Below are 57,671 nucleotides of genomic sequence, written 5' to 3'. Positions count from 1 at the left end.
AGCCCCGCGATGCCATTACGGGTATCGAAGCGCTGCTGAGGCGTCAGTTCCAGTTTGCCGGCGTCAGCTTCGTCGATGGCTTCCTTCAGCTTGTCGACGGCGCCGCGCTTGTCGCCAGTGCCCGATAGCGCATAGCCTTCATCCAGAATGACGGTGGGGGGCGCCTTGCCCGTGGCGCGCGCCGCCTGGAAATCCTGCAAGGCCAGCTTGGGCTGCTTCATGCGCTGGTGCAGATAGCCGCGCTGCATCAGCAGCGTCGGATCATCGGGCTGAGCCGCCAGCGCTTCGCTCATGCGTTGGTTGGCTTCGGCCAACTGCGCGCGGTTGCCGGCGGCCAGCGTCGTCGTCAGCAGGCGCTGGAGCTCTTTGTTGGCGGGGTCCTGTTCAGCCGCCTTGCGAGCCTGGGTGATGGCTTCCTGGTAGTCCTCTCGCGCATAGGCGGCATAGGCCAGCGAGGCCGGACCACCGCTGCCGGCGGCATCCGAGGGCAGAAGTTCGCACGACGTGCCGTAGGGGGTGTCGCGGCAATCCTGCACAGGAGCCGGGTAGTTGGCCAGGGTCAGGGTGGCGGGCACTGCCGGTCGGGCGCGTGCGCGCTTGACGCGCGCTTCTGCCGCCTCGTCCTTGCCGCCCAGCGGTTGCACCAACGCTAGCGCACGCGCGTTTTCGCCGGCCGCCAGCGACGCATCGGCGGCGATCAGGCGGATGTTGCGGCGTTGGTCCTCGTCCAGCCAGTCCTGCTTGAGCGCGGCATCGAAATCCGCATTCGCCAGTTCTGTCTTGCCCTGGCGTTGGCGCAGATAGGCACGCATGACCAGCGCCACGGTATTTTCGTCGTCCTGCTTCATCGCGTCGGTCGCGGCGTCTTCGGCGGCTTGCAGCTGGTTGTCCAGCATCAGCGCGCTGATCAGCAACAGGCGATGGCTGGCGGTGTCAGGTGCCAGCGCGACGGCCTGGCGCGCAAGCGGCACGGCGTCGCCCGGCCGGTTGGCGATCAGGGCCTGGTAGCCCGCTTCGGCAGGTTTGATCGCCATGCGCCGCTTCATCGTCTGTTGTCGGGCGGTCAGGTCGTTCTTGTTTGGAGCGCCCAGCGCAATCGCCTTGCTGGCGGCGGCGTCGGCCTCCGCATACAGGGTCTGGGCTTCCAGTGCGTCCAGCCACAGCATGGCCCAGGCGCCTTGCTTCGGATCAATGCGGAACGCCTGCTCGGCGCCCCGCGCGGCGGCGGGGTAATCGGCGCGGTTGTAGTCCGCATAGGCGCGCGTGGCGATGGGAAAACCACGGCGGTAGGCTGAGGTCGTGGCCGGGGCGCCGGTTGCTCCACTGGCTGGTCTTGCCGTGGCCTGGGGCCGCAGATTGGCGCGCGCCTGGCGCAATGCCGGCGTGTCCAGGCCGTTCTTGATGGCATCCGCGGCAGCCTGGTCCGCCTCTTTCAGCTTGCCTTGTTTTTGCAGGGAATAGATCAGCAGCAGGCGCAGCCGTTCCACGTCCGGGCGCAAGGCAATGGCGGATTCCGCCTGCTGCTGGGCCAGCGCGTATTTGCCAGCGTCGTAGTTCTTGTAGCCTTCATCGGCAAACTGCCAGGCAGCGCCTTCCAGCGGCGCTTCCACCTTGGCCGGGCTCTGGGCATGCGCGGGTGTGGCGGCCCAGACGCATGCCAGCGCGGCAGACAAGATGAGCGAACGGGTCAGCGGAGTCATGTCGTCGCGGGTTTGTCGTCGGTGTGCGGGGAGGGCGGCGTCACTTGTCCCGCTTGTTGAAAATCGATGGCCTCGTTCAGCGTGCCTTCGTCCAGCCAGCCTTGTTCCATCAGGATTTTTCCCAACGGCTTTTTTTCGCGCGCTTGAATCGCCAACGCGCGCGCCAGTGTCTCCTGGTCGATGGCCTGCCAGGACAGCAGCAGTTCGCCCAGCCGCTTGCGCTGCTGCGCCAACTGGTCGGTGCTGGGGAAGTCATGCATGGTCTTGTCCCATGCCAGGCGCTTGCCGGTGATCAGGTGCATGATGAACAGGCGCCAGGCCCGCGCCGCCGCCATGGCATTGATGAAGTTGCCCACGATCATCCGAGGGATCGACAGCGTGGCGTGCTCCCACCCATACATATGGCCCACGAAGTACGCCCGTTGCACCACCCGCAGCAGCAGGGCCACCGCGTTGATCCACATCAGCGTCACCAACCACCCGCCCGGCCTGAAATACGATGGGTAGTACACGGTCCACCAGCCGAATTTATCGGCCAGGAAAAACAGGAAGAAGTTGGCCAGCAGCACATAAGCCAGAATGGCGATGAACGACGTGACCAGCCCCTTGCGGTCCCGGAACAACAGGTATTTGGTCGCCAGTGACCCGGCCCAGCCAACTTGCTGCCAGCCTTGCAGACCGATCCCCAAGGTCCAGCGCGCTTTCTGGCGGTAGGCGGTGCGGAAGGTGTTGGGGAAGTACTCGCGCACGCCCAGCGGCATCTTGATGGTCGATACTTTTTCCGGTCCCAGCCCGAACCATGATCGCCGTCGCGTGACGTATTCCACCTGGAACTTGCCGAAGATCTGCTTCATCCCGCGCTGCGCCAGGCGTGTGCCGATGTCATAGTCTTCGGTCAGCGTGTCCGTGTTGAACGGCTGGTTGTTGGTCTCGGCAGCCAGCTGCACCAGCGCCCGGCGTGAGAAGCAGGTGCCCACGCCAGCGGATGGCACCATCTTGGACAGGCTTTCGCGCACGACCAGATCCTTGGTGTGCCATTCCGCGAATTCGTCCATGTAGGTGCCGGCAACCAGCTCGTACCAATGGCGTTCCAGCGACGTCACCGGCAGTTGGATGAAGTCGATGCGCGGTAGCAGGTAGTTGTAGTACTTGAGTTCCAGCGGGTGCAGCACGTCTTCGCTGTCATGCAGGATGACGCCCGCGAACGGTACCGGCTGTTTCTCGTCCTGCGCGAAGATGGCCTGCACGATCCAGTTCAGGCAGTCGGCCTTGCAGGTGGGGCCGTCGTGGGGAACCTCCACGCGAACCAGTTGCCGATAGCGCCGGCGCATCCGCTCCACTTCGTCGATCGTGCGCTGGTCGTTCTGATACGTGCCGGCAAAGATCATGTAGTTCTTGTATTCCAGCGTCGACACCATGGTTTCGAGCATCGACGAGATCACGTCGTACTCCAGCCAGGCGGGCACCATGATCGCCAGCGGCTGCTCCTCCTTTTCGCGCAGCTGCTCGGCACTCAGTGCCACGTAGCGACGCTTGATGGTCAGGGACCGGCGCAACTCGCGCAGCCAGAACCAGGCGTCGATGAACAGGTCATCCAGGCTCGACAGCAGGATGATCACGCCCACGACGGCGGTCACGAGTTCCAGCCCGCGGTAGTAATCCGCGATGAAGTAGGGCCAGTAGAGCGAAGACATGGCGCTTCCGGGTTACTTGTTTTCCTTGTTCTTTCTACGGTTCACGCGCAGCGCGACGATCAGGATCAGAATCAGGATCAGCATGCTGATGCTGATGGCCGGCACGCTCCAGGAGATGTAGCGACGCCACTCGAAGAAGGCGCTCTCGCCTGCGCCGGGCGGGTGGCTGGCGTCGGGATTGGCGCTGTCGATCCAGGCCACCGGCCCGGTTGCGCCGATGATGGCGACGTTGCCGCGGTTCAGCACGAAGGGCGCGTCAAGCATGCCCGCGTGCTGGCCCAGCGTGTGCCACAACAAGCCGTCCTGACCGCCGCCGCTGACGACTTCCGCCGTGCTCAGGTGATCCAGGCCGGAAATGTCCAGCCAGGTCGCGTTCTTGCCGTCCACCTTCAACTGCTTGCGGTCGGTGACCTGGACCATGGGCTTGGCCCCATCCACCGTCACTTCCATCGCCAGGAAGGGGCGGCTGGGCTTGATCGTCTGGCCTGCTGTCGCCACCGTCAGTTCAGCGCGCGTCGCGGACACACCGCTGGCCGCAGCAATGCCGATCACCCGCTTGATATTGTCGGGCGCATCGGCCAGATAGCTGTCTGGAATGATCAGTTGCGGGTTGCCTGCCAACAAGGGCAGCAGGCCCACGAACGTGCCGTCGGGCTGTGCCTTGCCGGGCTTCACGTAGCTGGTGGGCAGCACGTTCACGGGATAGCCCTGAGGGATCTCGTTGCAGTCCACCGATACCGGCTGGCGTTGGAACGTCACGCGCACGGCATTGGTGACGCCCAGCGCATAGCCGGGCACGCGCGCGGTCAGGCGTTCGGGCTTGCCATTGGCATCCATCTGCTTGGCGGCAAGCAGGATGCCGTTCCAGAAGACCGACGCCACGGGTCGCGTCGACGACGCACCCGGCGCCGCGGCCAGGTCCATGATCAATTCGTCGGGCATCTGGCCGTCGGACGACACGGCTGCCAGCGGAAACGTTGCGTTCCAATCACCCCTGGCAACGACGTCGAAGCTGTCCGGCGAGCCACCCAGGGTCGTCAGACGCAGGCCGCCATCCTCGAACGTCTGGGGCGGCGTCGCCGTTTTCACGTTGACCTGCCGCGTCACCAGGATGCGGCGCCAGGCCGCGTCGAAGGCGCCTGCGCCCTGGGCGCCGGCATCGGCCGCCACCGCGATCACGGCTTGGCGGCCCAGCGCCAGCAGGCGGATGTCCTTTGACGGCAGGTCCGCGCCGGCCAGCGGCATGCGCTGTTGACGCCAGGCCTTGAATGCATCGGCTGCGTCGGAGTCCGACGCCAGTTGTGCCTGCAAGGCATCCAAGGCCTCGTTGTAGCGGGCGCGCAGCGAGGCATCGACGATCACGACGTCACCACTGACGGCGGGGGCGCCCAGGACCAACAGCGCGCCGATCTCGGCGGGGCTTGCCAGCTTGTGCGTCGCGTTGTCCGCCACGGCGGCGAATGCCGGAATCTGTCCCAAGCCCGCAGGGGCTTGCAGGCCGCGGGTGTCAACCTCGTCTCCCACCGAGGGGAACGCCTTGACCGTGACGCGCTTGCCCGTGCGCTCCATCGCCACGCCGATGCGCCAGGCGCTGTCGAAGGACTGCGGGTCCAGCTTGGCGGCCGGCACCATCAATATGGGTTTGCCGGGCAACGTGCCCCATGCGTCATCCAGGTTGCCGATGGCCGAAGCGTCGTAGCGATAGCTCAATCGGGTTTGTGGCGAGATGGTCAGCGCATTGGCCGTGGCGCGGTTGCTTTCGCAACGGCGCAGCGCGATCTCCGATTGCCAGTCCACGCCCAGTCGCAGAAAGCCCGTTTCGCGGTTACGGCGTTCCACGGTCAGGTTGCGGGCCACGGACCCGTCGCCGTCGGCAATCCGTTGTGCGGCTTGCGGCACGCCGTCCACCCACAGCACCATGCTGGTCCGGCCCGGTTCGCCCTTGGTGTATTTGGCGTCAAAGCTTAGCGTCGCGTCCGAAATGGGCACGCCGCGCGGGACGGGCAGATAGAAATCCTGCCGCGCGTCGCTGTTGCTCAAGACCACCGGCTCCGTGATGCCCAAGTCTTGCAGTGTCGTGTTGCGCGTCACCCAGTCATCACTTTGCAAACGCCGCAGTGCGTCACCGGCGGGGCTGGCCATCGCAGCCAAGGGAAGCAGCAGGCCGGCGGCCATCAAGGCGCGGCAAAGGGTACGGGCAACAGGAAGGGGCAGGGCGGGGTGGTGCATGGAGGCTCCGGGCAGGAAATGCGTCGCGAGGGCGTCAGGCGGAAGGGGCGGCGGTGGTTCCGTAGGGATCGAATTCCGATACGGCGCGTCCGCACAATGCGTCCACGATGCGTTGGCTGGCGTGGCCATCGCCATAAGGATTGATGCGCCGCGAGAAGGACGCATGGAGGTCGGGGTTGTCCAGCAAGCGGTTGACTTCGGTCACGATGCGCTGCGTGTCGGTACCGACCAGCGCCACCGTTCCCGCCCGCACGGCTTCCGGGCGTTCGGTGACGTCGCGCATCACCAGCACCGGCTTGCCTAAATAAGGGGCCTCTTCCTGCACGCCGCCGGAATCGGTCAGGATCAGATAGGAGCGTTGCATGAACCAGACGAAGTCCAGGTAATCCAGTGGATCGATCAGGTGCACATGCGACAGGCCGGCCAGGTCCGTCATCACCACGTTGCGCACCTGCGGGTTCAGATGCACGGGATAGACGATCTGCAAGTCTTCGCGCCGGGCCAGTTCCGCCAGCGCCGCGCAGATGTTCTTGAAACCCCCGCCAAAGCTCTCGCGCCGGTGGCCGGTCACCAGCAGCAGCCGCCGCGACGGGTCCAGCCAGTCGTAGCGGGCTTCCAGCTGGATGGCCAGCGGACCTTCGGGGTCCAGCTTGGCGCAGGTCATCGCCAGCGCATCGATCACGGTGTTACCGGTGACGGTAATGTGGCCAGCCAGGTTCTCGCGCAGTAAATTGCCGCGCGATTCCGCGGTCGGTGCAAACAACCAGTCACCGACCGCATCGACCACACGGCGGTTCATTTCCTCGGGAAAGGGCATGGCAAGGTTGCCCGTGCGCAAACCGGCTTCGACATGGCCGATGCGTACCCTGCGGTGAAACGACGCCAGCGCGCACGCCGATGCGGTGCTTGTGTCGCCATGCACCAGCACGCAGTCGGGCTGCTCGTCTTCCAGCACGCCGTCCACCCGGCTGATCAGCCGCGCGTAAAGTCCGTTCAGGGTTTGATTGGGGACCATGATGTCCAGGTCATGCTGGGCACGCAGGTCAAACAGTGCCAGCACCTGGTCCAGCATCTCCCGATGCTGGCCGGTCACGCACACCACGCTCTGGATCTGCGGCTCTTGTTGAAGCGCGGTGACCAGCGGAGCCATTTTGATGGCCTCGGGACGGGTGCCAAATATGGAAAGGACTTTCATCGCAAGAGTGACCTCACAGACGCTGGTGGCATTTCCTTGCGTTTATTATGTCTTGAAAGCATTGGTAATATGTGACGGAGTATTTCGACCACGAATAAGATTGGGGACACATTCAGTCAATGTCTGACGAGTCGTCCGAGCGTTGCCGATCTCCCTCGCAGAGAAAATGGGGTCGGGTCGAGTAAGGCGCGTTTTGCGGAGTGAATCCCGCGCGCTCCCTCTTGTTACTTTCCGTTGCGTTGGAGGCTTGTCGTGAACAGGCAACAACACCGGTACAACGATACGCTGCCGCCAACGCCTGAAACGCCGTTCGGCGTCAAGGAATGCAAAGCAATGGTGAGCAGTTGATGCGGGCTTGGGCGCGATCCGGTAAACGGCGGCCAAAAAAAATGGCCAACTCAATGAGTTGGCCATTTGCTAAGCACTGCGCAATAAAGCGGAATTTGGTGGAGCCGGGGGGAATTGAACCCCCGTCCGCAAGCCCTCTGCAATCAGTTCTACATGCGTAGTCGATTTATTTAGTTTTAACTTTGGACTTAGCCAACCGACAGGCCGGACCAAAGCGATTCACGTAATTTAAATCTGAGCCGTGTGACCCCAGCGCAGACCGATTCCTTGTGAATGTCGCTGCTGCGGTTCGAGGGTTACCCCCCTAGGAAGTTGCCTTCCTCCGCCTGACCCAAGGACAGATCAGTGCAGCGGCTCACCGCTTAAGCGGCGAGAGCGAAACGCTCGTCGTTGGCGTTTGTAGTGTTTCCAGTGGTTTAACGAGCGAACTGGTGCTCGGCATGCCCTGAGTTGTTTCGCGACCCACGTCGAATCCGGATCGGCCCCAAGAACTTCTATTGTACTGGTAAACGCAATAGCCTGCTGTGTTGTCCGCGCCCGCCTGTCCTGGCGTGGCGCGGCCGACACAAGCGCAGGTCAGGCGGCGTTGGCGCAGGCGGTTTTCGCCTGTCGCGGACGCGATGCCGCCATCAGCGCGAAGGCCAGGGCGACGGAAATTGCCACGATGACCGACGCCGCCCAGCCCAGTGAGGCCAAGCCGTAATGGTCGATCACGTTGCCGCCAACCACCGCGCCCAGCCCGATGCCCATGTTCGCGCCCGAGATGTTCAGCGAGGCGGCAAAAGCGGGCGCCTCGGGGGCGGCTTTCATCAGGCGCACGTGGCACACGATGAACAGCGCGGCTTGCGCGATGCCCCAGATTCCCAGCGCCACGGCCAGCAGGCCATGGGATTGCATCACGGGTATCACGAACGCCAGACCTGCCGCCATCATTGACGAAAACAGCGCGGTCGCACCCAGTGGGCTACGGTCCACCATGCGGCCACCCAGGGTGTTGCCGATCAGGCCGACGCCGCCAAAGGCCATCATGGTCCAGCCGACGATCTGCCCGTTGAACCCGGCCAGCCGCTCCAGCATGTCCGCCAGATAGGTGTAGGCGGTGAACATGCCCGTGAAAACCAGCAACGACAGCACCACGTGGCCCAGCACGATCGGGTTGCGCAGGATGCGCAACTGCGTGACCAGCTTGACGCTGTCGGCGCGGATTCGGGTGCTGGGAAACGCCAGCAGCAGAAGCAGCGCCTTGCCGAAGGCCACGCCTGACAACACCCAGAATGCCGCGCGCCAGCCAAACGCATCAGAGATCAGCACTCCGATCGGAATACCGAACACAGTGGCGGCGACGATGCCGAAAGCGACCATCGAAATGGCGCGGCCGGCACGGGCCGGGCCAACCAGCTCCACCGCCGTGGCACTCGCCAGCGACCAGAACACGGGCAACGCCAGCGCGGGCACGAAACGGGCGATCGCCATGACCCAGATGTTCGGTGCCATCGCGGCCACCGCGTTGGACACGCCGAACAGGGCCAGCACGCCGATGAACAGGCGCTTGCGTTCGACATTGGCCATCAATGCGGTCAATAGCGGGCCGGTGGCCGCCACCGTGAAGGCAAACAGCGAAACCAGCAAGCCAGCCTGGGACACCGTGACGTTCAGATCCCGGGCCAGCCCTGGCAGCAGGCCCACGATCAGGAATTCGGTGGTCAGAATGGTGAAACCGGCGGCAGAAAGTAGCAGGATGGGCAAAAGCATAGGCGTTCCTCTGGCGCGATGCCGTCAGGCGGCGCGCGGGGCAGGGCGTTATAGGTGTACTAAAGGTCTAAGGGGCGCGGCGGCAAAGAGCCGGGCGCTGCGTGACGGCAGAATGCCGCCAGCGCGAAGGTGAAGGTTGCGGAGAACTGCCGCAACGCCGGCGTTAGCCGGAATGGCAATCGGGAGGCACCCGAATACCTTGCATGAGTGACACTTTAAAGGAGTTTGAAATCCGGATAAAGCGTCTGGCGCCGGATAGATTGTTCGGTGCAGCCAACTAATTTGCTCGAACAATGGCAAGAAAGTCGGCGGGCCGTCAGGCAGCCCGCCGCATCGGGCACGTCAGCGCAGGTCGCTGGGCAGCAGCGGCTGGATGGCGGACCACAATTCTGCGGGCGTGTTCGCGCAGGTTTCGGCTTCCCAGGTGCTGATATTGTCTTCTTCGCCCACGTACCCATAGGCTGCCGCCACGGCGGGCATGCCCGCAGCATGCGCGGCCTGGATGTCGCGCAGGTCATCGCCCACATAGACACAGCGGTCAACGGCGAAACCGGCTTCGCGCGCGGCATGTTGCAGCGGCAACGGGTGCGGTTTGGCGTGGGCGGTGGTGTCGCCGCAGACCAATACCGCGCTGTCGCGCGTCAGATCCAGGAATTCGACGATTGGCAACGTCAGGTAGGTGACCTTATTGGTGACGATGCCCCAGGACAGGCCGCGCCGGCGGATGTCGGCCAGAAGGGCCTCGATGCCGGGGAACAGCTTGCTGTGCACCGTCGAGCTGGATGCGTAGTCTTCCAGGAACTGTAGGCGCGTAGGCTCGTAGTCCGGGTCTCCCGGTTTCAAATCCAGCGCCACGCGCAGCAGACCGCGCGCTCCTTGCGACGCCACGGGGCGCAGCGCCTCGTAAGCCATGGGCTCCAGACCCCGGCGCGTGCGTTGCCGGTTGGCGGCAGCAGCCAGGTCGGGGGCGGTGTCGGCCAGGGTGCCGTCGAAGTCAAACAGGATCAGGGCGCTCATTTGCGGGTAGCCATCAGGTAGTTGACCGAGGTGTCGGACGACAGCGAGTAGATCTGGGTGATCGGGTTGTATTCCATGCCGCGCATGCTGATCGGCTCCAGGCTGGCGGCACGTGCCGCCGCGGACAGTTCGCTGGGCTTGATGAACTGGTCGTAGCTGTGGGTGCCGCGCGGCAGCAGGCGCAAGACGTATTCGGCGCCGACGATGGCAAACAGGAACGCCTTGGCGTTGCGGTTCAGGGTTGAAAAGAACACCCATCCGCCCGGTGTCACCAGCGTCGAGCACGCGCGCACGATAGAGGCGGGGTCCGGCACATGCTCCAGCATTTCCATGCAGGTCACCACGTCGTACTGGCCCGGCTGCTCCGCGGCCAGATCTTCCACGGGCACCTTGCGGTATTCCACCTTCACGCCCGATTCCAGGCCGTGCAGGCGGGCAACCTTCAGCGACTTGTCGGCCAGGTCGATGCCCGTGACCTCGGCGCCGCCGCGGGCCATCGCTTCCGACAGGATGCCGCCGCCGCAACCCACGTCCAGGACTTTCTTGCCCGTCAGGCTGCCCGCGCATTCCTGGATCCATTCCAGCCGCAGCGGATTGATGGTGTGCAGGGGCTTGAACTCGCTTTCAGGGTCCCACCAGCGGCTGGCCAGGGCGCTGAACTTGTCCAGTTCAGCTTGGTCGGCGTTGACGGCGGGGCGTTCGGAGTCGTGAATTTGCGTGGTCATGGGCGGTCCAGCGAAAAGCGACGCTATATATAGAGAGGGGTTCGTCGCGCTACAGGCGGGGAGGAAACACGCCATTGCACCAACGTGGTGCAAGACGGACGAAAAAAAGGGCCTCGCTATGCGAGGCCCTTTATTGTAGCTAGTCCGGCAATTACTTGCGGCTACCCACGATTTCGATTTCAACGCGACGGTTTTGGGCACGGCCCTCTTTCGTCTTGTTGGAAGCGATCGGGTTCGACTCGCCCTTGCCTTCCGTATAGATACGGTTGGGGTCGATACCCTTGCTGACCAGGTAGGTCTTGACCGAAGCGGCGCGGCGCTCGGACAGCTTCTGGTTGTAGGCGTCAGTACCGATCGAGTCGGTGTGGCCAACAGCAATGATGGTTTCCAGCTCGATACCGCGAGCTTGCTGGGCGACTTGATCCAGCAGCTGACGGCCTTCGGGCTTCAGGGTCGACTTGTCGAAGTCGAAGAACGTGTCAGCATTGAACACGACCTTTGCCGCCATCGGGGCCGGCTTCGCCTTCTGTTGTGCAACCGGGACACCGTCGCAACCGGGGATACCGGTAGCAGGGGTCCAGAAAGCATCGCGCCAGCACAATTCGTTCGTACCGTTTTTCCAAACGTTACCGAACGGGTTGCGCCAGTTGTCCACGGTTTGCGCGGAAGCTACACCAGAGGCCGTGACGGCGGCGAAGGCGAGCGCCAGAGCGAATTTGGAGGGTTTGTTCATGTTTCTCCTCGTTGAGCTTGAAGCTGGATAAGTGACTCGCAGCGAACCCCCGCCGCATATCAGGAAAACGGGGCCAGTATAGCAACGCCAAGAGCTGGTTCAAAGGAATAGCTACTGGGTTTCCTGCGTGCTGGAAACAATCTTAAGGCATTTGGGGGGCTTTGGCTTCCCTGGAGAGGCGCATTAACGCTGGATACGACGTTTTCGGCACTCCATTGGTTTTCCATGTTGGTTTTTGACAACAAGGCCGTTGGGCGCGGGCCGACGGCCGGACGGGCCGCCCCTGTGACATCCAGCAAAGACCGCTCATTGGGCACTTCCCGCAGCGTCTCGGAACGGGATCGGAATCGAATGATAGAATTTCCTGTTTACCCGGCCCGGGTTCCTCCTTACACGATTCTGTCGTTATATATATGGATTCCTTTGCCAAGGAGACGCTTCCGGTTTCGCTGGAAGAAGAGATGCGCCGCAGTTACCTCGATTACGCAATGAGCGTGATCGTTGGGCGGGCGCTACCGGATGTGCGGGACGGGCTCAAACCCGTCCACCGGCGCGTGCTCTACGCGATGCATGAGCTGAACAACGATTGGAATCGCGCCTATAAGAAGTCGGCGCGTATCGTCGGGGACGTCATCGGTAAATACCACCCCCACGGCGACCAATCCGTCTATGACACCATCGTTCGCATGGCGCAGGATTTCTCCATGCGCTACATGCTGGTCGATGGCCAGGGTAACTTCGGCTCGATCGACGGCGATAACGCCGCGGCGATGCGTTACACCGAAATCCGCCTGGCCAAGATCGCTCACGAATTGCTGGCCGACATCGACCAGGAAACGGTGGACTTCGGCCCCAACTACGATGGCAGCGAGCAAGAGCCGCTGCTGTTGCCGTCGCGCTTGCCCAACCTGCTGGTCAACGGCAGCTCGGGCATCGCGGTGGGCATGGCCACCAATATTCCGCCGCACAACCTCCAGGAAGTGGTCGACGGCTGCCTGTACTGCCTGCGCAATCCGGCCTGCACGGTCGATGAGCTGATCGAGCTCATTCCGGCACCCGATTTCCCCACGGGCGGCATCATCTACGGCATGTCCGGCGTGCGCGAAGGCTATCGCACGGGTCGCGGCCGCGTCATCATGCGCGCCAAGACCCACTTTGAAGACATGGAGAAGGGCAATCGCCAGGCGATCGTGATCGACGCGATTCCCTACCAGGTCAACAAGAAGACCTTGCAGGAACGCATTGCCGAGCTCGTCAACGACAAGAAAATCGAAGGCATCTCCGATATTCGCGACGAGTCCGACAAGGACGGCATGCGTCTGGTCATCGAGCTCAAGCGCGGCGAGGTTCCCGAGGTTGTCCTGAACAACCTGTACAAGAACACGCAGCTGCAAGACACCTTCGGGATGAACCTGGTGGCACTGGTCGACGGCCAGCCCCGCCTGCTCAACCTGAAGCAGATGATCGACTACTTCCTGCAACATCGCCGCGAAGTGGTCACGCGCCGCACCGTGTTCCAGTTGCGCAAGGCCCGCGAACGCGGCCACGTGCTGGAAGGCTTGGCGGTTGCATTGGCCAACATCGACGATTTCATCACCATCATCAAGGCAGCGCCGACGCCTCCCGTCGCCCGCCAGGAGTTGATGGCGAAGTCTTGGGATTCCTCGCTGGTTCGCGACATGCTGTCGCGCGCCGACGGCGACACGCCGGGAGGCCGCGCGGCCTTCCGTCCGGACGACCTGGGCACCGAATTCGGCCTTCAGGGCGACGGCATGTACCGTCTGAGCGACACGCAGGCTCAGGAAATCCTGAACATGCGCCTGCAACGCCTGACCGGGCTGGAGCAGGACAAGATCGTTGGCGAATACAAGGACATCATGTCCACCATTGCCGACCTGCTCGACATTCTGGCTCGCCCCGAGCGCATCACGACGATCATTTCCGAAGAGCTGCAAGCCATCAAGGCGGAATTCTCGACCAACACGAAGGACTCGCGTCGTTCGGAAATCGAATTGAACGCGACCGAGCTCGACACCGAGGATCTGATCACGCCCACCGACATGGTCGTGACCTTGTCGCATGGTGGCTACATCAAGAGCCAGCCCTTGTCCGAATACCGCTCGCAAAAGCGTGGCGGACGCGGCAAGCAGGCCACGGCGATGAAGGAAAACGACTGGATCGACCAGCTGTTCATCGCCAACACGCACGACTTCCTGCTGTGCTTCTCGAACCGCGGCCGCGTGTATTGGCTGAAGGTCTGGGAAGTGCCCCAAGGCACGCGCAATTCGCGCGGCAAGCCCATCGTCAACATGTTCCCGCTGGCTGACGGCGAGAAGGTCACGGTGGTGTTGCCGGTCAAGGAATTCAGCGAAGATCATTTCGTCTTCATGGCGACGTCGCGCGGCACGGTCAAGAAGACCCCGCTGTCCGACTTCTCCAACCCGCGCAAGGCCGGCATCATCGCCGTCGACCTTGACGATGGCGACTACCTGATCGGCGCCGACCTGACCGATGGCAAGCATGACGTCATGCTGTTCTCGGATTCGGGCAAGGCTGTCCGCTTCGACGAAAACGACGTGCGTCCGATGGGCCGCAATGCTCGCGGCGTGCGCGGCATGATGCTCGAGGAAACGCAGACCGTCATCGCGCTGCTGGTGGCCGGCGACGAAACGCAGACCGTGCTGACCGCCACCGAAAACGGTTATGGCAAGCGCACGCCGATCGGCGAATACACGCGCCACGGCCGTGGCACGAAGGGCATGATCGCCATCCAGACCAGCTCGCGTAACGGCAAGGTCGTGGGCGCGGTGCTGGTCAATCCGACCGACGAAATCATGCTGATCACCACTGGCGGCGTGCTGGTGCGTACCCGTGTCTCGGAAATCCGTGAAATGGGCCGCGCGACACAAGGCGTCACGCTGATCAACGTTGATGATGGCAGCACCCTGTCTGGCGTGCGCCGTGTCGTCGAAAGCGATGCGGACGACGACGGCGAACTGGACGAAGACGTCCAGGACGACGGCGGCGACGACAGCAATGGCGCAGCAGCGGATTCGACGGACTCGACGGAACCTACGGAGCAATAATGGCCCGCCCCTGGAACTTCTCGGCAGGCCCTTCGGCCTTGCCCGAGGTGGTATTGCAGCAAGCAGCAGCTGAGATGCTGGATTGGCACGGAAGCGGCATGTCCGTGATGGAAATGAGCCATCGCGGCAAGCACTTCGTGCAGATCTGCGACGAAGCTGAATCGGATCTGCGTGATCTGCTGGGCTTGCCCGCTGACTACGCCGTCATGTTCATGCAAGGCGGAGGTTCCGGGGAAAACGCCATCGTTCCCATGAATCTCATGGGGCGCCGCGATACGCCGGCCGCTGATTTCGTCGTGACGGGCCATTGGTCCAAGCGTTCGTACAAGGAAGCCGGCCGCTACGGCAGTGCCCAGGTGGCGGCAAGCAGCGAGCAGGCTATCCAGCTGGACGGCCGCGAGCAGGGGCCGCTGACCTGGGTGCCGCCGGTCGATACCTGGAAGGTTCGTCCGGAATCCGCGTACCTGCATCTGTGCAGCAATGAAACCATCGGCGGCGTCGAGTTCATGGACTGGCCCGACACCGCCGCGCTGGGCGCACCCGACGTGCCGCTGGTCGTCGATGCGTCTTCGCATTTCCTGTCGCGTCCGATGGATGTGACGCGCTGCGGCATGATGTATGCCGGCGCGCAAAAGAATGCGGGCCCGGCTGGCGTGACCATGGTCATCGCACGCCGCGACCTGATCGGCCACGCCTTGCCGATTTGCCCGTCGGCCTTTGATTACGCCAACGTGGCAGCGGAGCATTCACGCTACAACACGCCGCCGACGTTTGCGATCTATATCGCAGGCCTGGTCTTCAAGTGGGTCAAGGCCAATGGCGGCGTTGCAGGCATGGATGCGGCCAATCAGGCCAAGGCCGACTTGCTGTACGGCTATCTGGACAGCACCGCGTTCTACCGCAATCCCATTCACGCACCCGTGCGTTCGCGGATGAACGTGCCGTTCGTGCTGCGCGACGATTCGCTCAATGACGCCTTCCTGCAAGGCGCCGACGCGGCTGGCCTGACGCAGTTGAAGGGGCACAAGAGCGTGGGCGGCATGCGTGCCTCCATCTACAACGCCGTCCCCCTTGCTGGGGTGTCGGCGCTGGTCGAGTACCTGAAGGAATTCGAGCGCCGCTATGGATGACGACCTGCAACGCAAGTTGCGCCCCTTGCGTGAACGCATCGATGCGTTGGACGCGCAGATCCTGGACCTGCTGTCGCAGCGCGCCCGCGCCGCGCTGGAAGTTGGCGAGGCCAAGCATGCCGCGCATGCGGATGGTCCGGTGTTGCGCCCCGAGCGCGAAGCCGAGGTCATCCGCCGTTTGCAGCAGATCAACCCTGGTCCGTTCCCGAATGCGGGTGTGGCGTCGGTCTGGACCGAGATCATCTCGGCCTGTCGTGGCCTGGAGCGCGGCATGACCGTGGCATACCTGGGGCCGCAAGGTTCGTTTTCCGAACAGGCGGCACTGGAACATTTCGGCCATGCCGTGCAGAAGCTGCCGTGCGCCTCGTTCGACGAGGTTTTCCGCGCGGTCGAAGGCGGCCAGGCGGACGTGGGCATGGTGCCGGTGGAGAACTCCACCGAAGGCGCCGTCAACCGCAGCCTGGACCTGTTGTTGAACACGCCGCTGACGATTCTGGGCGAGCGTTCCCTGGTCATCCGCCATTGCCTGATGTCGCAGTCGGGCGGCATGGATGGCATCAAGACCATTTCCGCGCATCCGCAAGCGCTGGCCCAGTGCCAGGGCTGGCTGACGCGCCATTACCCTGATCTTGACCGCGTGGCTGCCTCCAGCAATTCCGAGGCGGCGCGGGCGGCGGCGGGCGATCCCACCGTCGCGGCGATTGCCGGTGAAGTGGCCGCGCCGGCCTGGAACCTACAGGTCGTCGCAGCGGGTATTCAGGACGATCCGCACAACCGTACCCGCTTCCTGGCCATCGGCAACATCCAGCCGCTGGTCAGCGGCAAGGACAAGACCAGCCTGATCCTGGCGGTGCCGAACCGGGCGGGCGCGGTCTATGAAATGCTGGCGCCGCTGGCGGCCAATGGCGTGTCGATGACACGCTTCGAGTCGCGCCCCGCGCGCACCGGCCAGTGGGAATATTATTTCTACGTTGATGTCCTGGGTCACCGCAATGACCCGAACGTCGAGCGCGCCCTTGCCGCCTTGCAGGCGCAGGTCGCCTACCTGAAAGTGCTGGGTTCCTACCCGGCGCCGTGAGCCTCCACACCATGACCACCGCATCCAAGCCCCTCGTTGCTCCCGCGCATGTCAGCGCCATTGCGCCTTACCAGGCGGGCAAGCCCATTGAAGAACTGGCCCGCGAGTTCGGGCTGGATCCGGCGGGCATCGTCAAGCTGGCTTCCAATGAAAATCCGCTGGGCATGCCCAAGTCGGCGCGTACGGCCATGCTGGCCGCCGCTGAATCGTTGGCGCGCTATCCCGATCCCAACGGTTTCGACCTGAAGGCAGCGTTGGCGGAACGCTACGGCGTGCCGATGAACTGGATCACGTTGGGCAACGGCTCGAACGACATCCTGGAAATCGCCGCGCTGGCGCTGCTGGAGCCAGGGGCGTCGGCGGTGTATGCGCAGCATTCGTTCGCGGTGTATCGCCTGGCCACGCAAGCGCGCGGCGCGCGCCACATCGTGGTGCCGGCGCAAGATTACGGCCATGACCTGGACGCGATGTTCGACGCCATTGCCGACGACACGCGCTTGCTGTTCATCGCCAATCCCAACAATCCCACGGGCACCTTCGTGCCGGGCGACAAGGTCGCGGCGTTCCTTGAGCGCGTGCATGCCACCCACGGCGACCGTGTCACGGTGGTGCTGGATGAAGCCTACAACGAATATCTGGACCCCGAGTTCCGCTTCGACAGCACTGCGCTGGCTCGCCGGTTCCCGAACCTGATCATCTCGCGCACGTTCTCCAAGGCCTACGGCCTGGCGGGCCTGCGCGTGGGCTTCTCGGTGGCGCAACCGCCCCTGACGGATCTGCTGAATCGCGTGCGTCAGCCGTTCAACGTGAATACGCTGGCGCAGGCCGCGGCGATCGCCGCGCTGGGCGATGCCGCCTACCTGGAAGAGGCGTATGCCTCGAACAAGTCCGGCAAGGCGCAGTTGTGCGCGACGTTTGACCGTTTGAAGCTGCGGTATGTGCCCAGCTACGGCAATTTCGTGCTGGTGCATGTGGGTGATGCCCCGCGCATCAATCTGGAATTGCTCAAGCGCGGCGTGATCGTGCGCCCGGTGGCCGGCGATGGCCTGCCTGAATGGCTGCGGGTGTCGATCGGATTGCCCGAAGAGAACGCGCGTTTCATTGATGCCCTGACCGCCATCCTGTCCGAATGAACCAAGCGTCACCTTCTACCGATCAGGGGGCCGTTGGCCCCCTGATTCCTGTATTGGCCGTGGTGGGTGTGGGGCTGATCGGCGGATCCTTCGCGGCGGCACTGCGTCAGGCGGGGCAAGTGGGCCAAGTGCTGGGAGTGGGGCGCAATGCGTCATCGCTTGCGCGCGCGGTCGAACTTGGCTTGATCGACGAGGCCGTCAGTGCCGAGGATGCGGCGTCTCGCGCCGATCTGATCTTGCTGTCCACGCCCGTCGGTGGCTTGAAGAATGTGCTGGCGCGGATGCTGCCGCATCTGGGCGCGGCGACGGTGCTGACCGATGCGGGCAGCACCAAAGCCGAAGTCGTCGAGGCCGCGCGTGAGGCGCTGGGCGGCAGTATCGGGCGCTTCGTGCCAGGCCATCCCATCGCGGGCGCCGAGCGCACGGGGCCGGATGCCGCCGACGCCGAGTTGTATCGCGGCCGCACGGTCATCCTGACGCCGATCGCCGAAAACAGCGCATCGTCCGCCGATCTGGTGCGCCGCGCCTGGGAAGCCTGCGGCGCCAGCGTGATCGACATGGATGCCGACGCGCACGACCGCGTGCTGGCTTCGGTCAGCCATCTGCCGCATCTGCTGTCGTCGGTCTATATGGAACAAGTGGCCACGGCTGCCGATGCCCGGACCCGACTGGATCTGGCCGGCAGTGGTTTTCGTGACTTCACGCGCATCGCGGCGGGTTCGCCGGAGATGTGGCGCGATATCTTTTTATCCAACCGCGACGCGATGCTGGCCGAGCTTGCCGACCTGCGCGCCGTCCTGGATCGTGCCGAGCGCGCCATTGCCCATGGCGATGACGCAGCGTTGCTGGCGTTGCTTGATACCGCGGCCCAGGCGCGCAGACGCTGGCGCAAGGAGTAGCTGACATGGGTGCATTGCCTTATCTGGATCTGCCGCGCGTGCGGCAAGCGCAGGGCGTGATGGCCTTGCCGGGTTCCAAAAGTATTTCCAACCGCGTGTTGCTGCTGTCGGCCATTGCCGAAGGCACTACGGTCATTACCGGCTTGCTGGATTCCGACGATACGCGCGTGATGCTCGGCGCCTTGCGCCAGCTGGGTGTGCAGGTGTCCGATCTTGACGCTGGCCGCGTCACCGTTGAGGGCGTGCGCCGCTTTCCGGTCGAAAGCGCTGACCTGTTCATGGGTAACGCCGGCACCGCGATTCGTCCGCTGACCGCCGCATTGGCGTTGATGGGCGGTGACTATCGTCTGTCGGGCGTGCCGCGCATGCACGAGCGTCCGATCGGCGACCTGGCTGATGCGCTGAACGCGCTGGGCGCGCGCATCGACTACCTGGGCCAGCCCGGCTATCCGCCCCTGCATATTGGCCGCGGTGAGATCGCCACGGATGCCGTCACGCGGGTGCAGGGGTCGGTGTCCAGTCAGTTCCTGACTGCCTTGCTGCTGGCCGCGCCCATTCAGGCGGGCCGCAGCGGAAAGCCCGTGACGATCGAGGTCGTGGGTGATCTGATCTCCAAGCCTTACATCGAGATCACGTTGAACCTGATGGCGCGCTTCGGCGTGCAAGTGCAGCGCGACGGCTGGAGCCGGTTTGTGATTGACGGCAGTGCCGCTTATCGCAGCCCGGGTCAGATCGCGGTGGAAGGCGATGCCTCCACGGCGTCCTATTTCCTGGCGCTGGGCGCCATCGGCGGTGGGCCGTTGCGAGTGACGGGCGTGGGTGCCGACAGCATTCAGGGCGACGTCGCGTTCGCCGACACGCTTGCGCAGATGGGCGCGAAGGTGGTTCATGGGCCCGACTGGATCGAGGTGTCCGGTGTCCGGGTGGCCGACGGCGCACGGCTCAAGGCTTTCGACACCGATTTCAACCTGATCCCGGATGCCGCGATGACGGCTGCCGCGCTGGCCCTGTACGCCGACGGCCCGTGCCGTCTGCGCAACATCGGCAGTTGGCGCGTGAAGGAAACCGACCGCATCCATGCCATGCAGACCGAACTGGAAAAGCTGGGCGCGCAAGTGGAATCGGGGCCAGATTGGCTGCGCGTCATTCCGCCGGCACAGGACGCCTGGCGCGATGCGCATATCGGCACCTGGGACGACCATCGCATGGCCATGTGCTTTTCGCTGGCGGCTTTTGGCCCCGCCGCAGTCCGTATTTTGGAACCCGGTTGCGTCAGCAAGACGTTCCCGGGTTATTTTGATGTCTACGCAAGCCTGGTATCGGCCTAGCGCAAACCCCACATGACTTTGACTTCTTCGACTGATTTCTCCGCCGCCGTCATCACCATTGATGGTCCGACCGCCTCCGGCAAGGGCACCGTGGCGCATCGTGTCGCCAAGGCGCTGGGCTGGGCGGTGCTGGACAGCGGCGCGCTGTACCGTCTGACGGCCCTGGCCGCCCTCAATCAGGGCGTGCCCGCGGAAGATGAGGCCGGCGTGGCCCGTGTGGCGGAAACGCTGGATGTGCGCTTTGATGGCCCTCACGTCTATCTGGGCGGCGTGGATGTGGGTCATGACATCCGCCGTGAGGAAGTCGGTAATTTCGCGTCCCGCGTGGCGGCGTTCCCGGGCGTGCGTCAAGCGCTGCTTGAGCGCCAGCGCGCTTTTCGCCTGCCCCCAGGGCTGGTGGCGGACGGCCGCGACATGGGTACGGTGGTGTTCCCCGATGCGTCCCTGAAGGTGTTCCTGGTGGCCGACGTGGTCGCCCGGGCGGAGAGGCGCCGTAAGCAGTTGATCGAAAAGGGAATTTCTGCTAATCTAGATGACCTTCTGCGAGACATGCGCGAGCGAGACGCCCGCGATACCGAGCGGGCTACTGCGCCGCTTGCTCCCGCAGCAGATGCACATGTGCTGGATTCGTCTAATTTGACGATTGCAGAGACGGTGCAGGCAATACTGAATTTCTGGCAACAGGTCCAGGCGAAAGCTTGACCACCTAAGTTAGCCAGCACACTTTGATTAGGCCCTGCTCCCGCCAGGCGACACCCCCACGGGCCACCCCGCAAGGGCAAACCGGCAGACAGGTATTTTGACTCCACTGTGGCGGGCAATCCGCTGCGGTGTGTTTTTAACGGCCATTTCGGCCCAATGGATTTCAACCCCATGTCTTCCGTTTCCACTACCGCCACCGGCGGCGAAAGCTTCGCCGACCTTTTCGCCCAAAGCCTCAAGAGCCAGGACATGAAGTCCGGCGAGGTCATCAGCGCCGAAGTCGTTCGCGTCGACCATAACTTTGTCGTCGTCAACGCCGGCCTGAAGTCCGAAGCGCTGATCCCCCTGGAAGAGTTCCTGAATGACCAGGGCGAGCTCGAAGTGCAACCCGGCGATTTCGTCTCGGTGGCCATCGATTCCCTGGAAAACGGCTACGGCGACACCATCCTGTCGCGTGACCGCGCCAAGCGCCTGTCGGCCTGGCTGCAACTGGAAAAGGCCCTGGAAAACGGCGAGCTGGTTACCGGCACCATCACCGGCAAGGTGAAGGGCGGCCTGACCGTCATGACCAACGGCATCCGCGCGTTCCTGCCGGGTTCGCTGGTGGATCTGCGTCCGGTCAAGGACACCACCCCGTACGAAGGCAAGACCCTCGAATTCAAGGTCATCAAGCTCGACCGCAAGCGCAACAACGTTGTGCTGTCGCGTCGCCAAGTGCTGGAAGCCAGCATGGGCGAAGAGCGTCAAAAGCTGCTCGAAACCCTGCACGAAGGTGCTGTGGTCAAGGGCGTGGTCAAGAACATCACCGACTACGGCGCGTTCGTTGACCTGGGCGGCATCGACGGCCTGTTGCACATCACCGACATGGCATGGCGTCGCGTGCGTCACCCGTCCGAAGTCCTGCAAGTGGGTCAAGAAGTCGAAGCCAAGGTCCTCAAGTTCGACCAGGAAAAGAGCCGCGTCTCGCTGGGCGTCAAGCAGCTGGGCGAAGATCCGTGGGTGGGCCTGGCTCGCCGCTACCCGCAAGGCACCCGCCTGTTCGGCAAGGTCACGAACCTGACCGACTACGGCGCGTTCGTTGAAGTCGAAGCCGGCATCGAAGGCCTGGTTCACGTCTCTGAAATGGACTGGACCAACAAGAACGTCGACCCGCGCAAGGTTGTTACCCTGGGCGAAGAAGTCGAAGTCATGGTCCTGGAAATCGACGAAGACCGTCGTCGTATCTCCCTGGGCATGAAGCAGTGCCGTCAGAACCCGTGGGAAGAGTTCGCTACGAACTTCAAGCGCGGCGACAAGGTCCGCGGCGCCATCAAGTCGATCACCGACTTCGGCGTGTTCGTTGGTCTGCCTGGCGGTATCGACGGCCTGGTTCACCTGTCCGACCTGTCGTGGACGGAAACGGGCGAAGAAGCCGTGCGCAACTTCAAGAAGGGCGACGAGATCGAAGCCGTGGTTCTGGGCATCGATACCGACAAGGAACGCATCTCGCTGGGCATCAAGCAGCTGGAAGGCGACCCCTTCAACAACTTCGTCGCCACGTTTGACAAGGGCGCGGTTGTTCCGGGCACCATCAAGTCCGTCGAAGCCAAGGGCGCTGTTGTTACGCTGTCCGTGGACGTTGAAGGCTACCTGCGCGCTTCCGAGATCTCCTCGGGCCGCGTTGAAGATGCCACCACCGTTCTGAACGCTGGCGAAAACATCGAAGCCATGATCGTCAACATCGACCGCAAGACGCGCTCGATCCAACTGTCGATCAAGGCCCGTGACAACGCTGAGACCGCCGACACGATCCAGCGCATGTCCGACGCCAGCGCTTCGTCCGGCACCACCAACCTCGGCGCGCTGCTGAAGGCCAAGCTGGACCAACAGCGCAACGACGGTTAATTCGTGACCAAGTCGGAGCTGATCGCCGCCTTGGCGGCCCGCTATCCTCAGCTGGCCGCCCGAGACACCGATTACGCGGTCAAGACCGTGCTGGATGCAATGACCCAGGCCCTGGCCTCGGGTCAGCGCATCGAGATCCGCGGTTTTGGCAGCTTCTCGTTGTCGCAGCGGTCTCCCCGCATCGGTCGTAATCCGAAATCCGGCGAACAAGTGCTGGTACCTGGTAAACAGGTGCCGCACTTCAAGGCGGGCAAGGAATTGCGCGAACGGGTGGACCTGGTCGGCGGCAATGATGAGGACGCTCAATCTTCTGGATCGAGTGAACCGATGCCGTCCATGGCGAGCTTGCACGCCATGCATTGACGGCTCGGCGCAAAGGCTGCCTACGGGCAGATCGGACCGAGAACAGGCCCCTTGAGAAATCAAGGGGCTTTGTTTTTTCCGTTCCAGCGCTTGTCTGTTCAAGGCCTTGCAGGTTTTTTTCTTGTGGCTTTGCGACGTCGCTTACAATTGACAGTCTTGAATTATCTGGAGCATGCGTCATGCGCTATCTAGTCTGGGCCCTGCGATTGCTCGTGTTTATTGCCGTATTGATGTTCGCCCTGAAGAACACCGATCCGGTCGCCGTGAAGTTCTACGCGGATTACGTCGTGCAAGACGTCCCGTTGATCGTTGTGATGCTGGTCGTATTCGTGGCCGGAGCCCTGTTTGGCCTGTTGCTGACCGTGCCTGCCGCCATGCGCCGCCGCCGTGAAGCCATGCGTTTGCGTCGCGAGCTGGATCGCGTCCAGGCAGCGGTTAATGGCACCACGCCTGTCGTGCCTCCGGAAGCTGTTGCGCCGATGTCGCCGCTGTGACGGCTTGCCGTCCGCCGCACACCTCCTTTTCGCACTGAATTACCGCAAGAGCCCGAATAGTGGATTTTGAACCTTGGTGGTTGATTTTCGTGCCGGTATTGTTCGCGCTGGGCTGGTTGGCCGCGCGCTTCGATATTCGGCAGATGCTTCGGGAAACCCGCAGCCTGCCCGACTCGTATTTCCGGGGGCTTAACTTCCTGTTGAACGAGCAGCCAGACCGTGCGATCGACGCTTTCGTGGAAGTCGCCAAGCTGGATCCCGAAACGACCGAGCTGCACTTTGCGCTGGGTAGTCTTTTCCGTCGCCGCGGCGAGATGGAGCGCGCCATCCGCGTCCATCAAAGCCTGTTGAGCCGGTCTGATCTGCCTGCTGCCGAGCGCGAGCATGCACAGCATGAATTGGCGCAAGATTTCCTGAAGGCCGGGATGCTGGATCGCGCCGAAAGTGGCTTTGAACAGTTGAAGGACACGCGCTACGCGCTGCCGGCATTGCGCTCGTTGATCCGCATTTTTGAATCCGAGCATGACTGGCCGCGCGCCATCGAAGCCGTCAAGACGCTGCAAGGGCTGGTTGACGAGCCGGTGCCGCAGATCGTGCACTATTACTGCGAGCAAGCTCAAACCGCCCTGACCGCGAAGCCGCCTGACGTGGACGCCGCGCACAAGGCGCTGGATGCCGCCGATCATGCCCTGTCGACCACCGACGCGGCGGCAGGCAAGGGCGCGATGGTACGCACGGCCATGCTGCGTGCCCGCCTGGCGCTGATGGAGCAGGATCCAAAGCGCGAACGGCTTTACCTGGAATCGGTGATGACCGACGCCCCGGAGTATGCGGGGCTGGTGGCCGAGCAGTTGCTGGCCAATTATCGCGCGGCCAATCAGGTGGCGGCGGGGTTGGAATTCCTGCAAAAACAGTATCAGCGGCATGCGTCGCTGGACTTGTTCAATGTGGTGTTCCGTGAATTGCGCGTCCAGCAAGGCTCAGCCGTCGCTTGGACCTTTGCGCGCGGCGCATTGCGCAGCCATCCGTCCCTATTGGGTCTGGATCGCTTGCTGGAGGCCGAACTGGCCAGTCCCGAAACCGGTGCCGGGGAGCAGGAACAGGGCCCCGTGCCGGGCGCTGACCTGACGCTGCTGCGCAGCCTGATCCATAAGCATACGCAACGACTGGACCGCTATGCGTGCCGCAGTTGCGGTTTTCAAGCGCGTCGTTTTTACTGGCAATGTCCCGGCTGCAATGCCTGGGAGACCTATGCGCCGCGCCGCCTGGAAGAACTTGAATGATGCCTTTCCCCGCTGAAGCCATTTCGCGTAGCCGCGTTCTCGTGGTTGGCGACGTGATGCTGGACCGCTATTGGTTTGGCGAAGTTGAGCGCATTTCGCCGGAAGCGCCGGTGCCGGTGGTGCGCGTTGCGCGCCGCGAAGACCGCTTGGGCGGCGCCGCCAACGTGGCGCGCAACGTTGCGGCTCTGGGCGGCCACGTGACGCTGGTGGGTGTGCTGGGCGAAGACGAAGCGGGCGACAGCATCCGCCGTCTGTCCGCCGAAGCGGGCATCCAGGCAGACCTGATCGCCGACCCCTCGCTTCACACCACACTGAAGATGCGTGTGCTGGGCCGTCAGCAGCAGTTGCTGCGCGTGGACTTCGAGCAGCATCCGGAGCAGGCTGCTCTGGATGGCGTGGATGCCGCGCTGGCCCGTCACCTGGCCAATCACGACATCGTTGTGCTGTCCGACTATGCCAAGGGCGTGTTGACCCGCGTTGAATCGCTGCTGGCCATGGCGCGCCATGCGGGCATCCCGGTGCTGGTGGACCCCAAGGGCGACGACTACGCGCGCTATCGCGGTGCGACGTTGGTTACGCCGAACCGCGCGGAAATGCAGCAGGCCGTGGGCCGCTGGAATTCCGAAGCCGAACTGACCGATCGGGCGCAGCGCTTGCGCGCCGATCTGGACCTGGAAGCCTTGCTTGTGACGCGCTCCGAGCAGGGCATGACTTTGTTTACCGATACCGGGCGTGACCACATCGATGCCCAGGCGCACGAAGTGTTCGACGTGTCTGGTGCGGGCGATACCGTGCTGGCGACGCTGGCGGTTTCGCGCGCTATCGGGTTGCCGTGGGCCGAGGCGATGGGTTGGGCCAACAAGGCAGGCGGCATTGCCGTGGGCAAGTTGGGCACGTCTGTCGTCACCGCCGCGGAACTGGCTGGAGAATCCTCATGATCGTCGTTACCGGAGCCGCAGGCTTCATTGGCAGCAACCTGGTGCGCGGGCTGAACCGCCGCGGCATCAAGGACATCATCGCGGTGGATGATCTGACCGAGGGCGACAAGTTCGTCAACCTGGTCGATTGCCAGATCGCCGAATACATGGACAAGGACGATTTTCGCCGCAAGGTTGCCGATGGCAGCTTGCCCGCGGTGCGAGCCGTGCTGCACCAGGGCGCATGTTCGGACACGACCGAGCGCAATGGCCGCTACATGATGGACAACAACTATCGTGTCACGCTGGAGTTGTTCGAGTTCTGCCAGGCGCGGCGCATTCCGTTCCTGTATGCCTCGTCGGCAGCCGTGTATGGCGGTTCGTCGATCTACGTCGAGCATCCTGACAACGAAGGCCCATTGAACGTCTACGGCTATTCCAAGCTGCTGTTCGATCAGGTGCTGCGCACGCGCATGAACAATCTGACGGCGCAGGTCGTGGGGTTGCGCTACTTCAATGTGTACGGCCCGCACGAACAGCACAAGGGGCGCATGGCCTCGGTGGCGTTCCACAACATGAACCAGTTCCTGGAGCATGGCCACGTGCGCCTGTTCGCAGGCTGGGACGGCTATGTGGACGGTGGCCAGAGCCGAGACTTCATTTCGGTCGAAGACGTGGTGGCTGTCAATCTGCATTTCCTGGATCATCCCGAACAGTCGGGTATCTTCAACTGCGGCACGGGACGGGCACAGCCTTTCAATGACGTGGCGGCTGCGGTGGTGAATACCCTGCGCGCCGAGCGCGGTGAAGCCGAGCTGACGCTGGCTCAGCTGGTGGAGCTGGACTTGATCCGCTATATCCCGTTCCCCGACGATCTGAAGGGCCGCTATCAGAGCTACACGCAAGCGGATGTCACGCAATTGCGCACCGCTGGCTTCTACGCCCCGATGCGCGATGTGCAGACCGGTGTGGCCGAGTACGTCCGCTATTGGCGTGCACGTCGCTAGATGCCGCTGGGCGTCGCTGGACGCTGGTAGCCTCCAGGCGGGTATCGCGCCCGCTTGCTTGTGAAAAAGACCACCGCTCTGGTGGTTTTTTTTCGCCCGCGTACTTGCCGGGGTGGACTTTTTCGTTCACCCCGCCGCCGGTCGATGAGGCGAATGGCGATGATTCAAGGGTGGCGCGACAGCCGTTGCGCCGTGTCCTTCCAGGAGACCCCTCATGAATCCGTTCCTAGAATCCAAGGCTGTTCAGGTGGCAGCTTGCCCGCCGTGGCGCCGCCTTCGGCATCTGCGGCGGCCTGCGCGGACGACGTGCGGGCAAGGCGCCTGGCGCACGCTGCGTCAGGCGCTGGGCACGCTGCTGGTGACGGCGGGGCTGGGCGTGGCGGCGCCACCCGCCCATGCGCTGGACGTCAATCAGGCCACCGCGCAGCAGCTGGAAAGCGTACGCGGAATTGGCCCGCGCACCGCCGAGATCATCGTGAGCGAGCGGGAGCGGGGCGGCAAGTTCGATTCGTTTGAAGACCTGGCGGAGCGCGTACGCGGCATTGGGCTGAAGAAGGCCCAGGCCTTGGAAGCCGCGGGCCTGCAAATCGGGGCCGGCGCGGCGGCGGCAGGCAAGGGAGCCGCCGCCAATGGGGCTGCCGCCAATGGAGCCGCCGGGGCCAAGCCGGCCGAGCGCAAACCTGCGCCGCCGTCCTCCCCATCCGCTGCCCCCGCTGCTGCCTTGAAGGCTCCGGCCCGCCGCTGACAAAAGCGCGGCCGCCTGGGGAGCCCCTGGCGGGAGCGCGGCTTTTGGCCGTGCCCGCCGCCGGGCGGAGTTATGATCGTCCGCATGACTACTACCTACCCCACTATCGAGCAGACCGTCGGCAACACGCCGCTGGTGCGTTTGCAGCGCATTCCTGGTGCCGCGGGCGCCGCGCGTGGCAACGTCATCCTGGCCAAGCTGGAAGGCAACAATCCGGCCGGTTCCGTGAAGGACCGCCCGGCGTTGTCGATGATCAAGCATGCGGAAGCGCGCGGCGATATCAAGCCGGGCGATACCCTGATTGAAGCGACCAGCGGCAATACCGGCATCGCGCTGGCCATGGCCGCCGCCATGAAAGGCTACCGCATGATCCTGATCATGCCGGACAACCTGTCGGTGGAGCGCCGTGCGGCCATGGCGGCGTATGGCGCCGAACTGATCCTGACACCGGCCGACAAGGGCGGCATGGAGTACGCCCGCGACCTGGCCACCGAAATGCAGGCAGATGGCCGAGGCGTGGTGCTGGACCAGTTCGCCAACCCCGACAATCCGCGCGCGCACGTGGAAACCACCGGCCCCGAACTCTGGGACCAGACCGAAGGCCGCATCACGCATTTTGTCAGCGCGATGGGCACGACGGGCACCATCATGGGCGTGTCGACCTATCTGAAGTCGCGCAATCCTGCGGTGCAGGTGGTGGGCGCGCAGCCGGCGGAAGGCTCGCAGATTCCTGGCATCCGCAAGTGGCCCGAAGCCTATCTGCCGAAGATTTTTGACCGCAGCCGCGTGGACGCCTACGAGTCCATCGAGCAGTCGGAAGCTGAAGTCATGGCACGCCGGCTGGCCGCGGAAGAGGGCATTTTCGGCGGTATCTCATCCGCTGGTGCGCTGGTTGCCGCGTTGCGGGTGGCCGAGCGCGTCAATGACGCCACCATTGTGTTCATCGTGTGCGACCGCGGCGACCGCTATCTGTCCACGGGCGTCTTCAACTGAACGCCTGACCGTCCCGCCAAGTGAAAACGCCCCGTTCACCGGGGCGTTTTCATGTCTGCCGCTGTTGGGTCAGCGGCTTACGCGGGCTTCGATCTCACTGGCCAGGTCCGCCACCGACGTGGCGTAGAAGTAGCTGCGGTTGTACTTGGTCAGGGCGAAGAAGTTCGGCGTGCCGACGCGGTACTGGGCGGTGCCTCGGGCTTCTTCGACCAGATCAACCACGCCTAGCGGCTGGCTACCCCAGCCGGTGGTGGACGCACCCGGTTGCAAGCGCGCGCCGGCAGCGCTTAGCGTTGCCCAGCTTTGCTTGGGTTCCAGGCCGCCGTCGACCAGCGCGGTGGGATCCGAGGGCAAGGCTACCGGGGCGAACACCGGCAGGCCGCGCTGCCAACCGTGCTGCGCCAGGAAGCTGCCCACGGACATGATGGCGTCCTGAGTGTTGTTCGTCAGGTCGATATGGCCGTTGTCGTCGCCGTCCACCGCGTAATGCATGACGCTGGTCGGCATGAACTGCGGCATGCCGATGGCCCCTGCATACGAGCCGCGCGTTTCAAGTTCCAGCTTGTCTTTCATGACCAAGGTCAGGAAATCGGCCAACTGGCCGCGGAACATGGTGGCGCGCTCGGGTTTATTGGGGTCAGGATAGTCGAAGGCCAACGTCGCCAGCGCATCCAGCACCCTGAAATTGCCCATGTTGCGGCCATACAGCGTTTCAACACCGATGATCGACGCGATGATGGGGGCCGGCACGCCGAAGCGCTGCGCGGCCTGATTCAGCAGGTCGCGGTTCTCGTTGTAGAAGTCCACGCCCCAGCCGATGCGCTTGGGTTCGACAAAGCGCGACCGATACGTCAGCCAACTGCGCCAGATTTTCTTGCCCGGCGCAGAGGGGGCGATCAGACGCGAGACCGTGGCGTTGTAGCGTGAACTCTCCAGCGCCTTGACCATCGGGTTCAGGGGCAGTTGGCGTTCAGCGGCCAGTTCTTCGACGAAGCTGCGCACTTCCGGACGCAGCGCGCCTGTGGCGGTCAGCGTGGCGGGCGCGTCGTCCGGTAGTTCGGAGCCCGGTGTCGGCGTACTGGGTCCGATGCGGATGGGGGCATTGCCTGATGCCGCCGCGGGTTGGGCGGCAAGCGGATTTGGAGCAGTGGGGGCGGTGGTGGAGCAGCCCGCCAGCAGGGCGGAAAGCGTTCCGAGTTGCAGTAATCGCCGACAGATGAACATAATCTTCCTTATGGAGACCATGTATCTTACTCACCCGGCATGCCGCTTGCATGAAATGGGCAGTTGGCATCCCGAAAGTCCGCAGAGGCTGGACGCCATTTCAGACCAGTTGCTGGCAAGCGGATTGATGCCTTATCTGGACGACCGGCAGGCGCCTCAGGCATCGCGCCAGGACCTGCTGCGCGTGCACACCGTCCAGTACCTGGACAGTTTGCGTGAACATACGCCAGACCAAGGGTATTACCCAATAGATCCCGATACGCTGATGAATCCCCACACCTACGAGGCGGCGCTATATGCGGCCGGCGCGGGCGTGGCGGCGGTGGATGCGGTGATGGGCGGCGAGGCCAGGACGGCCTTTTGTGCGGTGCGTCCGCCCGGCCATCACGCCTGCCGGTCGCAGGCGATGGGATTCTGCTTTTTGAACAACGTGGCCATTGCCGCGCGTCATGCGCTGGACTTCCACGGCCTGTCGCGGGTAGCCATCGTGGATTTCGATGTGCATCACGGCAATGGCACCGAAGACGTCTTCGCAGGCGATGACCGGGTGCTGATGTGCAGTTTTTTCCAGCACCCGTTCTTTCCCAACAGCGGCACGCAGCACCCGGCCGCCAACATGCTGAACGTGCCCGTGGCCGCCTATACGGGCGGGGCTGCGGTCAAGACCATCGTCACGGAGACCTGGATGCCCAGGCTTGAGGCGCATCGTCCGGAACTGATCCTGGTGTCGGCCGGTTTCGACGCGCATCGAGAGGACGATATGGGCCAGATGGGCCTGGTGGAGGCCGACTACGCCTGGATTACCGAGCAACTCGTGGACGTGGCGGAACGCCACTGCCAGGGCCGGATCGTCAGCACGCTGGAAGGCGGTTACAACTTGTCTGCCTTGGGGCGGAGTGTGGTTGCACATATACGAGCGCTGGCGAAGCTGTAGAATCAGGAAAAAATTGTGCAATGCGATCCCGGCGCATGCCGGGTAATTATTTCCATTTGGAGGCAGCGGGATGAAGGTGTTGGTACCTGTCAAGCGCGTCGTTGACTACAACGTCAAGGTGCGCGTCAAGTCGGATCAGACTGGCGTGGATATCGCCAATGTGAAGATGTCCATGAACCCCTTTGACGAAATCGCCGTCGAAGAAGCGACCCGGTTGAAGGAAAAGGGTGCCGTCGCTGAAGTCGTGGCGGTTTCTTGCGGCGTTGCGCAATGCCAGGAGACATTGCGTACCGCCATGGCCATTGGCGCCGACCGCGGCGTGCTGGTTCAGACCGATGCCGAACTACAGCCGCTGGCCGTTGCCAAGCTGTTGCGCGCGCTGGTCGACAAGGAACAGCCGCAACTGGTGATCCTGGGCAAGCAAGCCATCGACGACGATGCCAATCAGACCGGCCAGATGCTGGCTGCGCTGCTGGACTGGCCGCAAGCCACGTTCGCCAGCAAGGTCGAACTGGCCGACGGCAAGGTCACGGTCACGCGCGAAGTGGACGGCGGCCTGGAAACGCTGACGCTGAAGCTGCCGGCGATCGTCACCACCGACTTGCGCCTGAACGAGCCGCGTTATGTCACGCTGCCGAACATCATGAAGGCCAAGAAGAAGCAGTTGGACACCGTCACGCCCGAAGAGTTGGGTGTTGATGCCGCACCGCGCCTGAAGACGCTGAAGGTCAGCGAGCCGCCCGCTCGCAAGGCCGGCATCAAGGTGGCCGACGTTGCAGCGCTGGTGGACAAACTCAAGAACGAAGCGAAGGTGGTCTGACATGACGACGCTGGTTATTGCCGAACACGATAACGCCCAGCTCAAGGGCGCAACCCTGAACGCCGTCGCCGCCGCCGCCAAGATCGGAGGCGACGTGCACGTGCTGGTCGCCGGCGCCAATGCGCGCGCCGTGGCTGACCAAGCCGCTGCCGCCGCTGGCGTTGCCAAGGTCTTGCTGGCCGACGCTGCGCAATTGGCCGATGGCCTGGCGGAAAACGTTGCCGCGCAGGTACTGGCCGTGGCCTCCAACTACAGCCACATCCTGTTCCCGGCCACCGCCTCGGGCAAGAACGTGGCGCCGCGCGTCGCGGCCAAGCTCGATGTGGCGCAGATCTCGGACATTATCGGCGTGGAATCCGCCGATACGTTCCAGCGCCCGATCTACGCGGGTAACGCCATTGCCACCGTGCAATCGGCCGACGCCGTGAAGGTCATCACCGTGCGCACGACGGGCTTTGATGCCGTTGCCGCGCAAGGCGGGTCGGCCGCGGTGGAAGAGATTGCAGCCGTGGCTGATTCGGGCTTGTCCACGTTTGTGAGTCGCGAAGTCGCCAAGAGCGACCGTCCTGAACTGGCCGGTGCGCGCGTGGTGGTGTCGGGCGGCCGGGGCTTGGGCAGCGCTGAAAACTTCAAGATCCTGGATCCGCTGGCTGACAAGCTGGGTGCTGCACTGGGTGCCTCGCGCGCCGCGGTGGACGCCGGTTACGCGCCGAACGACTGGCAGGTTGGCCAAACGGGCAAGATTGTTGCGCCGCAACTGTACGTGGCGGTTGGGATCTCGGGTGCCATCCAGCATTTGGCTGGCATGAAAGATTCCAAGGTCATCGTCGCCATCAATAAAGATCCGGAAGCGCCGATTTTCGGCGTCGCCGATTATGGCTTGGTGGGTGATCTGTTCCAGGTGGTGCCTGAACTGACTGGCGCGCTGTAAACCAACAGCTCACGCAATATGAAAAGCCTGCGGACGTATTGTCCGCAGGCTTTTTTTTATGCCGGTTAATCTGCATCAGAATGTCATCCCTGTAGTATTTCTTTTGATTTTCTGAAAGATTCTGATAATGTGTTCCGCGCGCAGCAGGATTGTTCGCGCACGTGCTCGACCTGTACAGAACGAAGGAGATTCGGGATGGAATGGTTCTTTGACACATTGCGTAAGTACCCTGAGTTGGCGGTCTTTTTAACCTTGGGTCTGGGGTATTGGATCGGGGCCAAAAAGATCTTTGGGTTTAATCTAGGCGCTGTCACGGGTACTTTGTTGGTGGGCGTGCTGGTCGGGCAACTCGACATTACCATCGCCCCAATTCTGAAGCAGGTGTTCTTCCTGCTTTTCCTCTTCGGTCTAGGCTACGGCGTCGGACCACAATTCTTCCGAGGTATGAAAAGCGATGGCCTTCCCCAGGTCATCTTCGCGGTCATCATCTGCGTTATTTGCTTGCTGGTCACTTGGGGAACCGCTGTCGGCTTTGGGTTTGATGCCGGCACCGGCGCGGGCCTGCTGTCTGGCGCGCAGACCATTTCGGCAGTGATGGGCGTGGCCACCGACACGATCAACGGGCTGGGGGTTGATGCGGCGACCAAGAAGAAGTGGATCGACAGTATTCCAGTGGCCTATGCGGTCTGCTACATCTTTGGCACCGTAGGCAGTGCCTGGTTGCTGGCATCGCTGGGTCCGAAGCTGATGGGCGTGGACATCGTGAAAGAGTGCAAGGACTACGAAGCCAAGATGTCCGGCGGCGCAGATTCCATGGAACTCTCCGGCTACCGCAAATTCACGGCTCGTGCTTACAAGCTTGAAAACACGGAGCATATCGGCCAGACCGTGGCTGACCTGGAAGCGCGTTTTGTCGATGCCCGGGTTTTTGTCGAACGTATTCGCCGCGGCGATCAAATCGTCGATAACGATTCGACGACCGTGCTGCAAGCCGGTGACGTGTTGGGCGTGACCGGGCGCCACGATGCGCTGGTGATACAAGCCCCGGGCATTATCGGTACTGAGGTCGAAGACCGGGACGTGATCAACCTGCCCGCCGAAATCGTCGAGGTGGTGTTGACCAACAAGAACCTTGCCGGCAAGACGGTCAAGGAAATCTCGGAAATGGAGCAGGTTCGCCAATTGGGGCGGGGTGTCTTCTTGCGCAAAGTGGTGCGCGGCGGCCACGACATGCCGATCAATTGGGGTCTGAAACTGGACCGCGGCGATCGCCTGTTCTTGCTTGGACCCAAGCGCGACGTTGAGCGCGTGGTCAACAAGGTGGGCTACGTGGACCGTGCCACCGAGCAGACCGACATGGTGTTCGTGGGCTTCGGCATCTTGCTGGGTGGCTTGTTCGGCACGCTGGTGCTGACGGTCAGCGGCATTCCGATCACCTTGTCGACGTCGGGCGGCGCGCTGATCTCGGGCCTGATCTTCGGCTATCTGCGCTCGGTGCATCCCACGTTCGGCCGCGTGCCGGAACCCGTGCATTGGTTCCTGACTTCTGTCGGTCTGACCGCCTTCGTGGCGGTGGTCGGCATTACGTCAGGACCAGGGTTTGTGCAGGGCTTCCAGCAATTGGGGGCCAAACTGTTCGTGGCGGGCATCATCGCAACCAGCGTGCCGATGATTCTGGGCGTGTATATCGCCCGCTACATCTTCAAGTTCCATCCTGCCATCGTGCTGGGCGTCTGCGCAGGCGCTCGCACCACGACGGCCGCCATCGGTCAGATCACCGAAACGGCGAAAAGCCAGGTGCCCGCCCTGGGCTACACGGTGCCTTACGCGATCGGCAATACCCTGCTCATCATCTGGGGGATTGTCATCGTGATGCTCATGACTTAGTGGAACGCCCGCAAAGCCTTACGGCTTACGGGCAGCATATTGGGGCGGCGGGCGTGCCCGTCCGCACCGCCCCGGCAAGCGCTTGTCAAAACGCAAACCAGGAGTACTGAATAATGGCTTCCACCACGCCCCTCACCGTCAGCCTGGCCTCGGCCCTGAAAACAACCAGGTCGCGCCAGCGCGATCTTGAGCAGTTGTCTCCCTTTGAGTTGAAGGATTACCTGATCACCCTGGCCAAGGGTACTCAACATACCGCCGCGTTGACCATGTTGAACGCCGGCCGTGGCAATCCGAATTGGATCGCCACCGAACCGCGCGACGCCTTCTTCCTGCTGGGCCAGTTTGCGATGAAGGAAGCGCGCCGGGTGCGCGACGATGCCATCTTGGCGGGCATGCCGGCCAAGAAGGGTTGCGCCGACCGCCTGCGCAAATTCCTGTCCAAAAACAAAGGACAGGATGGCGCCGACTTTCTGGTCGGCGTGCTGGAGTACGGCGTCAAGATCAAGGCCTTTGACCCCGATGAGTGGATCCATGAACTGACCGACAGCATCATCGGCGACAACTACCCCGTGCCGCCGCGCGCGCTGGTACACATTGAACAGATCGTGCACGACTATCTGATCAAGGAGATGTGCGACGGCCGGCCGCCCAAGGGCAAGTTCGATCTGTTTCCGGTGGAAGGCGGCACGGCCGCCATGTGCTACATCTTCGATTCGCTGATGCAGAACGGCTTGCTCAAGCAGGGCGATACGATCGCGCTGTTCCTGCCGACCTTCACGCCTTATATCGAGATCGCGCACCTGGAGCGCTTCCAGTTCAAGATCGTCGCCATCAACGCCAACAGCTTGCACGAGGACGGCACGCACGACTGGCACTATCCGGCATCCGAAATCGCGAAGCTGGAGAATCCGAAGATCAAGCTGGCGGTCACGGTGAACCCGAGCAACCCGCCGTCGGTTGCGTTCAATCCGGTTGAGATGAAGCAGATCGTGCGCCTGATCCGCAAGAATCCGGACCTGGTGCTGGTGACGGACGACGTCTACGGAACCTTCGTGCCGAACTTCCGTTCGCTGATGGCAGAAGTGCCGCACAACACCATCTGCGTGTACTCCTTCTCGAAGAACTTTGGTTGCACGGGCTGGCGCCTGGGCGTGATCGCCACGCACGAGAAGAACACGATGGATCGTCGCATCGCTGAACTGCCCGCATCGTGGAAGCAGCGCTTGAACAAGCGCTACGGCGCCATGACGATGGAACCCGAGAAGCTCAAGTTCATCGACCGCATGGTGGCGGATAGCCGCAATGTGGCGCTGAATCACACGGCGGGCCTGTCCCTGCCGCAACAAGTGCAGATGGGTTTCTTTGCGTTGTCGCACCTGTTGGATCTGAAGGATGCGTACAAGCATCTGACGATGGAGATCGTGCGGGCCCGCCGCGATGCCCTCTGCCGTGGTTTGGGCATTGCACTGCCGCCCGAAGATCCGATGCGTGGCTGGTACTACGTGGAACTGGACTTCATGGTCTGGGCCAAGCTCACGTATGGCGACGCCTTCTGCAAATACATGACGGCCAACTACGAACCGGTGGACTTCTTGTTCCGCCTGGCGGAAAAGTCGGGAGTCGTGTTGATGGACGGTGGTGGCTTTGGTGGCCCGCCGTGGTCCATCCGCGTGTCGCTGGCCAACTTGGACGACGGCGATTACGCCAAGATCGGCAAGCACATGGTCGAAGCCGCGACCGAGTACGTTGAGGCGTGGAAGGCCGGCGAGCTGCTGCGGTCGGGTCCGACGGCTGGCCGAGGCCAGACGGTGAAGGCAAGCGTCGCGAAGAAGGGGGCCAAGGTGGCCGCGAAGAAGGGGGCCAAGACAGCGGTCAAGAAGGCGGTGAAGCAAGCGGATACCGCCGCCAAGTCCGCCAAGAAGGCCACGACTCGCAAGTAGGCCACTACAGGGTGACATGACCTATGACATGCTCCGTCGGGTTTTTCAATAGCGTCCCCATCGCGGTTTTATTCGTTACGGTGGGCTTGGGATACCTGATCGGCAAGCTGAAGGTCGGGCCGATCCAGCTGGGCGGAGTGTGTGGAACACTCATCGTCGCCTTGCTGATCGGCCAGACGGGTTGCCAGATGCGTGGCGACCTGAAGGAGGTCGCGTTCGCCCTGTTTATCTTCGCCATGGGCTACTCCGGTGGCCCGCAGTTTTTCGCCAACCTGAATCGGTCCAGCCTGCGCTACATCGTGCTGCCGATCATCGAGGCGCTGCTGGTGTTGACCATCGTGCTGGCGGCAGTGCCGCTATTCGGCCTGGACGCCGGCACGGCGGCAGGCCTGGCGGCGGGGGCCGCCACCGAATCGGCCGTGGTGGGCACGGCGGCCGAGGCGCTCAAGCATCTGGGTCTGGCGGATGCCGAGGTGCAGCGCATGGAGGCTAATATCGCCACGGCATACACGCTGACGTATCTGGTCGGGCTGATCAGCATCGTCTTCTTCACCAGCCAGGTCGCGCCGGCCTTGTTGCGCATCAATTTGCGCGAGGCTTCCAAGGCCTTGGAGGAGAAGCTGGGAGTGGCCTCGGGGGATGACGAGGACGTCAATCTGCCGACCTTGCCGCGTTTGGTGGGGCGTGCCCACGTGGTGAAAGACGTCGATGGCATGACCGTGGCCGACGTGGAAGCGCAACTGGGCGGGCGCACGGTCATCAGCCGTATCCTGCGCAACGGCGAGGCCGTCGACGCGACGCCGGAAGACACCCTGGCCACGGGCGATATCGTCGTCGTGCTGGGCGTGCGCCGGTTCGCATTGCGAGCGGGGTCGGTGATCGGACCTGAAATCCAATTGCCTGAAGCGCATGCGGATGATCTTCAAATGAGCGAGCTGGCCGTTATCGTCAACAAGAAGACGATCAACGGACGCACGATGAGCGAATTGGCTGCGCGGCCGGGCGCTCGCCGTGCACGCGGCGTCTTTGTGCAATCCCTCATGCGCTCTGGCCATGTGTTGCCGCTGACGCCGGCCACCGTGGTGCAGTACGGTGACCTGGTGACGTTGGTGGGCACTGAGCCGGAATTGTCGGAGGCCGGCGCGGCCTTGGGCAACGAGTTGCGGCGCAGCGGCGTGACCGATCTGGTGTTCCTGGCGTTCGGCATTCTGGCGGGCCTGATGATCGGCGCCCTGAGCGCGCGCTTGTGGGGCATTCCGGTGTCGCTGGGTAGCGGTGGTGGCGCGTTGGTCAGCGGTCTGGTCTGCGGCTGGATCAATGCCAAGCGGCCTGCCATTGGCCATATGCCGGAGCATGCCGTTCAATTGCTGAAGGATCTGGGCCTGGCGATATTCGTGGCATGCGTGGGCCTGTCTGCCGGGCCCGAAGCGATATCGCTGATTCGCGAGCACGGAGCCGTGTTGCCATTGATCGGCTTGCTGGTGTCGCTGGGGCCCGCCTGCCTGTCGCTCTGGGTGGGTCACAAGATCCTGAAGATCGAGGGGCCATTGCTGGTGGGGGCCATTGCCGGGCAGCACGTCAGCACGCCAGCGATCAGCGCCATCCTGGGATCCAGCGGCAGTTCGGTGCCCCTGTTGGGCTACACCGTGACTTATGCCATCGCCAATGTGCTGCTGCCGGTGCTGGGGCCGATCATCGTGTCATTGGCCTATCACCTGAGCTAGCGCTTCGGCGTCACTCCAGCAGGACGCATCCCTGCCACGCCTGATCATTGATCAGGCGTTTTATTTCGTCCTTGCACAGCGCGATGACCTGCTCGACCGCCGGCGTGGGAGGCAAGCTTGCGCTCGTGCACAACACCAGCTCGCGCGACAACGAATCGTCCACGGTATGCGCAATGATGGATCCTTCCGCGATCTCGGGCTGCGCCGCGGAACAGGGCAGGATGGTGGCGGCCATGGCGCTGCGCACGGCAGGGATCAGGATGGCCGAGGTGCTGGCTTCGGCAAACAGGTTGTAGGTCAGGCCCGCCATCAGGAATGCGTGATCCAGCCGTGCACGCAGTGTGTTGGGCAGGCTTGGCAATACCAGCGGCAGCGCCGCGAAGTCGGTGATGCTCAAGGTGCCGGACGGCAGCGCGATGCTCGAGTGCGCGAGCAGAAACAGGCTTTCCCGCAAGAGGGGGGTGCGCAGCAGGCCTTGCATGGGCTGCTGGTCAGGCGACAAGGAAAAATCGATGCGCCCTTGCAGCACCAATTTGGTCAGATCGGCGCTAGGGACGTCAACGATCTCCAGCACCACCGACGGCAGTTCCTGTTTGGCGCGGCGCATCAGCGGCAACGCCAGGATGCGCGCGGTGCTGGAGGCCAAGCCGATCGATACCGTGCCGGTGACTGGATCGTCGGTCTTGGAAAGCAGGCTGCGGGTGCTGTCGACTTGGCGCAGGATGGTTTGTGCATGCCGGTACAGCAGCAGACCTTCGGCCGTGGGTTGCACGCCCTTGGCGCCACGCACCAGCAGCGCCACGCCCAGATCTCCTTCAAGCAGCGACATCTGCTGGCTCAGGGCAGGTTGCGCCACATGCAGGCTTTCTGCGGCGCGCGTCATGTTCTGCATATCCACGACGCGAACAAAGTACTTGAGCTGGCGCAGGTTCATGGCATAAGAAAATATTATGGGTGAATCGGAAAATAGTATTTTCGGTGCCTCTGATGTGCTGCCTAGAATGGTTTTCGTATCAGAGGAGGGCAATGATCATGAGTCTGCCACTGGCAGGGCTGAAAGTGCTGGATTTGACGCGGGCGCTTTCCGGGCCTTTCTGCACAATGATTTTGGGCGATCTGGGCGCAGAGGTCATCAAGGTGGAACCGATGCCGGCAGGCGAAATGGCGCGGCAGTGGGGGCCGTTTGATGATGATATAAGTGTTTATTATCTTAGTGCCAATCGCAGCAAGCAAGGTATTGGCGTGGACTTCCGCAAGCCCGAAGGCCTGGCGCTGATCCGCAAGATGGCATTGGCGTCCGATATCGTCGTCGAGAACTTCAAAGTCGGCACGATGGACTCCATGGGCCTGGGCTATGCGTCGCTGGCCGACGAGCACCCCGGTTTGATCCTGGCGTCCATTTCCGGCTTTGGCAGCAAAGGGCCTGCGCGCGAATGGGCCGGCTTCGATCAGGTGGCGCAGGGGTATTCGGGCTTCATGAGCCTGACAGGCACGACGGAATCGGGGCCGATGCGCGTGGGCACCGCGATAGGAGACCTGACCGCTGGCATGTGGTTGGCCATCGGCGTGTTGTCCGCTGTGGTGCAGCGCGCGTCGACCGGGCGCGGGCAGCACGTGGAAACGTCCCTGCTGGCCGGTCTGATGGCGCTGCTCAGCGTGCAGGGCCAACGCTATCTCAGCAAAGGGGAAGTGCCCGAACCTTGCGGCAACGTGCATCCCGTCATCGCGCCCTATGGCACGTTCGACACTGCCGACGGCCCACTGAATCTTGCCCCTGCAACCCAGGCCATGTGGGTCAAGCTTTGTGGCCTGTTGGGCCTTTCCCATCTGGTATCGGATGCGCGCTTTCTGACGAACGCTGAACGCATGAAGCATCGCTATGCACTGAAACTGGAGCTGGAGGCAGGCCTGAAGCAAAAGACCCGGATGGAGTGGACCGCGTTGATGATCGATGGCGGCATTCCGGCCGGGCCGATCAATACCCTGGAAGACGTGTTTGCCGATCCGCAGGTGCAGGCATGCGGGCTGGTGCGGTCGATGATGCACCCGGTGCTCGGTCAACTGCGGCAGGTGGGGTTGCCGCTGGGCTTGACCGGCACGGACGCCGAGAACCATCGTGCACCACCGGTGTTTGGCCAGCACACCCGCGACGTGTTCGCGGGCTACGGATGGTCATCGGCCGAGATCGACCGGCTGCTGGCAGCAGGTGTGGCGCACCAGTCGGAGCTGACCGGATGAGCGCCGTCGATGACATCCCCCGCCTGGTCATGGAAGGGCACATCGCGACGATGCGCCTGTGCAAACCCAGCTACGCAAACCGGTTGGCTCCTCGGGACCTTGAGGCCATCAGGCGCCATCTTGACGTGGTGAATGCCAATGACGACATCCGGGTGTTGCGGATCCAGGCCGAGGGTAAATATTTCTGTAGTGGCTATGACATCTCATCCCTGGCTTCGGATGACGCCCCAAGCTCCCTCTATTTTGGTGAAACGATGGATCTGATCGAAGCGGCCAGGCCCGTGACGATCGCGGCGATCCAGGGCGGGGCCTATGGCGGCGGCACGGACCTGTGCCTGGCCTGCGATTTCCGCATTGGCACCCCGCAGGCCGATATGTTCATGCCGGCCACGCGGCTGGGCCTGCATTTCTATGCGGGGGGAATGTCCCGCTACGTGACCCGCTTGGGGCTGGATCAGGCGAAGCGCCTGTTCCTGAGCGCGGAAAAAATCCAGGCCGACGAGATGCTGCGCATTGGCTTTCTGACGGAGTTGGTGCCGGACGATCGTTTGCTGGACAGGGTGGATGCGCTGAGTGCGCAGATCGCCGTGATGGCGCCGATTCCCCTATTCGGGGTGAAGGCGCATCTCAACCGCATTGCGAGGGGGCTGGTCGATACGGCCGGCATCGAGCAATCGGTGTTGCGGTCGGAACGTTCCCAGGATCTGGCCGAAGGCGCGAAGGCGTGGAAGGAGCGGCGAGCGCCGAATTTCACCGGCTGCTGACGCGGCCGGCAAAGCAGCAAGAGGAGAGCCGCGCCACAAGCGGTTCCCATTCCATCAAAGGAGACAACGATGCAAACCATTTCCGCTACCTGCGGCGCCTTGCTGGTGCTGGCAGCCACGCTGTTCGCCATGCCGGATGCCGCCCAGGCCGCCGCCCCATATCCCGCCAAACCTCTTACCCTGGTGATCGGATTTCCGCCTGGCGGTGGGGCGGACCAAGTGGGCCGTGTGTACGCCAACGCGCTGGCCAAGCGGCTCAAACAGCCGGTCGTCGTCGAGAATCGGCCTGGCGCCGGCTCGACCATCGGTGCCAGCCACGCCGCACGCGCCGAGGCCGACGGCTACACGCTTTACCTGGGGAATTCCAGCGTCATGGGCAGCGACAGCGCGCTCTATAAAGTGGACTACAAACCGGATGACTTCGTACCGGTGGCGCAGCTGACCACCGGGCCCATGGTGTTGATCGCGAATGCCGGCTTGGGTCTGAAAAGCGTGCAGGACCTGATCGACCGCGCGAAGAAAAAGCCGGGGGCGATCAATGTCGCGTCGTCCGGCAATGGCGTGATCACTCACTTGGCGGCTGTGGAGTTCATGACGCTGGCGGGGGTGAAGTTCATGCACATCCCGTTCAAGGGCGGCGCCGCGGCGGCGCAATCGGTCGCGGCGGGCGATACCGATATCTCGTTTGCCACGGCTCCGTCAGCCAAGGCAGTCATCGATACCGGCAAAGTGGTGGCGCTGGGGGTGACGTCACGCGAATCGTCGCGCCTGTTGCCGTATCCGCCCATTGCCCAGACCGTGCCAGGTTACGACTTGTCCAACTGGTGGGGGGTCTTCGCGCCCAGGGGAACGCCGCAAGCGGTGCTGGACACGTTGTTCGCCGCCAGCAACGATGTGCTGACGCTGGCTGATGTGAAGCAGGGCATGGCGGCGGGCTACGAGGAAGTCACGCCGTCGGCCTCGGTGGATGCATTCGGCGTTTTCGCCCGCAAGGAAGGGAGCAAGGGATTAAGATTGGCCAAAGAAAGCCTAGAGACTGCCAATTGATGGAGACACAATGCCCTATGTAACCCCGCTACAGGACTTCCGCTTTGCGCTGAAGGAACTGGCCGGCCTGGACGATATCCTGAAACTGCCCGGATTCGGTGACGTCACCGCTGACCTGGTGGATGCGATCCTGGAAGAAAACGGACGTTTCGTGGAGCAGGCGGTGGCCCCGTTGAATGTGCCGGGCGACACGCAGCCGCCTGTCTGGAAAGACGGGCAGGTGACCACCACGCCGGGATACGCCCAGGGGTTCAAGGACTATGCGGCGGGTGGCTGGCAGGGCTTGCAGCATCCGCAGGCCTGGGGCGGGCAGGGCCTGCCCAAGTTGGTCGCGGCGGCGCCCGGAGAGAACATCCAGGCGGCCAGCCTGGCGTTCTCCTTGTGCCCCATGCTGACCGATGGCGTGATCGAGGCGGTGCTGACGGTGGGGTCGGAGGCGCAGCGCAAGCAATACGTGCCCAATCTGATCGGCGGCAAGTGGACGGGCACCATGAACCTGACCGAACCGCAGGCCGGTTCTGACCTTGCCCAGGTCGCCACGCGGGCCGTGCGCCAGGACGACGGCAGTTACCGCCTGTCCGGGCAGAAGATATTCATCACTTATGGTGAACACGATCTGGCCGAGAACATCATCCATCTGGTGCTGGCCCGCACGCCCGATGCGCCGGCGGGCGTGAAGGGCATTTCGCTGTTTATCGTGCCCAAGTTCCTGGTTGAAGCCGACGGCAGTCTGGGCAAGCGCAATGACGTCTGGTGCGCTTCGCTGGAGCACAAGCTGGGTATTCACGGCAGTCCCACCGCAGTGCTGCTGTACGGCACGGGCAAGGGCGACGTGGGTGAGGGCGCCGTGGGCTATCTGGTGGGTGAATTGAACCGTGGCCTGGAATACATGTTCATCATGATGAACGCGGCCCGCTATTCGGTGGGGCAGCAGGGTATCGGTGTTTCCGAACGCGCCTACCAGCACGCACTGGCTTATGCGCGTGAACGTGTCCAGGGACGAGCGGTGGAAGGGTCGGCGGGGCCGGTCGCCATCGTGCGGCATCCCGATGTGCAGCGCATGCTGCTGACCATGAAAGCGCTGACGGAAGCGGCGCGCGCGGTGTCCTATGTCACCGCGGCCTCGCACGACAAGGGCACGCACCATCCAGACCCCGAACAGCGTTCGCGCAACCGGGCGTTCTACGAATACATGGTGCCCATCGTGAAGGGGTTCTCGACCGAGACCGCGGTGGAGGTCGCTTCCCTGGGCATCCAGGTACACGGCGGCATGGGTTTCATCGAGGAAACCGGGGCGGCGCAGTTTTATCGGGATGCCCGGATCCTGCCGATCTATGAAGGCACCACGGCGATCCAGGCAAATGACCTGGTCAGCCGCAAGACGCAACGCGATGGCGGCGCCACCGCCTATGCGGCCATCGCCGCGATGCGCGAGACGCTGCGCGCCGTCGAAGCCGAGTCCACGCGCGCCGCCGCGCTGGATCGTGATGCCTTGCGCTTGTTGCGAGACAACCTGGATGGCGCCATCCAGGCGTACGAGGCAGGCGTGGGGTTCATCCTGGAGCAGTCGGCCGCCAATATCCGGGCGGTCTACTCCAGCAGCGTGCCCTATCTGATGCTGGCCGGCGTGGTGCATGGCGGCTGGCAGATGGCGCGAGCGGTGCTGATATGCCGCAAGCATATCGCCGCCGGGTCCACGGATCCGTTCCACAAATCGAAAATCGCGACGGGATTGTTCTATGCCGCGCATATCCTGCCGCGCGCTTTGGGCCTGTCCGCCGCGGTGCGTGCAGGCGTCATTGCAGACGCCTGCGGGGCAGCTTCAGATATTGCATAAGGTTATATGGCTTGCGTATTTCCCCAGCCAAAGGTTTGATGGAAGAATCGTTTCACACGCGGTAATCTCCGCAATGAAACGCCTGCTTGTGCTGCCCGCTGCTGCGGGCAGTCACTGACCCCTTCCACCTGAATCCGCATACAGGAGACACCATGAGTCATCTACGTCTGGGCGATGTCGCTCCCGATTTTGAACAGGAATCCTCGGCTGGCCCTATCCGCTTTCACGAGTATCTGGGCAACAGCTGGGGGGTGCTCTTCTCGCATCCGGCCGACTTCACGCCCGTTTGCACGACCGAACTTGGCTACACCGCCAAGCTGGCGGACGAATTCGCCAAGCGCAATGTGAAGGTGCTGGCGCTGTCGGTGGATGGCACCGATTCCCACTCGAAGTGGATCGAGGACATCAACGACACCCAGTCGACCAAGGTCAACTTCCCGATCCTGGCCGACAAGGACCGCAAGGTTTCCGAGCTATACGACATGATCCACCCGAACGCCAATGCCACGTTGACCGTGCGCTCGGTGTTCATCGTCGACCCGAACAAGAAGGTGCGCCTGATCATCACGTACCCGGCCAGCACCGGCCGCAATTTCAACGAGATCCTGCGCGTCATCGATTCGCTGCAACTGACCGACAGCCACAGCGTGGCCACGCCGGTCAACTGGGAAGACGGCGACGATGTCATCATCGTTCCGTCCTTGCAGGACGAGGCCGTGATCAAGCAAAAATTCCCCAAGGGCTACAAGGCCGTGCGCCCTTACCTGCGTATTACGCCGCAACCGAATAAGTAAATTCGGAATTCAGGGGGTTGCCCCGACTTCCCGCGCTGGGGTTCCTGGCGTCAGAACCGCCGCCTTTTCCATAGGAGAACGCGGCGGCTTTTCATTGTTGGGATTCGGATCCTATATGTCTGGGAGCGATGAGCAATCAAAAAATGATTCGTTCCGTTCAGAATGCCCAGCCAGCACACTTGCTTCCACATTGCCAAATACAGGGAGCAAGGGATGTCTTTCGGGAAAGCCGGTTGGTTGGCCGCTGTGGCGGCGGTGACAGTTTCGCTGGCGGCGATCGCGCCGGCACAAGCTCAGCAAAAGCAGACGTTGTTGAACGTCTCCTATGACCCGACGCGCGAACTGTATCGGGCCATCGATGACGCCTTCATCAAGCAATACAAGGAAAAGGCGAATGTGGATCTGACGATCCGCCAATCGCATGGCGGCTCTGGCCGTCAAGCGCGTTCGGTGATCGACGGATTGGAAGCCGATGTGGTGACGCTGGCGCTGGCCTATGACATCGACGCCATCGCCGACCGCGGCCTGGTGCCCGAGAACTGGCAGACCCGTCTGCCCCAAAACAGCTCGCCCTATACCTCCACCATCGTGTTCCTGGTGCGCAAGGGCAACCCGAAGGCCATCAAGGACTGGGACGACCTGATCAAGGACGGCGTCCAGGTCATCACCCCGAATCCCAAAACGTCAGGCGGCGCGCGCTGGAACTATCTGGCTGCCTGGGCCTACGCGCTGGAGAAGAACGGCGGTAGCGAAGACAAGGCCCGTGCCTTCGTCGGTGACTTGCTCAAGCATGTGCCGGTGCTGGATACCGGCGCTCGTGGCGCGACGACGACGTTCGTGGAGCGCGGCGTGGGGGATGTGCTGCTGGCCTGGGAAAACGAAGCCTTCCTGGCGCTGGAAGAACTGGGCCCGGACAAATTCGACATCGTGGTGCCGTCGCTGTCCATCCTGGCCGAACCCCCGGTGGCCATCGTGGACAAGATCGTGGACAAGAAGGGTACCCGCGCCGCAGCGCAGGCCTATCTTGAATTCCTGTACACGCCGGCCGCGCAGGAAATCATTGCGAAGAACTACTACCGTCCCATCGACAAGACGGTCGCCGCCAAGTACGAAAGCAAGTTCCCCAAGGTCAAGCTGGTCACCATCGACGACAAGATCTTCGGCGGCTGGCGCAAGGCGCAGAAGGACCACTTCAGCGACGGCGGCACCTTCGACCAGATCTATCTGCCGCAGAAGAAATAAACGGACAACGATCGGACGATGGCCATGACCTCTGCCTCGAACCCGGCGGCAAACGGCGCGCAAGCGCCTTTTGCCGTTCGGCGCAACAGCCCGGGCGTGCTGCCCGGATTCGGCATTTCCATGGGTTACGCGGTGCTGTACCTGAGCGTGCTCGTGCTGATTCCACTGGCCGCCCTGCCCATCAAGAGCGCCGAATTGGGGTGGCAGGGATTCTGGGACGCCGTGACGGCCCCCCGGGTACTGGCGTCCTATCAACTGACCTTCGGCGCATCGCTGCTTGCGGCGCTGGTGAACCTGGTGTTCGGCACGGTGGTGGCCTGGGTGCTGGTGCGCTACCGCTTTCCGGGCAAGAAGATCCTGGACGCGCTGGTCGACCTGCCGTTCGCGTTGCCCACGGCCGTGGCCGGTATCGCGCTGACCGCGTTGTATTCCGAAAAGGGCTGGTTGGGGGCGCCCCTGTCCGAATGGTTCAGCCTGAAAGTGGCGTTTACGCCGCTGGGCATCGTGATCGCCTTGATCTTTATTGGCGTGCCGTTCGTGGTGCGCACCGTGCAACCCGTCCTGGAAGACGTCGAGCGCGAGATCGAGGAAGCCTCGGCCAGCCTGGGCGCCAGCCGCTGGCAGACGATCCGTCGCGTGCTGTTGCCGACCCTGTTGCCTGCCCTGGTGACCGGCTTTGCGCTGGCCTTCGCGCGTGCGGTGGGCGAGTACGGATCGGTAGTGTTCATCGCGGGCAACATGCCCATGGTGTCCGAGATCACGCCGCTGCTGATCATTTCCAAATTGGAGCAGTTCGACTACGCCGGTGCGGCCGCCATCGCAACGGTGATGCTGGTGCTCTCGTTCGTGCTGCTGCTCATCATCAATCTGCTGCAAGGCTGGCAGGCACGCCGCAACCTGGGGAGGCTGGCATGAGCGCAGCAGATCGTCCGGCACATTTGACCGAACCGCGCTGGGTGCGCGGCATCTTGCTTTTCATCGCGCTGGGATTCCTGACATTGTTTCTGCTGGTGCCATTGGCGGCTGTTTTTGCCGAGGCATTCAAGAAGGGCTGGGAGCTATACCTGGCCGCGATCGTCGAACCGGATGCGCTATCGGCAATCCGCCTGACCTTGGTGGTGGCCGCGATCGCGCTGCCAGTGAACCTGGTGTTTGGTGTGGCCGCCGCCTGGGCCATCACCAAATTCCAGTTCAGGGGCAAGCAGTTCCTGATCACCTTGATCGATCTGCCGTTCTCGGTGTCGCCCGTGGTCGCCGGGCTGGTGTTCATCCTGCTGTTTGGCACGCAGGGGTGGCTGGGCGGCTGGTTGCAAGACCATGATTTCAAGATCGTCTACGCCGTGCCCGGCATCATCCTGGCCACGCTTTTCGTGACCTTCCCATTCGTGGCGCGCGAGCTGATTCCGTTGATGCAGGCGCAGGGCAGCGAAGAAGAGCAGGCCGCGCTGACGCTGGGGGCCAACGGTTGGCAGATCTTCTGGCGCGTGACCTTGCCCAACATCAAATGGGGCCTGCTGTACGGCGCCATCCTGTGCAACGCGCGGGCCATGGGCGAGTTCGGGGCCGTGTCGGTGGTGTCCGGACAGATCCGGGGGCTGACCAACACGATGACCTTGCATGTCGAGATTCTCTACAACGAATACCAGTATTCCGCGGCGTTCGCCGTGGCCTCATTGTTGGCCTTGCTGGCGCTGGTAACGCTGGTAGCCAAGAACCTGGTCGAGTGGCGCAATGCGCGCTTGCTGCGGGCCGCTGACCTGCCCGCCGAGTACCCCGGTACGGCGACGGCAACCCTCAAACCGGCCGTCGCCTGACGTGTTGCGGTTAAGACGGAGACAAGCATGAGTATCGAAGTTCGCAACTTATCCAAGCAGTTCGGCAAGTTTCATGCGCTGAATGATGTGTCGCTGCACATTGAAACGGGCGAACTGGTGGCGCTGCTGGGGCCATCGGGCTGTGGCAAGACGACATTGCTGCGCATCATCGCCGGCCTGGAGTCCCCCGATTCCGGCAACGTGCTGTTCGCTGGTGAAGACGCCACCGCGGTGGATGTGCGCCAGCGCCAGGTCGGATTCGTGTTCCAGCATTACGCGCTGTTCAAACACATGACGGTATTCGAGAACGTCGCGTTCGGCCTGCGCGTCAAGCATCGTTCGCAGCGTCCTTCCGAAGACCAGATCCAGCGCAAGGTCCATGATCTGCTGACCCTGGTGCAGCTGGACTGGCTGGCGGATCGTTATCCCGCGCAGTTGTCGGGCGGCCAGCGCCAACGCATCGCGCTGGCGCGTGCATTGGCCGTGGAGCCGCGCGTATTGCTGCTGGACGAACCTTTCGGCGCATTGGACGCCAAGGTACGCAAGGAACTGCGGCGTTGGCTGCGCCGGCTGCATGATGAGCTGAACGTGGCCAGCGTTTTCGTGACGCACGACCAGGAAGAGGCGTTGGAAGTGTCCGATCGCGTGGTGCTGATGAATGCCGGGCGCATCGAACAGGTCGGTACACCGCGCGAGGTCTGGGAAGGGCCGGCCACGCCGTTCGTCTACGGTTTCCTGGGCGATGTGAACCAGCTACAGGGCGTGGCCACGCGCGGAGTCTGGGAAGGCGCCGGCCTGTCGCTGCCCGCACCCGAATTGGCGCAGGCGGACGCCCAGCGCGCCACCGCCTATGTTCGGCCGCACGAGTTTGATATCGAGCGTTATCGGGCGGGAGCCGAAGGCATCCCGGTGCGCCTGTCCCACGCCTATCTGGCTGGACCCAGCGCCTATCTGGAACTGGCCCGCCAGGATTCGGACGCCATCATCGAAGCCGAAGTGCCCGAATACCTGTACCGGGAACTGGATCTGCGCGATGGCGAGGCCTTGCTGGCGCGTCCCCGCCGCGCTCGTATTTTTACGGTGTCCTCATGATTGCAGCAGATACCTTTCCAGTCCTGGACTCTCGGCTTGAACAGCGCTGGCGTGCATTGACCGACAGCCTGGCCGACGTCCAGCGCCGCTACCCGGATGCCGCGCTGGCCTCGTCGCTGGCCGCCGAGGACATGGTGTTGACGCACGCCATCTACGACTCGCGCCTGAACCTGGAAGTCTTCACGCTGGATACGGGCCGGCTGCATGCCGAGACGCTGGGCGTGCTGGACGCGGTACGGGGGCGCTACGGACGTGAGGTCACCGTATACCGGCCGGATGCCACCGCCGTCGAGCAGCATGTGGCGGAGCACGGTGCGTATGGCTTCTATGAAAGCGTCGAGCTACGCAAAGCCTGTTGCCAGATCCGCAAGGTCGAACCGCTCAAGCGTGCGCTGGCCGGACGCGGTGCGTGGATCACTGGACAGCGGCGTCAGCAATCCACGACGCGCGGCGAATTGCCGCTGGAAGAACACGACCCCACCTTCGGTCTCTACAAGTTCAACCCACTGGCTGAATGGACTGAAGACGATGTCTGGGCCGTGATCCGTGCATTGGGCATTCCGTACAACCCCTTGCACGACCAGGGGTATCCGTCGATTGGATGCGAACCCTGTACGCGCGCGATCCGTCCCGGAGAGGATCTGCGGGCGGGACGCTGGTGGTGGGAATCGTCCGACTCCAAGGAATGTGGCCTGCATGCGGGCAACCGGGTCATCAGTGTCGTGGCACGCGGCGATTGATGCCGGCCATGAATTCAAAATCTGTTTTAGGGGAATACGTATGTCTGCCGTGATCCAACGCAGCCACCTGGATTGGCTGGAATCGGAAGCAATTTTCATCTTGCGCGAGGTCGCAGCCGAATGCGCGAACCCTGTGCTGCTGTTCTCGGGCGGCAAGGACTCGGTTGTGCTGTTGCGGCTGGCCGAAAAGGCCTTTCGGCCGGGCCGCTTTCCGTTTCCGCTCATGCACATCGATACCGGGCACAACTTTGAAGAAGTGATCGCTTTCCGCGACCAGCGGGCCGCCGAACTGGGCGAGACACTGATCGTGCGCAGCGTTGAGGATTCGATCAAGCGCGGCAGCGTGGTGCTGCGCCGCGAGACCGATTCGCGCAACGCGGCTCAGGCCGTGACATTGCTTGAGGCCATCGAGGAATTCGGCTTTGACGCCTGCATCGGCGGCGCGCGGCGCGACGAGGAAAAGGCGCGCGCCAAGGAACGCATCTTTTCGTTCCGCGACGAATTCGGCCAATGGGACCCCAAGGCCCAACGCCCGGAAGTGTGGAACCTGTTCAATACCCGCGTGCACCGTGGCGAGAACATGCGCGTCTTCCCGATCTCGAATTGGACCGAACTGGATGTCTGGCAGTACATCCAGCGCGAACAGCTGGCGCTGCCGCCCATTTATTTCAGCCATGAACGTGAGGTGGTGCGGCGCAAAGGCCTGCTGGTGCCGGTCACGCGCCTGACGCCGCCGCAGGATGGCGAGCAGGTCGAACGCCTGTCGGTGCGCTTTCGCACGGTGGGCGATATCTCGTGCACCTGCCCGGTGGCGTCCGACGCCGTTGACACCATGGCCATCATCGCCGAGACGGCGGTTACCGATATCACCGAGCGCGGCGCCACGCGCATGGACGACCAGACTTCCGAGGCCTCGATGGAGCGCCGCAAGAAGGAAGGCTATTTCTGAATGCAGGATACGCCGGCTCCCGCCGGCGGCAGGGGACGCATATGAACGCACTGAACGACTCTTTTCTTTCCGGCGCCGGCAACGGGGTGCTGCGCCTGATTACGGCGGGTTCCGTCGATGACGGGAAATCCACGCTGATCGGCCGCCTGCTGTATGACAGCAAGGGCGTGTTTGCTGACCAGCTGGACGCCATCTCGCGCGCCAAGCACAAGCGCGTGGCTGGCGACGGGATCGATTTTTCGCTGCTGACCGACGGCCTGGAAGCCGAGCGGGAGCAGGGCATCACGATCGACGTGGCGTATCGCTATTTTTCCACGCCTGCGCGCAAATTCATCATTGCCGACGCGCCGGGACACGAGCAATACACGCGCAACATGGTGACGGGCGCGTCGACGGCGGATGTCGCCGTGATCCTGGTCGACGCCACGCGCGCGGCCGACGGCAAGCTGCTGCCGCAAACCAAGCGGCACAGCACGATCGCGCGCCTGCTGGGTATCCGGCACATCGTGGTGGCCGTGAACAAGATGGACCTGGTGGACTGGGACCGCGCGGTGTTTGAACGCATCCGCGAGGCGTATGCCGACCTGGCGGGCAAGCTGGGCATCTCGCATTTCGACGCCTTGCCGCTATCGGCGCTGAATGGCGACAACGTGGTCACGCTGTCGCCCAAGACGCCGTGGTACGACGGGCCGCCGTTGTTGGCGCTGCTGGAATCCCTGGACTTGGCCAGCGATGGCCGCGCCTTGCCGCTGCGGTTTCCGGTGCAATGGGTGGCGCGTCACGGTGGCGATCGCAAGGAAGACTTTCGCGGTTATGCCGGGCGTGTGGCCAGCGGCGTGCTGCGCCCGGGCGATGCGGTCACGGTGCAGCCCTCCGGCGTGAGCGCGGTGGTGCGTGAAGTGCGTGTCTTTGATCGCGTGCTGGATGAAGCGGTGGCGGGCGATTCGGTGACGTTGGTGCTGGACCGCGATGTGGACGTGTCGCGCGGAGATGTCATCGTGCACGCGGCATCGCCCGCGCAAGTGTCTCGCGAGTTCGAGGCCGAGCTTTGCTGGCTGGATGCGCAAGCGTTGAATCCGGCGCGCAAGTATCTGTTGAAGTCGGGCACGCGGCTGACGTCGGCGAAGATCCGCGCGGTGCTCTCGCATCGCGACATCCACGAATTGCAGGAAGTGGAAAACACGGAAGGCACCTTGCGCATGAACGATATCGGGCGCGTCACCTTCACCACGCGCGAAGCGCTGGCGGTCGATCGCTATGCCGATGCACCTGCCACGGGAGCCTTCATTCTGATCGACGAAGCCACGCATCAGACCGCCGCCGCCGGCATGTTGCGCTGATCCGCCAATGGGCTGGAAAACAACGCAAATTCTGCCTCGATTTTGTCGTTGTTTTTTTGCTAAACCTAGTGTTGGTGCGGCTTTCCAGGCGATATCGCCTGGTGAAAACGATTTGTTCAGACGGGGCTCGCGTCTTGCGGTAAAGTGGGGTTGTCTTACGAAAAGGCTTTTGGTGCTTGTCAAAACCACTGTGTTTTTGTACAGTAGTTTTTATGGCACGCACCGATCATTCTTTTCCCGCCGGTTCTGGGTCCCCGGCTGCCGCCCCCGCCGCCTTGCGCGGTCGGGGTGCGGTTACTAATGTTCGGCATCGCTTTCAGCGCGATGACCGCGTGCAGGTCGATGACGGTTGGTCCGCTTCCGGCTTGCCGGCGGATTTCGTAGAATCCGTCCCCGATTTCGCTTCCGAATTCACGGGCAGTCTCTCTCCCGAAAACGCTTCCGGCACGCCGGCTGGCGCGCGGGTCATCCCGATCCTGCCTGATTCGCGTCTGGCGCCTCCTGCCCTGAAGACCACGGTCACGGCGGAAGAAGCGCGCAAGATGCTGTCGCGCAATGAATCCCCCGACATCCCCTTCGACGTGGCCGTCAATCCCTACCGGGGCTGCGAGCACGGTTGCGTGTATTGCTACGCGCGGCCCACGCATTCCTACCTGGGGTTGTCGCCAGGGCTGGACTTTGAAACCCGGCTGGTGGCCAAGGCGAATGCTGTGCAAGCCCTGCGGGCCGAACTCAGCCGCCCGGGCTACAAGCCGTCGCCCATCAACATCGGCTCTGCCACGGACGCCTACCAGCCTATCGAACGCGAGTGGCGGCTGACCCGTGGCTTGCTGGAACTGATGCTTGAAACCCGGCATCCGGTCACGATCGTCACGAAGAACGCGCTGGTCGCCCGCGACCTGGACCTGCTGGCGGCATTGGCCGAACAGAAGCTGGTGGTGGTCTACATGAGCATCACCTCGCTGGATGCAGGCATGGCCCGCACGCTGGAACCCCGCGCCGCCGCCCCGTGGCGCCGGCTTGAGACCGTGCGCAGCCTGACCGATGCCGGCGTGCCCGTGGGCGTGCTGGTGGCGCCCGTCATTCCGTTCATCAATGACGAGTCCATGGAACACATCCTCCAGGAATCCAAGGCGGCCGGCGCGCATTACGCCAGCTATACCGTCTTGCGCCTGCCCTGGGAGGTCAAAACCTTGTTCGAGGACTGGCTGAACGCTCATTTCCCCGACCGCGCCCAGCGCGTGCTGCATCGCATTGAAGACCTGCGCAACGGCCGCCGCAACGATCCGAATTTCGGCTCACGCAAGCGTGGCACCGGCATCTGGGCCGATCTGTTGCGCCAGCGGTTCGCCGTGGCCACCCGCAAACTGGGGTTGAACCGCCACCGGCTGGCCCTGGATTGCGACCACTTCCAGCCGCCCCTGGGGCCGAACGCCACGGCGTCGCTGTTTGCCGCAAGTGTTTCCGGTGCGTCCTCTGCGCCGATGCCGTCCTCTTCCGATTTCCTATCCCCGGTTGGCGCGCAAGCGTCTTCAGGGGTCCCCTTTTCTGATGGCTTGCCCGCAGTCGGCGGCGCAGTGGGCCGCGGTGCGCGCCAACTGCGCGCAATGGCGGCAGGCCAGTTGTCATTGTTCGATTGATTACCGGTCAATGCCGCGGCCTTCGCCGTGGCGTGGAATCGTTTCTTCAAGGAGTTCCTATGAACACCGCTGATATTTCCGTCTTGTCGGATGAACTTGCCGTCACGCTGAACCCGCTGCGTCGTGGCGCGCACCGCGCCCGGGCGGCATGTGCCAGATTGGCAGGCCTGGCCATGCCCTGGAACACGTCGTCGGCCGATGCGCAACCGCGTCACCGGGTGCGGCCGGGTTCCATGCCCGTTCGTTGGCCATTTCCGCCGGCTCCCGTCGATGATGGCGTGACCGGCCAGGCGGTTGCCGTGCCGGTGCCAACGGTGACGCCAGCCGTAGCCCCGGCCGTGGCACCCGTAGTCCCCAACGTGCCCGGTGCGTCCGTCGTGCGCGAACGCAGCCTGGGCAACGCCACGGTCGAACCGGTGACGTCCCAGGTCACCATGAAGGCCATGGTGATCGATGTGGTGATGGTGCTGGCCTGGGGCGCAATCATCCCCGGGCTGATGTGGTTGGGGGCGGCGGCGGGTTTCTAAACCGCCGGCGTTTTTAGCTGGAGCCCAGTAGAACGACGCCCAGCAAAATGGACAGGCAGCCCGCCAATCGGCCCGGTCCAACCTTTTCGCGCAGCAGGAACATGCCGGCCAAGGTGCCCAGCATCATGGACATTTCGCGTGCAGGAGCCACCAGGCTCAGCGGAGCGCCATTGCGCAAGGCGTAAAGCACCAGGATGTACCCCAGCGGCGAGAGCAGGCCCACCGCCAGCGCCAGATGCCAGTGCCCACGCATGGCTTGCCAGGCTTGAGCGCGGCGGCTCAGCATGTGGGGGGTCATCATGGTGGTGCGGGTCACGCAGGTGAACCAGTCGAACAACACGGGGCTGATCAGCAACACCTTGACGCCATAGGCGTCCACCACGGTATAGGCCGCGATGAACAGGCCGATCACCACGCCCCAGCGCACACCGATCCACGCTTGGGGATTCTTGAAAATTGCCAAGCGGCCCTGCGTTGCAATCAGTAGCACACCAATCACCACGCACAGCATGCCGATGATGCCAGTGCTGGTAGCCGGTTCACCCAGCAGCAGGAATGCGCCCGTGGTGGATAGCAAGGGGCCGGTGCCCCGCGCGATCGGGTAGACCACCGACAAATCCGCGACTTGATAGCCTCGTTGCAGGCACAGGCTGTAGCCCAGATGCAACAGGCTTGAGGTCAGGATGGCCCCCACGACGGGCCAGGTCCAGGTCATGCCGTCGTGCATCAACACCCAGATCACCCAGGGTGCATACAGCACCGTGGCACACAGTCCGTATGCGAAGACGAAGGGGGCGCCCACCATGGCCGCGCGCTTGGCCAGCAGATTCCACGTTGCGTGGGCCATCGCCGCCAGGACAACCAATAACAGGGACGTATACGACATGAGGGAACAGCGTCAGATGACGTGTTTGTTACAGAAGCGGCAAGGGTACAGCAAAGCCGAGGGGAGGTCGCCATTCTATCCGACGCCAAACCAAATTTCTGGTGTAGAATCATTGGTTTGCCAAATCTCATCCTCTGCTTGCGGTACGAGCATGGCGTGATGCCATAACAGAAAACCAGGGGGCAACCCTGTGGGGTTCTCTACAGGCATCAAGCATGCACATGGCGCCAGGGCAGGCCTTCTTCACCATTCCTGGTGGCGATGCGCCGGTCCAAAACACCATGAACAACATTGAACGGCAAAAGCTTTTAGTCCGCAAAGACATGATGATTTAGGAGTTCTGATGAACCTTATCGCTATCCTGGAACAGGAAGAAATTGCCCGTCTGACCGGCGGCCAAGCCAAGCCTGAATTTGCTCCTGGTGACACCGTCATCGTGAGCGTGAACGTCGTTGAAGGCACCCGCAAGCGCGTGCAGGCTTTCGAAGGCGTTGTCATCGCCAAGCGCAACCGCGGCCTGAACTCCGCGTTCACCGTGCGCAAGATTTCGTCGGGTGAAGCCGTGGAACGTACGTTCCAGCTGTACTCGCCGCAAATCGCCGGCATCGAAGTCAAGCGCCGCGGCGACGTGCGCCGCGCCAAGCTGTACTACCTGCGCAACCGCTCGGGCAAGTCGGCGCGTATCAAGGAAAAGCTGGTCAGCAAGCAAGCCCCGGCGGCTTGATCGCTTATCGGCACACGGCCCTACCAGTGTCGGACGTCCGCGCCATTCAGCGTTTCCGTCCGGCACAGGTTTCCGGGTTAAAAAGGCACCTGCGAGGGTGCCTTTTTCTTTTTGCAAAGCCGTATGTCTGATTCCTCGTATTCCGCGCGGCCTAGACGGCCGCTCGCGCGCCCCGGCTTTGATCCGGCGACGCAACCGTGGGTGGTGGCCAACCAGTCCTTGCCGGCCGTGCCCGCAAACCTGTTGACCCCGGATTCCCTGCGGGGCACGCTCAGCCAGCCTTCCACCTGGACGCTGGAGCTTTCCCGTGACAACGACCTGCGCTATCCAGGCCGCGAAGGCACGCCCGTGCCCGCCGCCGTGTTGATTCCGCTGGTCACGCGCGACAACGGCGTGCACATCATGCTGACCCAGCGTGCCGCGCACCTGCACGACCACGCCGGCCAGATCAGCTTTCCCGGCGGGCGCATCGAAACCAGCGATTCAACCCCCGTGGCCGCGGCGTTGCGCGAAGCCCAGGAAGAAACGGGGCTGCCCGCCAACTATGTCGAGGTGCTGGGCAGCATGCCGCCTTATCTGACGGCGACAGGCTTTTCGATCATTCCCGTGGTGTCGCTGGTGCGGCCCGGGTTCGACTTGGCGCCCGATGCGTTTGAAGTGGCTGAAGTGTTTGAAGTGCCGCTGTCTTTTTTGATGGATCCCGCCAACCACCGCCTGTACGAGGCGAGGCTGGACGATGGGCGCGTGCGCAATTACTACGGCATGCCCTATGGCAAGCATTTCATCTGGGGCGCCACTGCCGGCATGCTGCGCAATCTTTATCACCTGCTGCGCAACGGCGCCCAGCCAGCCTGATCGACCCCGCTTCTGCATTGAATACGGCCCCGGAAAGGGGCCGTATTCAATGCGGGTATATCAAGGCGCAGCACGCGCGGCGGGGTTCAGTAGCGTTGTTGCCCGGCCAGGTTCTCTTGCAGAATGCGTTCGTACAGCGCATAGCGCAGCGGATTGATCTTGCCCGCCTGCAAGGCCGCCACCACGCCGCAGCCCGGCTCGTGCCGGTGCGTGCAGTTGTAGAAGCGGCATTCCTCGATCGGTTGCGTGAACTCCGGAAAGCCGCGAATGATGTCCTCGCGCGTCAGGTGTTGCAAGCCGAATGCCTGAAACCCGGGGGAGTCGATCAAGTCGCCGCCCGGCGCGGGCAGGTGATAGAGGCGCGTACTGGTGGTGGTGTGCTTGCCCATGTCCAGCGCGGTGGAGTGTTCGCGGGTGGGGGCAGCGGCGCCGGGTACCAGCACATTGAGCAGCGTCGACTTGCCCATGCCGCTTTGGCCGAGAAGCAGGTTGGTCTTGCCGGCGAGGTGCGGCGCCAGTTGCGTGTGGACCCTTTCCGGTTCCAGCGCGCTGAGCTCGATGACCGGCACGCCTAGCGCGGCGATCGGTGCGAGTCGTTCGCGCGCCGCCGGCAATTGGTCCACCAGGTCCGTCTTGTTCAGAACAATCAGCGGAGAGATGCCCGCGCTCCAAGCGCCGGCCAGCGCGCGTCCGGTCAGGTCGTCCGAGAACGTGGGCTGCACCGCCACCACGATCAGCAGTTGGTCCACGTTCGAGGCGAACTGCTTGGATCGCATCTCGTCCGAGCGGTACAGCAGGTTGCTGCGCGGCAGGATGGCGTCGATGGCGCCTTCGTCCTTGCCTTGCGGCGTGATTTGTACGCGGTCGCCCACGGCGGCGCCTGCCTTCTTGCCGCGAGGGAAGCACTTGCGGACAGAGCCGTCGGCCAGCTCCACCGTGTAGTGGCGGCCGTGGGCGGCAATGATGCGGCCTTCGAGCGGGGTGTTTGCGGAGCTCGAACTCTCGGTTTGCGCGACAAACGCGGCGTTCTTGGAGTGACGCGGGGCGCTCATGCGGCGGACGCCATCAGGTGGCGGATGCGCTCGGCGGCGGGGGGATGGCTGTCGTAGAAGGCGGAATGCACAGGGTCGGGAGTCAGCGTGGCGGCGTTGTCGTCGTAGAGTTTGACCAGTGCGGAAACCAGGCGTTCCGGCGAACTCTGTTCGGCCGCATAGCGATCCGCCTCGAATTCGTCGCGACGCGAGTACCAGCTGGCCAACGGCGTGAACATGAAAGTGAAAACAGGGA

50 protein-coding genes and 1 other RNA gene (2 of these 51 cut by a window edge) are annotated in these 57,671 nt (G+C 63.1%); 37 read left to right on the top strand and 14 right to left on the bottom strand.

What is annotated here, in order from left to right; translation table 11 throughout:
* The 9 genes from HV753_RS19735 to ompA form a co-directional block, all read right to left on the bottom strand.
* Window positions 1-1,700, bottom strand: partial view of an NfrA family protein gene (locus HV753_RS19735; RefSeq protein ID WP_175176295.1) — the 5' portion only. It extends 1,036 nt beyond the left edge of the window; the window shows 1,700 of its 2,736 coding nt (coding positions 1-1,700); the start codon lies at window positions 1,698-1,700; the stop codon falls past the left edge of the window.
* A complete protein-coding gene (locus tag HV753_RS19730) occupies window positions 1,697-3,394 on the bottom strand; it encodes a glycosyl transferase family protein (RefSeq protein WP_175176294.1) in 1,698 nt (565 codons plus the stop codon). Before HV753_RS19730 ends, HV753_RS19735 begins: the two co-directional genes overlap by 4 nt.
* Window positions 3,395-3,406: 12 nt before the next feature.
* Window positions 3,407-5,623, bottom strand: a complete 2,217-nt coding sequence (locus tag HV753_RS19725; protein ID WP_246288331.1) for a cellulose biosynthesis cyclic di-GMP-binding regulatory protein BcsB — start codon at window positions 5,621-5,623, stop codon at window positions 3,407-3,409.
* 34 nt (window positions 5,624-5,657) lie between these two features.
* Window positions 5,658-6,818, bottom strand: a complete 1,161-nt coding sequence (gene wecB, locus HV753_RS19720) for a non-hydrolyzing UDP-N-acetylglucosamine 2-epimerase (protein WP_175176293.1) — start codon at window positions 6,816-6,818, stop codon at window positions 5,658-5,660.
* Window positions 6,819-7,262: 444 nt separating this feature from the next.
* Window positions 7,263-7,652: a transfer-messenger RNA gene (ssrA, locus tag HV753_RS19715) on the bottom strand.
* A gap of 90 nt (window positions 7,653-7,742) precedes the next feature.
* Window positions 7,743-8,918 (bottom strand): MFS transporter, encoded by a 1,176-nt coding sequence (locus HV753_RS19710; RefSeq protein ID WP_175176292.1) that lies wholly within the window; start codon window positions 8,916-8,918, stop codon window positions 7,743-7,745.
* A gap of 342 nt (window positions 8,919-9,260) precedes the next feature.
* Window positions 9,261-9,935, bottom strand: a complete 675-nt coding sequence (locus HV753_RS19705) for an HAD-IA family hydrolase (protein ID WP_175176291.1) — start codon at window positions 9,933-9,935, stop codon at window positions 9,261-9,263.
* Window positions 9,932-10,660, bottom strand: a complete 729-nt coding sequence (ubiG, locus tag HV753_RS19700; RefSeq protein WP_175176290.1) for a bifunctional 2-polyprenyl-6-hydroxyphenol methylase/3-demethylubiquinol 3-O-methyltransferase UbiG — start codon at window positions 10,658-10,660, stop codon at window positions 9,932-9,934. Before ubiG ends, HV753_RS19705 begins: the two co-directional genes overlap by 4 nt.
* Window positions 10,661-10,811: 151 nt before the next feature.
* Window positions 10,812-11,393, bottom strand: a complete 582-nt coding sequence (gene ompA, locus HV753_RS19695) for an outer membrane protein OmpA (RefSeq protein WP_006225153.1) — start codon at window positions 11,391-11,393, stop codon at window positions 10,812-10,814.
* Between the two features lie 413 nt (window positions 11,394-11,806).
* On the opposite strand from ompA, the gene gyrA reads away from it, so the two are divergent.
* The 15 genes from gyrA to cysM all read left to right on the top strand — a co-directional run bounded on the left by gyrA (window position 11,807) and on the right by cysM (window position 28,435).
* A complete protein-coding gene (gyrA, locus tag HV753_RS19690; RefSeq protein ID WP_175176289.1) occupies window positions 11,807-14,479 on the top strand; it encodes a DNA gyrase subunit A in 2,673 nt (890 codons plus the stop codon).
* Window positions 14,479-15,609, top strand: coding sequence for a 3-phosphoserine/phosphohydroxythreonine transaminase (serC, locus tag HV753_RS19685; protein WP_175176288.1), 1,131 nt, complete (start codon window positions 14,479-14,481; stop codon window positions 15,607-15,609). The genes gyrA and serC overlap by 1 nt, the downstream gene beginning before the upstream one ends.
* Entirely contained in the window at window positions 15,602-16,687 is a 1,086-nt protein-coding gene (pheA, locus tag HV753_RS19680) for a prephenate dehydratase (protein ID WP_175176287.1), read from the top strand. Before serC ends, pheA begins: the two co-directional genes overlap by 8 nt.
* Before the next feature lie 11 nt (window positions 16,688-16,698).
* On the top strand, window positions 16,699-17,820 hold the full coding sequence (gene hisC, locus HV753_RS19675) for a histidinol-phosphate transaminase (RefSeq protein ID WP_175176286.1): 1,122 nt from the start codon (window positions 16,699-16,701) through the stop codon (window positions 17,818-17,820).
* Window positions 17,817-18,719: a prephenate dehydrogenase gene (locus tag HV753_RS19670; RefSeq protein ID WP_175176285.1), complete on the top strand. Its 903-nt coding sequence runs from the start codon at window positions 17,817-17,819 to the stop codon at window positions 18,717-18,719. Before hisC ends, HV753_RS19670 begins: the two co-directional genes overlap by 4 nt.
* A 5-nt stretch (window positions 18,720-18,724) precedes the next feature.
* A complete protein-coding gene (gene aroA / locus HV753_RS19665) occupies window positions 18,725-20,047 on the top strand; it encodes a 3-phosphoshikimate 1-carboxyvinyltransferase (protein WP_175176284.1) in 1,323 nt (440 codons plus the stop codon).
* A gap of 12 nt (window positions 20,048-20,059) precedes the next feature.
* Window positions 20,060-20,749 carry a (d)CMP kinase gene (gene cmk / locus HV753_RS19660; protein WP_175176283.1) on the top strand — a complete coding sequence of 230 codons (690 nt, stop codon included), beginning with the start codon at window positions 20,060-20,062 and terminating at the stop codon, window positions 20,747-20,749.
* 171 nt (window positions 20,750-20,920) lie between these two features.
* Complete coding sequence (rpsA, locus tag HV753_RS19655) at window positions 20,921-22,633, top strand: 30S ribosomal protein S1 (RefSeq protein WP_006225145.1); 1,713 nt, start codon at window positions 20,921-20,923, stop codon at window positions 22,631-22,633.
* A 3-nt stretch (window positions 22,634-22,636) separates the two neighbouring features.
* The gene (locus HV753_RS19650) at window positions 22,637-22,996 is read left to right on the top strand and encodes an integration host factor subunit beta (protein ID WP_049072346.1); all 360 of its coding nucleotides are present in this window, start codon (window positions 22,637-22,639) and stop codon (window positions 22,994-22,996) included.
* A gap of 179 nt (window positions 22,997-23,175) precedes the next feature.
* Window positions 23,176-23,490 (top strand): LapA family protein, encoded by a 315-nt coding sequence (locus tag HV753_RS19645; protein ID WP_006225143.1) that lies wholly within the window; start codon window positions 23,176-23,178, stop codon window positions 23,488-23,490.
* 59 nt (window positions 23,491-23,549) lie between these two features.
* The gene (lapB, locus tag HV753_RS19640) at window positions 23,550-24,773 is read left to right on the top strand and encodes a lipopolysaccharide assembly protein LapB (protein WP_175176282.1); all 1,224 of its coding nucleotides are present in this window, start codon (window positions 23,550-23,552) and stop codon (window positions 24,771-24,773) included.
* Window positions 24,770-25,711 carry a D-glycero-beta-D-manno-heptose-7-phosphate kinase gene (gene rfaE1, locus HV753_RS19635; protein WP_175176281.1) on the top strand — a complete coding sequence of 314 codons (942 nt, stop codon included), beginning with the start codon at window positions 24,770-24,772 and terminating at the stop codon, window positions 25,709-25,711. Before lapB ends, rfaE1 begins: the two co-directional genes overlap by 4 nt.
* Complete coding sequence (rfaD, locus tag HV753_RS19630; protein WP_175176280.1) at window positions 25,708-26,697, top strand: ADP-glyceromanno-heptose 6-epimerase; 990 nt, start codon at window positions 25,708-25,710, stop codon at window positions 26,695-26,697. Before rfaE1 ends, rfaD begins: the two co-directional genes overlap by 4 nt.
* Before the next feature lie 214 nt (window positions 26,698-26,911).
* Window positions 26,912-27,442, top strand: coding sequence for a ComEA family DNA-binding protein (locus HV753_RS19625; RefSeq protein WP_175176279.1), 531 nt, complete (start codon window positions 26,912-26,914; stop codon window positions 27,440-27,442).
* 84 nt (window positions 27,443-27,526) lie between these two features.
* The gene (gene cysM / locus HV753_RS19620) at window positions 27,527-28,435 is read left to right on the top strand and encodes a cysteine synthase CysM (protein WP_175176278.1); all 909 of its coding nucleotides are present in this window, start codon (window positions 27,527-27,529) and stop codon (window positions 28,433-28,435) included.
* Window positions 28,436-28,504: 69 nt separating this feature from the next.
* Here cysM and mltB read toward each other — a convergent pair whose 3' ends face one another.
* Entirely contained in the window at window positions 28,505-29,659 is a 1,155-nt protein-coding gene (gene mltB, locus HV753_RS19615) for a lytic murein transglycosylase B (protein ID WP_175176277.1), read from the bottom strand.
* Between the two features lie 10 nt (window positions 29,660-29,669).
* Between mltB and HV753_RS19610 the strand changes: the two genes are divergently transcribed.
* From HV753_RS19610 to aspT (HV753_RS19585), 6 genes are all read left to right on the top strand, one after another.
* Window positions 29,670-30,593, top strand: coding sequence for a histone deacetylase family protein (locus HV753_RS19610; protein WP_175176276.1), 924 nt, complete (start codon window positions 29,670-29,672; stop codon window positions 30,591-30,593).
* 70 nt (window positions 30,594-30,663) lie between these two features.
* Window positions 30,664-31,413 (top strand): electron transfer flavoprotein subunit beta/FixA family protein, encoded by a 750-nt coding sequence (locus HV753_RS19605; protein WP_175176275.1) that lies wholly within the window; start codon window positions 30,664-30,666, stop codon window positions 31,411-31,413.
* 1 nt (window position 31,414) lies between these two features.
* Window positions 31,415-32,344 carry an electron transfer flavoprotein subunit alpha/FixB family protein gene (locus HV753_RS19600; RefSeq protein WP_175176274.1) on the top strand — a complete coding sequence of 310 codons (930 nt, stop codon included), beginning with the start codon at window positions 31,415-31,417 and terminating at the stop codon, window positions 32,342-32,344.
* Window positions 32,345-32,539: 195 nt separating this feature from the next.
* Window positions 32,540-34,231 carry an aspartate-alanine antiporter gene (aspT, locus tag HV753_RS19595; protein ID WP_175176675.1) on the top strand — a complete coding sequence of 564 codons (1,692 nt, stop codon included), beginning with the start codon at window positions 32,540-32,542 and terminating at the stop codon, window positions 34,229-34,231.
* 113 nt (window positions 34,232-34,344) lie between these two features.
* The gene (locus HV753_RS19590; RefSeq protein WP_175176273.1) at window positions 34,345-36,171 is read left to right on the top strand and encodes a bifunctional aspartate transaminase/aspartate 4-decarboxylase; all 1,827 of its coding nucleotides are present in this window, start codon (window positions 34,345-34,347) and stop codon (window positions 36,169-36,171) included.
* A 23-nt stretch (window positions 36,172-36,194) separates the two neighbouring features.
* Window positions 36,195-37,895 (top strand): aspartate-alanine antiporter, encoded by a 1,701-nt coding sequence (aspT, locus tag HV753_RS19585; protein ID WP_175176272.1) that lies wholly within the window; start codon window positions 36,195-36,197, stop codon window positions 37,893-37,895.
* A gap of 10 nt (window positions 37,896-37,905) precedes the next feature.
* Here aspT (HV753_RS19585) and HV753_RS19580 read toward each other — a convergent pair whose 3' ends face one another.
* The gene (locus tag HV753_RS19580; RefSeq protein WP_175176271.1) at window positions 37,906-38,829 is read right to left on the bottom strand and encodes a LysR substrate-binding domain-containing protein; all 924 of its coding nucleotides are present in this window, start codon (window positions 38,827-38,829) and stop codon (window positions 37,906-37,908) included.
* Between the two features lie 98 nt (window positions 38,830-38,927).
* Between HV753_RS19580 and HV753_RS19575 the strand changes: the two genes are divergently transcribed.
* From HV753_RS19575 to HV753_RS19510, 14 genes are all read left to right on the top strand, one after another.
* Window positions 38,928-40,133 (top strand): CaiB/BaiF CoA transferase family protein, encoded by a 1,206-nt coding sequence (locus HV753_RS19575; RefSeq protein ID WP_175176270.1) that lies wholly within the window; start codon window positions 38,928-38,930, stop codon window positions 40,131-40,133.
* Complete coding sequence (locus tag HV753_RS19570; protein ID WP_175176269.1) at window positions 40,130-40,897, top strand: enoyl-CoA hydratase/isomerase family protein; 768 nt, start codon at window positions 40,130-40,132, stop codon at window positions 40,895-40,897. Before HV753_RS19575 ends, HV753_RS19570 begins: the two co-directional genes overlap by 4 nt.
* Window positions 40,898-40,966: 69 nt before the next feature.
* On the top strand, window positions 40,967-41,944 hold the full coding sequence (locus HV753_RS19565) for a tripartite tricarboxylate transporter substrate-binding protein (RefSeq protein ID WP_175176268.1): 978 nt from the start codon (window positions 40,967-40,969) through the stop codon (window positions 41,942-41,944).
* Between the two features lie 10 nt (window positions 41,945-41,954).
* Window positions 41,955-43,781, top strand: a complete 1,827-nt coding sequence (locus HV753_RS19560; protein WP_175176267.1) for an acyl-CoA dehydrogenase family protein — start codon at window positions 41,955-41,957, stop codon at window positions 43,779-43,781.
* Window positions 43,782-43,933: 152 nt separating this feature from the next.
* A complete protein-coding gene (locus HV753_RS19555) occupies window positions 43,934-44,575 on the top strand; it encodes a peroxiredoxin (protein WP_175176266.1) in 642 nt (213 codons plus the stop codon).
* Window positions 44,576-44,788: 213 nt separating this feature from the next.
* Window positions 44,789-45,817, top strand: coding sequence for a sulfate ABC transporter substrate-binding protein (locus tag HV753_RS19550; RefSeq protein ID WP_175176265.1), 1,029 nt, complete (start codon window positions 44,789-44,791; stop codon window positions 45,815-45,817).
* 24 nt (window positions 45,818-45,841) lie between these two features.
* The gene (gene cysT / locus HV753_RS19545) at window positions 45,842-46,732 is read left to right on the top strand and encodes a sulfate ABC transporter permease subunit CysT (RefSeq protein ID WP_175176264.1); all 891 of its coding nucleotides are present in this window, start codon (window positions 45,842-45,844) and stop codon (window positions 46,730-46,732) included.
* On the top strand, window positions 46,729-47,631 hold the full coding sequence (cysW, locus tag HV753_RS19540) for a sulfate ABC transporter permease subunit CysW (RefSeq protein ID WP_175176263.1): 903 nt from the start codon (window positions 46,729-46,731) through the stop codon (window positions 47,629-47,631). The genes cysT and cysW overlap by 4 nt, the downstream gene beginning before the upstream one ends.
* A gap of 27 nt (window positions 47,632-47,658) precedes the next feature.
* Entirely contained in the window at window positions 47,659-48,723 is a 1,065-nt protein-coding gene (locus HV753_RS19535; protein WP_175176262.1) for a sulfate/molybdate ABC transporter ATP-binding protein, read from the top strand.
* On the top strand, window positions 48,720-49,463 hold the full coding sequence (locus HV753_RS19530; protein WP_175176261.1) for a phosphoadenylyl-sulfate reductase: 744 nt from the start codon (window positions 48,720-48,722) through the stop codon (window positions 49,461-49,463). The genes HV753_RS19535 and HV753_RS19530 overlap by 4 nt, the downstream gene beginning before the upstream one ends.
* Window positions 49,464-49,503: 40 nt before the next feature.
* Window positions 49,504-50,412, top strand: a complete 909-nt coding sequence (cysD, locus tag HV753_RS19525) for a sulfate adenylyltransferase subunit CysD (RefSeq protein WP_175176260.1) — start codon at window positions 49,504-49,506, stop codon at window positions 50,410-50,412.
* 41 nt (window positions 50,413-50,453) lie between these two features.
* Window positions 50,454-51,752: a sulfate adenylyltransferase subunit 1 gene (locus HV753_RS19520; RefSeq protein ID WP_175176259.1), complete on the top strand. Its 1,299-nt coding sequence runs from the start codon at window positions 50,454-50,456 to the stop codon at window positions 51,750-51,752.
* A 212-nt stretch (window positions 51,753-51,964) separates the two neighbouring features.
* Window positions 51,965-53,392, top strand: a complete 1,428-nt coding sequence (locus HV753_RS19515) for a PA0069 family radical SAM protein (protein ID WP_175176258.1) — start codon at window positions 51,965-51,967, stop codon at window positions 53,390-53,392.
* A gap of 59 nt (window positions 53,393-53,451) precedes the next feature.
* Window positions 53,452-53,919 (top strand): hypothetical protein, encoded by a 468-nt coding sequence (locus HV753_RS19510; protein ID WP_175176257.1) that lies wholly within the window; start codon window positions 53,452-53,454, stop codon window positions 53,917-53,919.
* Between the two features lie 13 nt (window positions 53,920-53,932).
* Here HV753_RS19510 and HV753_RS19505 read toward each other — a convergent pair whose 3' ends face one another.
* A complete protein-coding gene (locus HV753_RS19505) occupies window positions 53,933-54,805 on the bottom strand; it encodes a DMT family transporter (RefSeq protein WP_175176256.1) in 873 nt (290 codons plus the stop codon).
* A gap of 343 nt (window positions 54,806-55,148) precedes the next feature.
* Here HV753_RS19505 and rplS point away from each other — a divergent pair, with 343 nt between their 5' ends.
* Both rplS and HV753_RS19495 read left to right on the top strand, forming a co-directional pair.
* The gene (gene rplS / locus HV753_RS19500) at window positions 55,149-55,529 is read left to right on the top strand and encodes a 50S ribosomal protein L19 (protein WP_054423686.1); all 381 of its coding nucleotides are present in this window, start codon (window positions 55,149-55,151) and stop codon (window positions 55,527-55,529) included.
* Window positions 55,530-55,652: 123 nt separating this feature from the next.
* A complete protein-coding gene (locus HV753_RS19495; RefSeq protein ID WP_175176255.1) occupies window positions 55,653-56,384 on the top strand; it encodes a CoA pyrophosphatase in 732 nt (243 codons plus the stop codon).
* An 86-nt stretch (window positions 56,385-56,470) separates the two neighbouring features.
* Here the strand turns inward: HV753_RS19495 and rsgA are convergent, their stop codons facing one another.
* Together rsgA and HV753_RS19485 are read right to left on the bottom strand one after the other, a co-directional pair.
* Window positions 56,471-57,436 carry a ribosome small subunit-dependent GTPase A gene (gene rsgA / locus HV753_RS19490; RefSeq protein WP_246288329.1) on the bottom strand — a complete coding sequence of 322 codons (966 nt, stop codon included), beginning with the start codon at window positions 57,434-57,436 and terminating at the stop codon, window positions 56,471-56,473.
* Window positions 57,433-57,671: the final stretch of a M48 family metallopeptidase gene (locus tag HV753_RS19485; protein WP_175176254.1), read on the bottom strand. It continues 1,012 nt past the right edge of the window; only the last 239 of its 1,251 coding nucleotides appear in the window; the start codon falls outside the window, past its right edge; the stop codon is at window positions 57,433-57,435. The genes rsgA and HV753_RS19485 overlap by 4 nt, the downstream gene beginning before the upstream one ends.

Source organism: Achromobacter pestifer (genome assembly GCF_902859625.1).
In the GTDB taxonomy this organism is placed as follows: Bacteria; Pseudomonadota; Gammaproteobacteria; order Burkholderiales; family Burkholderiaceae_B; genus Achromobacter; species Achromobacter pestifer.
This window is presented reverse-complemented; position numbering and strand designations above follow the sequence as displayed.

Bases quoted from the DNA above. Each gene is read 5' to 3' on its own strand.
- HV753_RS19730 (WP_175176294.1), bottom strand. From the start codon at position 3,394: ATGTCTTCGCTCTACTGGCCCTACTTCATCGCGGATTACTACCGCGGG.
- HV753_RS19725 (WP_246288331.1), bottom strand. From the start codon at position 5,623: ATGCACCACCCCGCCCTGCCCCTTCCTGTTGCCCGTACCCTTTGCCGC.
- wecB (WP_175176293.1), bottom strand. From the start codon at position 6,818: ATGAAAGTCCTTTCCATATTTGGCACCCGTCCCGAGGCCATCAAAATG.
- HV753_RS19710 (WP_175176292.1), bottom strand. From the start codon at position 8,918: ATGCTTTTGCCCATCCTGCTACTTTCTGCCGCCGGTTTCACCATTCTG.
- HV753_RS19705 (WP_175176291.1), bottom strand. From the start codon at position 9,935: ATGAGCGCCCTGATCCTGTTTGACTTCGACGGCACCCTGGCCGACACC.
- ubiG (WP_175176290.1), bottom strand. From the start codon at position 10,660: ATGACCACGCAAATTCACGACTCCGAACGCCCCGCCGTCAACGCCGAC.
- ompA (WP_006225153.1), bottom strand. From the start codon at position 11,393: ATGAACAAACCCTCCAAATTCGCTCTGGCGCTCGCCTTCGCCGCCGTC.
- gyrA (WP_175176289.1), top strand. From the start codon at position 11,807: ATGGATTCCTTTGCCAAGGAGACGCTTCCGGTTTCGCTGGAAGAAGAG.
- serC (WP_175176288.1), top strand. From the start codon at position 14,479: ATGGCCCGCCCCTGGAACTTCTCGGCAGGCCCTTCGGCCTTGCCCGAG.
- pheA (WP_175176287.1), top strand. From the start codon at position 15,602: ATGGATGACGACCTGCAACGCAAGTTGCGCCCCTTGCGTGAACGCATC.
- hisC (WP_175176286.1), top strand. From the start codon at position 16,699: ATGACCACCGCATCCAAGCCCCTCGTTGCTCCCGCGCATGTCAGCGCC.
- HV753_RS19670 (WP_175176285.1), top strand. From the start codon at position 17,817: ATGAACCAAGCGTCACCTTCTACCGATCAGGGGGCCGTTGGCCCCCTG.
- aroA (WP_175176284.1), top strand. From the start codon at position 18,725: ATGGGTGCATTGCCTTATCTGGATCTGCCGCGCGTGCGGCAAGCGCAG.
- cmk (WP_175176283.1), top strand. From the start codon at position 20,060: ATGACTTTGACTTCTTCGACTGATTTCTCCGCCGCCGTCATCACCATT.
- rpsA (WP_006225145.1), top strand. From the start codon at position 20,921: ATGTCTTCCGTTTCCACTACCGCCACCGGCGGCGAAAGCTTCGCCGAC.
- HV753_RS19645 (WP_006225143.1), top strand. From the start codon at position 23,176: ATGCGCTATCTAGTCTGGGCCCTGCGATTGCTCGTGTTTATTGCCGTA.
- rfaE1 (WP_175176281.1), top strand. From the start codon at position 24,770: ATGATGCCTTTCCCCGCTGAAGCCATTTCGCGTAGCCGCGTTCTCGTG.
- rfaD (WP_175176280.1), top strand. From the start codon at position 25,708: ATGATCGTCGTTACCGGAGCCGCAGGCTTCATTGGCAGCAACCTGGTG.
- HV753_RS19625 (WP_175176279.1), top strand. From the start codon at position 26,912: ATGAATCCGTTCCTAGAATCCAAGGCTGTTCAGGTGGCAGCTTGCCCG.
- cysM (WP_175176278.1), top strand. From the start codon at position 27,527: ATGACTACTACCTACCCCACTATCGAGCAGACCGTCGGCAACACGCCG.
- mltB (WP_175176277.1), bottom strand. From the start codon at position 29,659: ATGTTCATCTGTCGGCGATTACTGCAACTCGGAACGCTTTCCGCCCTG.
- HV753_RS19610 (WP_175176276.1), top strand. From the start codon at position 29,670: ATGGAGACCATGTATCTTACTCACCCGGCATGCCGCTTGCATGAAATG.
- HV753_RS19605 (WP_175176275.1), top strand. From the start codon at position 30,664: ATGAAGGTGTTGGTACCTGTCAAGCGCGTCGTTGACTACAACGTCAAG.
- HV753_RS19600 (WP_175176274.1), top strand. From the start codon at position 31,415: ATGACGACGCTGGTTATTGCCGAACACGATAACGCCCAGCTCAAGGGC.
- aspT (WP_175176675.1), top strand. From the start codon at position 32,540: ATGGAATGGTTCTTTGACACATTGCGTAAGTACCCTGAGTTGGCGGTC.
- HV753_RS19590 (WP_175176273.1), top strand. From the start codon at position 34,345: ATGGCTTCCACCACGCCCCTCACCGTCAGCCTGGCCTCGGCCCTGAAA.
- aspT (WP_175176272.1), top strand. From the start codon at position 36,195: ATGACATGCTCCGTCGGGTTTTTCAATAGCGTCCCCATCGCGGTTTTA.
- HV753_RS19580 (WP_175176271.1), bottom strand. From the start codon at position 38,829: ATGAACCTGCGCCAGCTCAAGTACTTTGTTCGCGTCGTGGATATGCAG.
- HV753_RS19575 (WP_175176270.1), top strand. From the start codon at position 38,928: ATGAGTCTGCCACTGGCAGGGCTGAAAGTGCTGGATTTGACGCGGGCG.
- HV753_RS19570 (WP_175176269.1), top strand. From the start codon at position 40,130: ATGAGCGCCGTCGATGACATCCCCCGCCTGGTCATGGAAGGGCACATC.
- HV753_RS19565 (WP_175176268.1), top strand. From the start codon at position 40,967: ATGCAAACCATTTCCGCTACCTGCGGCGCCTTGCTGGTGCTGGCAGCC.
- HV753_RS19560 (WP_175176267.1), top strand. From the start codon at position 41,955: ATGCCCTATGTAACCCCGCTACAGGACTTCCGCTTTGCGCTGAAGGAA.
- HV753_RS19555 (WP_175176266.1), top strand. From the start codon at position 43,934: ATGAGTCATCTACGTCTGGGCGATGTCGCTCCCGATTTTGAACAGGAA.
- HV753_RS19550 (WP_175176265.1), top strand. From the start codon at position 44,789: ATGTCTTTCGGGAAAGCCGGTTGGTTGGCCGCTGTGGCGGCGGTGACA.
- cysT (WP_175176264.1), top strand. From the start codon at position 45,842: ATGACCTCTGCCTCGAACCCGGCGGCAAACGGCGCGCAAGCGCCTTTT.
- cysW (WP_175176263.1), top strand. From the start codon at position 46,729: ATGAGCGCAGCAGATCGTCCGGCACATTTGACCGAACCGCGCTGGGTG.
- HV753_RS19535 (WP_175176262.1), top strand. From the start codon at position 47,659: ATGAGTATCGAAGTTCGCAACTTATCCAAGCAGTTCGGCAAGTTTCAT.
- HV753_RS19530 (WP_175176261.1), top strand. From the start codon at position 48,720: ATGATTGCAGCAGATACCTTTCCAGTCCTGGACTCTCGGCTTGAACAG.
- cysD (WP_175176260.1), top strand. From the start codon at position 49,504: ATGTCTGCCGTGATCCAACGCAGCCACCTGGATTGGCTGGAATCGGAA.
- HV753_RS19520 (WP_175176259.1), top strand. From the start codon at position 50,454: ATGAACGCACTGAACGACTCTTTTCTTTCCGGCGCCGGCAACGGGGTG.
- HV753_RS19515 (WP_175176258.1), top strand. From the start codon at position 51,965: ATGGCACGCACCGATCATTCTTTTCCCGCCGGTTCTGGGTCCCCGGCT.
- HV753_RS19510 (WP_175176257.1), top strand. From the start codon at position 53,452: ATGAACACCGCTGATATTTCCGTCTTGTCGGATGAACTTGCCGTCACG.
- HV753_RS19505 (WP_175176256.1), bottom strand. From the start codon at position 54,805: ATGTCGTATACGTCCCTGTTATTGGTTGTCCTGGCGGCGATGGCCCAC.
- rplS (WP_054423686.1), top strand. From the start codon at position 55,149: ATGAACCTTATCGCTATCCTGGAACAGGAAGAAATTGCCCGTCTGACC.
- HV753_RS19495 (WP_175176255.1), top strand. From the start codon at position 55,653: ATGTCTGATTCCTCGTATTCCGCGCGGCCTAGACGGCCGCTCGCGCGC.
- rsgA (WP_246288329.1), bottom strand. From the start codon at position 57,436: ATGAGCGCCCCGCGTCACTCCAAGAACGCCGCGTTTGTCGCGCAAACC.